This is a genomic window from Mesorhizobium sp. 43Arga, from assembly GCF_053714255.1.
In genome coordinates this window covers 56,526-111,559 of the sequence record NZ_JBSKBO010000002.1, presented here as the reverse complement: position 1 = coordinate 111,559, position 55,034 = coordinate 56,526, and the positions used below count along the sequence as shown (strand labels likewise).

Annotated in this window: 56 protein-coding genes and 2 tRNA genes (1 of these 58 only partly in view); 40 read left to right on the top strand and 18 right to left on the bottom strand. The window is 61.8% G+C overall.

Annotated features, from left to right (window positions below):
- Positions 1-156: 156 nt before the first annotated feature.
- Positions 157-1,179 (top strand): acyltransferase family protein, encoded by a 1,023-nt coding sequence (locus tag ACWGS8_RS06900; RefSeq protein WP_454580221.1) that lies wholly within the window; start codon positions 157-159, stop codon positions 1,177-1,179.
- A gap of 1 nt (position 1,180) precedes the next feature.
- Here ACWGS8_RS06900 and ACWGS8_RS06895 read toward each other — a convergent pair whose 3' ends face one another.
- The 3 genes from ACWGS8_RS06895 to ACWGS8_RS06885 form a co-directional block, all read right to left on the bottom strand.
- Positions 1,181-1,678: an SRPBCC family protein gene (locus ACWGS8_RS06895; protein ID WP_454580220.1), complete on the bottom strand. Its 498-nt coding sequence runs from the start codon at positions 1,676-1,678 to the stop codon at positions 1,181-1,183.
- 61 nt (positions 1,679-1,739) lie between these two features.
- On the bottom strand, positions 1,740-2,228 hold the full coding sequence (locus ACWGS8_RS06890; protein ID WP_454580219.1) for a GNAT family N-acetyltransferase: 489 nt from the start codon (positions 2,226-2,228) through the stop codon (positions 1,740-1,742).
- Positions 2,225-2,983 carry a copper homeostasis protein CutC gene (locus tag ACWGS8_RS06885; protein ID WP_454580218.1) on the bottom strand — a complete coding sequence of 253 codons (759 nt, stop codon included), beginning with the start codon at positions 2,981-2,983 and terminating at the stop codon, positions 2,225-2,227. Before ACWGS8_RS06885 ends, ACWGS8_RS06890 begins: the two co-directional genes overlap by 4 nt.
- A 272-nt stretch (positions 2,984-3,255) precedes the next feature.
- On the opposite strand from ACWGS8_RS06885, the gene ACWGS8_RS06880 reads away from it, so the two are divergent.
- Positions 3,256-3,711, top strand: coding sequence for a carboxymuconolactone decarboxylase family protein (locus ACWGS8_RS06880; RefSeq protein ID WP_019858596.1), 456 nt, complete (start codon positions 3,256-3,258; stop codon positions 3,709-3,711).
- 103 nt (positions 3,712-3,814) lie between these two features.
- Here the strand turns inward: ACWGS8_RS06880 and ACWGS8_RS06875 are convergent, their stop codons facing one another.
- On the bottom strand, positions 3,815-4,243 hold the full coding sequence (locus ACWGS8_RS06875; protein ID WP_454580217.1) for a cupin domain-containing protein: 429 nt from the start codon (positions 4,241-4,243) through the stop codon (positions 3,815-3,817).
- A gap of 234 nt (positions 4,244-4,477) precedes the next feature.
- On the opposite strand from ACWGS8_RS06875, the gene ACWGS8_RS06870 reads away from it, so the two are divergent.
- Positions 4,478-4,678, top strand: a complete 201-nt coding sequence (locus ACWGS8_RS06870) for a hypothetical protein (protein WP_454580216.1) — start codon at positions 4,478-4,480, stop codon at positions 4,676-4,678.
- Positions 4,679-5,169: 491 nt separating this feature from the next.
- On the opposite strand, the gene ACWGS8_RS06865 is transcribed toward ACWGS8_RS06870, so the two are convergent.
- Entirely contained in the window at positions 5,170-5,364 is a 195-nt protein-coding gene (locus ACWGS8_RS06865) for a hypothetical protein (RefSeq protein ID WP_454580215.1), read from the bottom strand.
- 878 nt (positions 5,365-6,242) lie between these two features.
- Between ACWGS8_RS06865 and ACWGS8_RS06860 the strand changes: the two genes are divergently transcribed.
- Complete coding sequence (locus ACWGS8_RS06860) at positions 6,243-6,398, top strand: hypothetical protein (protein WP_454580214.1); 156 nt, start codon at positions 6,243-6,245, stop codon at positions 6,396-6,398.
- Between the two features lie 555 nt (positions 6,399-6,953).
- On the opposite strand, the gene ACWGS8_RS06855 is transcribed toward ACWGS8_RS06860, so the two are convergent.
- Positions 6,954-7,121, bottom strand: a complete 168-nt coding sequence (locus ACWGS8_RS06855) for a hypothetical protein (protein ID WP_454580213.1) — start codon at positions 7,119-7,121, stop codon at positions 6,954-6,956.
- 159 nt (positions 7,122-7,280) lie between these two features.
- Between ACWGS8_RS06855 and ACWGS8_RS06850 the strand changes: the two genes are divergently transcribed.
- The 7 genes from ACWGS8_RS06850 to ACWGS8_RS06820 all read left to right on the top strand — a co-directional run bounded on the left by ACWGS8_RS06850 (position 7,281) and on the right by ACWGS8_RS06820 (position 12,871).
- Entirely contained in the window at positions 7,281-7,592 is a 312-nt protein-coding gene (locus ACWGS8_RS06850; RefSeq protein WP_454580212.1) for a hypothetical protein, read from the top strand.
- Between the two features lie 24 nt (positions 7,593-7,616).
- Entirely contained in the window at positions 7,617-7,967 is a 351-nt protein-coding gene (locus tag ACWGS8_RS06845; RefSeq protein ID WP_454580211.1) for a hypothetical protein, read from the top strand.
- Between the two features lie 309 nt (positions 7,968-8,276).
- On the top strand, positions 8,277-8,600 hold the full coding sequence (locus tag ACWGS8_RS06840) for a hypothetical protein (protein ID WP_454580210.1): 324 nt from the start codon (positions 8,277-8,279) through the stop codon (positions 8,598-8,600).
- Positions 8,601-8,826: 226 nt separating this feature from the next.
- Entirely contained in the window at positions 8,827-9,108 is a 282-nt protein-coding gene (locus tag ACWGS8_RS06835) for a hypothetical protein (protein WP_454580209.1), read from the top strand.
- Positions 9,109-9,178: 70 nt separating this feature from the next.
- The gene (locus ACWGS8_RS06830) at positions 9,179-9,760 is read left to right on the top strand and encodes a DUF6932 family protein (RefSeq protein WP_454580208.1); all 582 of its coding nucleotides are present in this window, start codon (positions 9,179-9,181) and stop codon (positions 9,758-9,760) included.
- 3 nt (positions 9,761-9,763) lie between these two features.
- Positions 9,764-10,738: a hypothetical protein gene (locus ACWGS8_RS06825; protein WP_454580207.1), complete on the top strand. Its 975-nt coding sequence runs from the start codon at positions 9,764-9,766 to the stop codon at positions 10,736-10,738.
- Between the two features lie 1,041 nt (positions 10,739-11,779).
- The gene (locus ACWGS8_RS06820) at positions 11,780-12,871 is read left to right on the top strand and encodes a hypothetical protein (protein WP_454580206.1); all 1,092 of its coding nucleotides are present in this window, start codon (positions 11,780-11,782) and stop codon (positions 12,869-12,871) included.
- Positions 12,872-13,291: 420 nt separating this feature from the next.
- Here ACWGS8_RS06820 and ACWGS8_RS06815 read toward each other — a convergent pair whose 3' ends face one another.
- From ACWGS8_RS06815 to ACWGS8_RS06800, 4 genes are all read right to left on the bottom strand, one after another.
- Entirely contained in the window at positions 13,292-13,612 is a 321-nt protein-coding gene (locus ACWGS8_RS06815; RefSeq protein WP_454580205.1) for a hypothetical protein, read from the bottom strand.
- A 77-nt stretch (positions 13,613-13,689) separates the two neighbouring features.
- Complete coding sequence (locus tag ACWGS8_RS06810; RefSeq protein ID WP_454580204.1) at positions 13,690-13,923, bottom strand: hypothetical protein; 234 nt, start codon at positions 13,921-13,923, stop codon at positions 13,690-13,692.
- 26 nt (positions 13,924-13,949) lie between these two features.
- Positions 13,950-14,291 carry a hypothetical protein gene (locus ACWGS8_RS06805; RefSeq protein WP_454580203.1) on the bottom strand — a complete coding sequence of 114 codons (342 nt, stop codon included), beginning with the start codon at positions 14,289-14,291 and terminating at the stop codon, positions 13,950-13,952.
- Between the two features lie 365 nt (positions 14,292-14,656).
- Positions 14,657-14,731: transfer RNA gene (locus ACWGS8_RS06800), tRNA-Asn, on the bottom strand.
- Positions 14,732-14,953: 222 nt separating this feature from the next.
- Between ACWGS8_RS06800 and ACWGS8_RS06795 the strand changes: the two genes are divergently transcribed.
- The 5 genes from ACWGS8_RS06795 (at position 14,954) to ACWGS8_RS06775 (ending at position 19,324) form a co-directional block, all read left to right on the top strand.
- A complete protein-coding gene (locus tag ACWGS8_RS06795; protein ID WP_454580202.1) occupies positions 14,954-15,241 on the top strand; it encodes a hypothetical protein in 288 nt (95 codons plus the stop codon).
- A gap of 492 nt (positions 15,242-15,733) precedes the next feature.
- Positions 15,734-15,807 (top strand) — tRNA-Cys (locus ACWGS8_RS06790).
- Positions 15,808-15,898: 91 nt separating this feature from the next.
- Positions 15,899-16,567, top strand: coding sequence for a protein-L-isoaspartate O-methyltransferase family protein (locus tag ACWGS8_RS06785; protein ID WP_454580201.1), 669 nt, complete (start codon positions 15,899-15,901; stop codon positions 16,565-16,567).
- A gap of 179 nt (positions 16,568-16,746) precedes the next feature.
- The gene (locus ACWGS8_RS06780) at positions 16,747-18,132 is read left to right on the top strand and encodes a TolC family outer membrane protein (RefSeq protein WP_454580200.1); all 1,386 of its coding nucleotides are present in this window, start codon (positions 16,747-16,749) and stop codon (positions 18,130-18,132) included.
- Positions 18,133-18,427: 295 nt separating this feature from the next.
- Positions 18,428-19,324 (top strand): PopZ family protein, encoded by an 897-nt coding sequence (locus ACWGS8_RS06775; protein ID WP_454580199.1) that lies wholly within the window; start codon positions 18,428-18,430, stop codon positions 19,322-19,324.
- 59 nt (positions 19,325-19,383) lie between these two features.
- Here the strand turns inward: ACWGS8_RS06775 and ACWGS8_RS06770 are convergent, their stop codons facing one another.
- Positions 19,384-20,016, bottom strand: a complete 633-nt coding sequence (locus ACWGS8_RS06770) for a bleomycin resistance protein (RefSeq protein WP_454580198.1) — start codon at positions 20,014-20,016, stop codon at positions 19,384-19,386.
- A 265-nt stretch (positions 20,017-20,281) separates the two neighbouring features.
- Between ACWGS8_RS06770 and ACWGS8_RS06765 the strand changes: the two genes are divergently transcribed.
- From ACWGS8_RS06765 to ACWGS8_RS06750, 4 genes are all read left to right on the top strand, one after another.
- Positions 20,282-23,065 carry a valine--tRNA ligase gene (locus ACWGS8_RS06765; RefSeq protein WP_454580197.1) on the top strand — a complete coding sequence of 928 codons (2,784 nt, stop codon included), beginning with the start codon at positions 20,282-20,284 and terminating at the stop codon, positions 23,063-23,065.
- A gap of 358 nt (positions 23,066-23,423) precedes the next feature.
- Positions 23,424-24,671, top strand: a complete 1,248-nt coding sequence (locus tag ACWGS8_RS06760; RefSeq protein ID WP_454580196.1) for an outer membrane protein transport protein — start codon at positions 23,424-23,426, stop codon at positions 24,669-24,671.
- Between the two features lie 291 nt (positions 24,672-24,962).
- Complete coding sequence (gene ilvD / locus ACWGS8_RS06755) at positions 24,963-26,687, top strand: dihydroxy-acid dehydratase (RefSeq protein WP_454580195.1); 1,725 nt, start codon at positions 24,963-24,965, stop codon at positions 26,685-26,687.
- Complete coding sequence (locus ACWGS8_RS06750) at positions 26,674-27,504, top strand: tetratricopeptide repeat protein (protein WP_454580194.1); 831 nt, start codon at positions 26,674-26,676, stop codon at positions 27,502-27,504. Before ilvD ends, ACWGS8_RS06750 begins: the two co-directional genes overlap by 14 nt.
- Positions 27,505-27,553: 49 nt before the next feature.
- Here ACWGS8_RS06750 and ACWGS8_RS06745 read toward each other — a convergent pair whose 3' ends face one another.
- From ACWGS8_RS06745 to erpA, 4 genes are all read right to left on the bottom strand, one after another.
- Positions 27,554-27,871: a hypothetical protein gene (locus ACWGS8_RS06745; RefSeq protein ID WP_454580193.1), complete on the bottom strand. Its 318-nt coding sequence runs from the start codon at positions 27,869-27,871 to the stop codon at positions 27,554-27,556.
- Between the two features lie 91 nt (positions 27,872-27,962).
- Positions 27,963-28,757, bottom strand: coding sequence for an exodeoxyribonuclease III (xth, locus tag ACWGS8_RS06740; RefSeq protein ID WP_454580192.1), 795 nt, complete (start codon positions 28,755-28,757; stop codon positions 27,963-27,965).
- Between the two features lie 6 nt (positions 28,758-28,763).
- The gene (locus tag ACWGS8_RS06735) at positions 28,764-29,156 is read right to left on the bottom strand and encodes a VOC family protein (RefSeq protein ID WP_454580191.1); all 393 of its coding nucleotides are present in this window, start codon (positions 29,154-29,156) and stop codon (positions 28,764-28,766) included.
- A gap of 4 nt (positions 29,157-29,160) precedes the next feature.
- Positions 29,161-29,508 carry an iron-sulfur cluster insertion protein ErpA gene (gene erpA, locus ACWGS8_RS06730; protein WP_027024881.1) on the bottom strand — a complete coding sequence of 116 codons (348 nt, stop codon included), beginning with the start codon at positions 29,506-29,508 and terminating at the stop codon, positions 29,161-29,163.
- 76 nt (positions 29,509-29,584) lie between these two features.
- Between erpA and ACWGS8_RS06725 the strand changes: the two genes are divergently transcribed.
- From ACWGS8_RS06725 to ACWGS8_RS06665, 13 genes are all read left to right on the top strand, one after another.
- Entirely contained in the window at positions 29,585-30,799 is a 1,215-nt protein-coding gene (locus ACWGS8_RS06725; RefSeq protein ID WP_454580190.1) for a deoxyguanosinetriphosphate triphosphohydrolase, read from the top strand.
- Positions 30,800-30,860: 61 nt separating this feature from the next.
- Positions 30,861-32,618, top strand: a complete 1,758-nt coding sequence (argS, locus tag ACWGS8_RS06720) for an arginine--tRNA ligase (protein ID WP_454580189.1) — start codon at positions 30,861-30,863, stop codon at positions 32,616-32,618.
- 103 nt (positions 32,619-32,721) lie between these two features.
- Positions 32,722-36,147: an SPOR domain-containing protein gene (locus ACWGS8_RS06715; protein ID WP_454580188.1), complete on the top strand. Its 3,426-nt coding sequence runs from the start codon at positions 32,722-32,724 to the stop codon at positions 36,145-36,147.
- A gap of 149 nt (positions 36,148-36,296) precedes the next feature.
- The gene (gene nagZ, locus ACWGS8_RS06710) at positions 36,297-37,316 is read left to right on the top strand and encodes a beta-N-acetylhexosaminidase (protein ID WP_454580187.1); all 1,020 of its coding nucleotides are present in this window, start codon (positions 36,297-36,299) and stop codon (positions 37,314-37,316) included.
- Between the two features lie 62 nt (positions 37,317-37,378).
- A complete protein-coding gene (locus tag ACWGS8_RS06705) occupies positions 37,379-38,182 on the top strand; it encodes a segregation and condensation protein A (RefSeq protein WP_454581242.1) in 804 nt (267 codons plus the stop codon).
- On the top strand, positions 38,179-38,943 hold the full coding sequence (gene scpB, locus ACWGS8_RS06700; RefSeq protein ID WP_454580186.1) for an SMC-Scp complex subunit ScpB: 765 nt from the start codon (positions 38,179-38,181) through the stop codon (positions 38,941-38,943). The genes ACWGS8_RS06705 and scpB overlap by 4 nt, the downstream gene beginning before the upstream one ends.
- 180 nt (positions 38,944-39,123) lie before the next feature.
- Positions 39,124-39,345, top strand: a complete 222-nt coding sequence (locus tag ACWGS8_RS06695) for a twin-arginine translocase TatA/TatE family subunit (protein WP_010909892.1) — start codon at positions 39,124-39,126, stop codon at positions 39,343-39,345.
- A gap of 31 nt (positions 39,346-39,376) precedes the next feature.
- The gene (gene tatB / locus ACWGS8_RS06690; RefSeq protein WP_454580185.1) at positions 39,377-40,102 is read left to right on the top strand and encodes a Sec-independent protein translocase protein TatB; all 726 of its coding nucleotides are present in this window, start codon (positions 39,377-39,379) and stop codon (positions 40,100-40,102) included.
- Positions 40,099-40,974, top strand: coding sequence for a twin-arginine translocase subunit TatC (gene tatC, locus ACWGS8_RS06685; RefSeq protein WP_454580184.1), 876 nt, complete (start codon positions 40,099-40,101; stop codon positions 40,972-40,974). The genes tatB and tatC overlap by 4 nt, the downstream gene beginning before the upstream one ends.
- A gap of 104 nt (positions 40,975-41,078) precedes the next feature.
- Complete coding sequence (gene serS, locus ACWGS8_RS06680) at positions 41,079-42,383, top strand: serine--tRNA ligase (protein ID WP_454580183.1); 1,305 nt, start codon at positions 41,079-41,081, stop codon at positions 42,381-42,383.
- Positions 42,383-43,141 (top strand): 5'/3'-nucleotidase SurE, encoded by a 759-nt coding sequence (gene surE, locus ACWGS8_RS06675; protein ID WP_454580182.1) that lies wholly within the window; start codon positions 42,383-42,385, stop codon positions 43,139-43,141. The genes serS and surE overlap by 1 nt, the downstream gene beginning before the upstream one ends.
- Positions 43,138-43,791, top strand: coding sequence for a protein-L-isoaspartate(D-aspartate) O-methyltransferase (locus tag ACWGS8_RS06670; protein ID WP_123169180.1), 654 nt, complete (start codon positions 43,138-43,140; stop codon positions 43,789-43,791). Before surE ends, ACWGS8_RS06670 begins: the two co-directional genes overlap by 4 nt.
- Before the next feature lie 178 nt (positions 43,792-43,969).
- Positions 43,970-45,517: a peptidoglycan DD-metalloendopeptidase family protein gene (locus ACWGS8_RS06665; RefSeq protein WP_454580181.1), complete on the top strand. Its 1,548-nt coding sequence runs from the start codon at positions 43,970-43,972 to the stop codon at positions 45,515-45,517.
- 110 nt (positions 45,518-45,627) lie between these two features.
- Here ACWGS8_RS06665 and ACWGS8_RS06660 read toward each other — a convergent pair whose 3' ends face one another.
- The gene (locus ACWGS8_RS06660; protein WP_454580180.1) at positions 45,628-46,518 is read right to left on the bottom strand and encodes an NAD-dependent epimerase/dehydratase family protein; all 891 of its coding nucleotides are present in this window, start codon (positions 46,516-46,518) and stop codon (positions 45,628-45,630) included.
- 111 nt (positions 46,519-46,629) lie between these two features.
- Here ACWGS8_RS06660 and ACWGS8_RS06655 point away from each other — a divergent pair, with 111 nt between their 5' ends.
- Complete coding sequence (locus ACWGS8_RS06655; protein WP_454581241.1) at positions 46,630-47,451, top strand: helix-turn-helix domain-containing protein; 822 nt, start codon at positions 46,630-46,632, stop codon at positions 47,449-47,451.
- A 6-nt stretch (positions 47,452-47,457) separates the two neighbouring features.
- Here ACWGS8_RS06655 and ACWGS8_RS06650 read toward each other — a convergent pair whose 3' ends face one another.
- The gene (locus tag ACWGS8_RS06650; RefSeq protein WP_454580179.1) at positions 47,458-48,333 is read right to left on the bottom strand and encodes an ATP-binding protein; all 876 of its coding nucleotides are present in this window, start codon (positions 48,331-48,333) and stop codon (positions 47,458-47,460) included.
- Between the two features lie 288 nt (positions 48,334-48,621).
- On the opposite strand from ACWGS8_RS06650, the gene yajC reads away from it, so the two are divergent.
- The 6 genes from yajC to ACWGS8_RS06620 all read left to right on the top strand — a co-directional run bounded on the left by yajC (position 48,622) and on the right by ACWGS8_RS06620 (position 54,296).
- A complete protein-coding gene (gene yajC / locus ACWGS8_RS06645; protein WP_010909882.1) occupies positions 48,622-48,963 on the top strand; it encodes a preprotein translocase subunit YajC in 342 nt (113 codons plus the stop codon).
- 51 nt (positions 48,964-49,014) lie between these two features.
- Complete coding sequence (secDF, locus tag ACWGS8_RS06640; protein ID WP_454580178.1) at positions 49,015-51,564, top strand: protein translocase subunit SecDF; 2,550 nt, start codon at positions 49,015-49,017, stop codon at positions 51,562-51,564.
- 25 nt (positions 51,565-51,589) lie between these two features.
- A complete protein-coding gene (locus tag ACWGS8_RS06635) occupies positions 51,590-51,985 on the top strand; it encodes an Mth938-like domain-containing protein (RefSeq protein ID WP_454580177.1) in 396 nt (131 codons plus the stop codon).
- Position 51,986: 1 nt separating this feature from the next.
- Positions 51,987-52,838: a phytoene/squalene synthase family protein gene (locus ACWGS8_RS06630; protein WP_454580176.1), complete on the top strand. Its 852-nt coding sequence runs from the start codon at positions 51,987-51,989 to the stop codon at positions 52,836-52,838.
- A 79-nt stretch (positions 52,839-52,917) separates the two neighbouring features.
- Positions 52,918-53,346, top strand: coding sequence for a hypothetical protein (locus ACWGS8_RS06625; protein WP_454580175.1), 429 nt, complete (start codon positions 52,918-52,920; stop codon positions 53,344-53,346).
- The gene (locus ACWGS8_RS06620) at positions 53,346-54,296 is read left to right on the top strand and encodes a sterol desaturase family protein (RefSeq protein ID WP_454580174.1); all 951 of its coding nucleotides are present in this window, start codon (positions 53,346-53,348) and stop codon (positions 54,294-54,296) included. Before ACWGS8_RS06625 ends, ACWGS8_RS06620 begins: the two co-directional genes overlap by 1 nt.
- A 5-nt stretch (positions 54,297-54,301) precedes the next feature.
- Here ACWGS8_RS06620 and trmFO read toward each other — a convergent pair whose 3' ends face one another.
- Positions 54,302-55,034, bottom strand: partial view of a methylenetetrahydrofolate--tRNA-(uracil(54)-C(5))-methyltransferase (FADH(2)-oxidizing) TrmFO gene (trmFO, locus tag ACWGS8_RS06615; protein WP_454580173.1) — the 3' portion only. It continues 686 nt past the right edge of the window; 733 of the gene's 1,419 nt are visible here — the last part of the coding sequence; the start codon falls outside the window, past its right edge — the gene reads right to left on this strand; the stop codon is at positions 54,302-54,304.

Here is a 55,034-nt window from a genome sequence, read left to right as displayed (position 1 = left end):
ACTTGCGGCAGCTTGCCGCCCAAGGAACCGCATCGTCGCCAATCTCGCACTTGCACAAACTTATATTGCACTGCAGTATGGGCTGGGGCGGGAATGCGAGCCGGGTTCGGATATGTTCCGCCGTGCCCTTTCGCATGCCAATGCGAAGGGACCGGCATGTCCGAAATTACCGCCACCCGGATCGTTCCATCCCGATCCGTCGTCGACCGATCGGCCCGAACAAGATTGGCCTATCTCGACGGCTGGCGCGGCCTGTCGATCGCCCTGGTGCTGATCGGGCATTTTTTCCCGGTGCCCGGAATCAATCTCGGTGTGCTCGGCGTCGAATTCTTCTTTGTGCTGAGCGGCCGGCTGATGGCCGAGATCCTGTTCATCGAACGCTACCCGCTGAAGAAGTTCTTCAAACGCCGTTTCTCGCGCATCTACCCGGCGCTTCTGGTCTTCGTCGTCATTTCCATGATTGCGCTCTCCGGCACGTTCATCGCCTTCAAATGGAAGGCGGCGCTGACGGCGCTGACATTCACTTACAATTACGCCGGAATTCTCGTCACACGGGCCGGAGCGTTGGACCACATCTGGTCGCTTTGCGTCGAGGAACACGCCTATATCATCCTGGCGCTGATCAGCGCGCTCGTCTTCAGCCGCAACCGCGTCATTCCTTTGCTGCTGACGCTGGCCTTGCTCGCAATGGCCAATGGCGCGGTGTCGTACTGGGTGTTCGGGCTGGATTACGAGGCCACTTACTGGCGCACCGATGTGCACATCGCCTCGATCCTGCTGTCAGCTTCGATCTGCCTGCTCAAGGCCGAAGGCCGGCTGCCGGCGGTGCTGAAAGGGCCTTATATCGCCCTGGCAGCGGCGGCGGGCGCGGTTCTGCTGTTCATGGACCCGGTGCCGACGCCGATCCACTATCTCCTGGCGGTGCCGCTGCTGGCGCTGGCCGTCAATGCGCTCGATTTCAGCACACCAATTTTTTCCAATTTGCTCTCGTCCTGGCCCATGGCGACGTTGGGCTTGTGGTCATACTCGCTCTATCTGTGGCAGCAGCCCTTCTACAAATTCGTCTATGAGCAAGGCATCAGCCCATGGCCGATGCTGGCCGGGGCCTTTGCCTGCGCGCTTTGCAGCTACTACCTCGTCGAGCGGCCGGCGCGTGAATGGTTGAACCGCAATTGGTGATTCAGGCCTCATCGCGCCGAGGCACTGTTGTTGCGAGCCTGAGGTAGCGCCGCAGGCCGGCTTCGCCGCGTGGCGTTGTCCAGCGATGGTTCCAGGCGAAGGCTGGTCGCAGCAGTGGCGCCAGGAATTTGAGGATCGGCCTCTCGACCGTGACCTGCCAGGTCAGTTGGACATGGGTGCCGCTGCCCGACGGCGACAGTTCGGCCCGCCACAGCCCGTCGAAGTCGCCAAAGGTTTTCACGACGACCAGCCGGCCAGGCTCGAGTTCGGCGGCCTCGATGATGAAGTTCAGTTCATAGGGCAGTGCGCCCCGCGCCCGTGCCCTTGCCCGCGAGCCGACGGACGCCTTGCCCTTGCCGTCGAGGGGCACCACTTCCTTGTAGACCTCGCCCCACCAGAGCGGCAGCAGTTCGGCGTCGGAGAGCACGTCCCACACTTGCTGCGGCGTGCCCTCGGGAATGTGCCAGCTTTCGTCGAAGCGGAAGACGTTGCTTGGCATCGCGGTTCCTCCATTTGGTGGAACGCGTATATTAGGGGAAGCTTCTTTATTCGGCCAGCAATCAGGCGACGATCTGCTTGACGTAATAACGCACCGCTTTCTTGCCGCCATGGATCACCGCGTCGCCGACCTCGGCAAAGCCCAGCGCGGCGTGGAAGGCATCCGAGGCGGGGTTGGGCGGATCGGCGTTGACCTCGCAGGTGACCAGCGTGTGGCCGGCGCGCTCCGCATGCTCGAACAGGTCCTGATAGAGCCGGCGCGCATGGCCGCGACCCCTTGCATGCGCCGCCACGACGACGCGGTCGACATAGATGAAGCGTTCGTAGCGTTCGCAAAACCAGAGGAAATTCGGGCTGTCGTAATTGGCTTCCTGGTCGAAGGTCATGATGAAGGCTTCGAGATCGCCGATGCGCCGTGCATAGAACGCCTCGCCGAGTAGGAAAGACAGCCGCTCGGCTTCGAGCCAGGACAGTTCGGCGGCATGCTCGTTGTTGAGCGCCAATATGTCCGCTTCGTCGCGTTGCGCTATGCGGTCTATCGGCGAGGTCATGCCCTGGCCGCCGCGATCGTCGCCGCCACCAGCGGTGTGTCGGTCACTGTGTTGCGGTACTCGCGATCGAGGTCGGAGCCGCCCATGCCGACCTTGGGATTGCGGTAGCTCATGGCGCTCGGTACGTCCTTCAGCGCTGCGAAGTGCATCTCGGCCAGTCCGGTCTTTTGGCGCACCTCGGCGATGTTGACGAGATCGAGCCCGCCGCAACCGAGGATGATGATGCGGTCGCCAGCCTGCCGCACCAGATCCGCCAGCAAGGACAGGCCTTCGATCGCGGTGTCGCGCTGGCCGCTGGTCAGCACGCGGCCGACCTTGCAGCGGATCAGCGCCTCCAGCGCTTCGGCCGGGTCGCGTGTCATGTCGAAGGCGCGATGGCAGGTGACGTTGAGGGAGCCGGCGGCCTCCGTCAGTTCGCTCATGCGCTTCTCGTCGATGGTGCCGTCGGCATTCAGGCAGCCGAACACCACGCCAGGCACGCCGAGATCGCGCAGCGCGGCGACATCGGCGAGCATCGAGCGGTATTCGGTTTCGCTGTAGAGAAAGTCGCCGCCGCGCGGCCGCACCATGACGTGAAACGGCACGGTCGCCTGGTCGAGAGCCGCGCGCACCGTGCCAAGGCTCGGCGTGATACCGCCCTCGACCAGGCTGGCGCACAGTTCGACCCGGTCGGCGCCGGCAACCTGCGCGGCGAGCAGGCCATCAATGCCTTCGACGCAGATTTCGATGAGGGGGAGGCGGGTTTCCGTGGTCAAGGGGCGATCCAGTCCATGATGTTGCGCAAAGCCCTAGCACCCGGGCGGCTGGCGCGAAAGCGCGAAGGGCGCACCGCCATTTGGACCAGGCGACATTTCCCGGCTTGACAGTCTTATAACCGGTCAGTTATGAGTAACCCATAGCCGGCCGGTTATTGATTGATCGGCAGCTGCGCGACGACAGCCGAAATTCCATCTGCTGAAATCCCGGATGCGCTGCTTCCGGGCTCGGCAAAACACGTCCTGACGAAAGGCTTCAAAAGGAGAAGACCATGCAAGCCAGACTCAAGAATCCCGTGATGCTCATCCCAGGCGCCCTGCAGGCGCTGCTGGCGTTGGACAAGTCGACCGAGGCAGCCGACATACCCTATGTGACGCGCAAGCTCATTCATCTGCGCGCCAGCCAGATCAATGCCTGCAGCCTCTGCGTCGACATGCACGCGCGCGAACTGAAGAAGGCCGGCGAGAAGGACGAGCGCATCTTTGCGTTGGCGGCATGGCGCGAGACGCCCTACTTCACCGACGCCGAAAGGGCGGCCCTGGCGCTGGCCGAGGCCGGCACGAGGCTCGCCGACCGGCCCGACGCCGTGCCGGACGATGTCTGGGACGAAGCCGCCCGCCACTATGATGAAAAGGCGCTTGCGGCACTGGTCGTCCAGATCGCCCTGATCAACGCCTTCAACCGGCTGAACGCGACGACACGACAGATGGTCGGCAGCTGGGGCTGAGCGCTGTCCTGCGCTTGAGGCAGGATGGCTATCCGCTACGGAGCGGGAAGGCGGGCGGCGCGTTGCCTCTCGCCTTTCGGCGCATGAGCGTGACGCTTGGCCGTTACTGCCGCAATTCCGTATTCTTGGCGCCTTCCTCGACCTGGTCGATGACCAGGAGCTTGACCGGGCCATCGCCGATATTGGTGGCCTGATGCCACTGGCCGATCATCTCGATGATGAAATCGCCGGTCTTGTAGGTGTTGCTGTTGCCGGTCTCGACATTGGTGACCTTGAGCGTTCCGGCCTCGACATAGGCGTAGCGCGGGAAGGGGTGCCGGTGCACCGGCAAGGTCGCGCCCACCGCGATGTCAAAGGTCGACACCAGCACCTGCACGTTCTTTTGCGGCAGCGTGATTGGCTGGCCGGAAGCGGTGGTGGTGCGCGATGCCAGCGGGGTGACGACGACAGGCGTGCTGCTGTCGAGTGCAAGGGCGCAATTCGCGTAAAGCGCAGCCGCGGCCATCAGCGACGAAACCAGGATTTTGCGCATGAGTCCTCCCTGAACGGACGCATCTATCGCGCGGCGGACAGCTGGGCGCAAGCGGTGCAGCGCCCGACATTGCGATGAATGGCTCAATCGACCCACCAGCCGAAGACTTCCTTCTTTTGTCTCCGCCGGCTTCATTTAATTGGTGGATGAAGCCATATATGCGTCGATGCTAATATAAATGCGCGCACTTACGCCCTGTGTTTTGCAGAGGCTCGCTGGCTTGGGTGGCCCAATATGAGCAAGACGATACTGATTGCTATCGCTGTCTTTGCCATCAGCATCGGCTACGCCGAGGCCAAGGACAAGGACCGGTCGGCTTGCACCGCGTCGAGCCCGCTCTCCAAAGTTCTCGGTAACAAATGTTTCCTCGTCAAGGGTTCGATGATCTATGGCGACATTGCCGAGCTTTCCCGAATAGTCCGCTTGGGCTGGTAGCCAGGGGAGCGGCATGTTTCGCCATTCTCTTTGCCCTTGTGGTCGAGCAATGCTCGACCACAACGCAAGCCAGCTCCCTTTCGGAAGAGCTTGACGATTTGAGGTGATGGCGCCGGCGAACTCGCCTTCGTGGAAAAGTCTGATTGCCAGTTTGATCTGATTTGACGCGGGCTCTTTGCGCGTCATTCGCAGGAGCTTGCCAAAACGAGCATGGTTTTCCACCGTTAACTCTTTGGATCGAGTTTTCTTGCTAGCGCTTCGGTGACTCGTTTATTAGAGACACCTTATGGAGCGACGGCACGCAATCCGAAGAGTCAGTGATGGACGATGGGAGGTCTACGACATAGACAACGACAAGGTTGTGCGCGTGGGTGGAGTGCCGTTGACAAACTTGTTGGATGAAGACGCGCTCGACGCGTTGGACCTGATAAAGGATGGCTTCCTGACCCCGGGCCAGTCCAGGAGGGCAAAGGCCTAGGCAAGGTGCCAGTTCAGGGCGACTGGTCGGGCGGCGGAAGTTGCAATCCCAAATGCAAACGCTGATTCACAGCGAAAGCGACGGCATCGGGCTCACGTTCGAAGGCTCTGGAATAGGTGTTGCCGTCCGTTGTTACGATCGTAACAACCCACTCGCCTAAGGATTGGCTGATTTCTACAATTGGGGTCGACGGTTTGGTGTCGGCCATGCTCCTGCTTCAAAAACTGACGGTTTCGGAATGTCTCATGAAGTCCGTCGCTCATCATATTAGCGCACATGAATATAATGCCATAGATGGCTGGGATTCTCCTAGCCATTAGCGTCGCGATCGAACATTGGGGTTCCGCCGTGCAAATGGTGCATGCGGTAACAGGTTGACCGCGTCGAAGGAAACCTTCCGCCACTGCAGCCACAGGGAGCGGGTAGCGCGCTCCTTGCTCTGTCCTAAGGATGGCTATCGCACCATAAATCAGTGTCTCGCCCCGGCGCCTTCTTGCTTTGATGGCGTATGGCTTCCGCAGCGACAATGCGAGATCAAGGTCTTCTGGATAGTTTGCCAGCAAGATTTCCAACGCCTGAAACCCGATATCGATTAAATCACAGTTTTCGAAGGTGGCGTTCGAACATCGCCACCTTATGTTCGTAGCCAATCCGAACCTTTGCCTTGCAGCCATCGCATTTGAAACTGCCGATCGTTCTCACCCACGAACCCGTTTTCTTCATCGAGTGAGAACACGCCGGACATTGAAACTCTATGGCCACGTTGCGCAGTTTATTGGACAGGGGCATTCCGCATCTCTCCCTGGTTGACCCGCCGCCAATTCACGGCAGCGACAGGAGCCCCAAGGAACCGCGGGACTTGCTGGAGCGTAGGAACCCCTGCCGCTACAGCAACCTTTAGCGAGGTCTAATGTTCCCACATATGAACGCCGTGTAGGAAGTGGAACACCACGGGCCGGTACGTCAAAGTGAATAGCGCCGGATGGTGGAAGGGCGTAGTATGCATTGTCGTCCGCTCCCGGTCCGAGGCACGCGGATGCTTGAAAGAGAACATCATGCTTTCGCCCCGACGAGGGAGGAAGCGCCATGTCCTTCCCCACCTATATAGGCTCTGAAGAACTCGACATGCTGGCCAAGGCATTGAAGAACCATTGCCTGGCCTATGCCATCCCGGCCGTCGATGAGCGAGACGATGTTGCACGGCTTATCATGGTGCATCAAGGAACGGTCGGCCTTAGGTAAATGTCCGCATGCCGGGAGGGCTACACTGATGCCAAATAAAGCCAAAGAGCCACGGCCGGCGCCCGACCCGAATAAGACGGCTGCCCGTCATGACGAGGAAGCTTCGCCGGAGCCTAAACATATCGACCCGCCACCGCGAGACGTGCGAGAGGCACCGGTACCAAATCCAAACGGCGACAAGAATTCCTAGCCGTGGGTGCCCGGCGAAGCCCGCAGCTTCGGTGGCGGTCCGTCCCTCAGTCGCTCCACCGAACCTTGCTTCCGAGAAGGTCCCGGGTGTCGGCCGCAAACTGCCATGATGGCCGCGTGTTCCACGCCTGGCGCAATCGCTGCGATCAAAGCGTCAATGGCCGGGATGCAGTGCGAGGGCCCGGAGATCGGTAGGTTAAAGCCGGTCGGATACCGCAGATCGTAATCCTGGTTTATGTGGGCGAGCTGCTCAGCAACTCGCCACCGAAATTCCTAACGGCCGGGGCATCTCCCATAGCGTTGGCGACACCTGTCCGAGCCCCTTGGCCGGCACCGCGTGCTCGCTCTACAGGGCGAGGTAAAGGCTCAGCCCGCAAGAGCCAATCCCAGTACGATTCCCAGTCCGACGGCAATTCCCGTCGCCAGATCTCCAGCCAAGCGAATCGTCCAAGAGGCGGCCAAGGCGCGCCAATTCCCTTTCGGTTTGGCTCCCTGCAGCCGCATCAGACCGTCGAAAATGCAGTCAATGGTCATTCTCGCTCGGCGTGTAGATCAATGCCTAGCGAAGTCGAGTTGCGTACCTAAATCGTACCTATCGCCAAAAACGGCGATTTTGCATGTTCGGTAAGTGCTTGGAATGTTTGGCTCCCCGGGCCGGATATGTCCTCGACACTTCAAGCGGAGATCTTTCGGTTGGCCCACGAGATCCGGCAGGTCAAAGGGGCGGAGATTGTCGACGACGATCTCATCCCCATCGGGTTTATGCATATCCAGGACTTTGAGGGCCTTCTCGCGACCGCAACGCCTTCTTCGTTGATTTCAGCGATAGAGCTTTGGCTCCATAGTCCGAAATACAAAGGTTGGAGCCTCTGGTCGGCGCATGAAGAAAATCCGGGGCGTACGCCGATCGACCAGAGATCGCTTTACGATCGGTTTCCGAAACCTTCAGGCATGAGGTGGCTAACCCGTGAGGCCGCCGGGATGCTAGAGCAGGAAGCCCCATAACTAGCTCGTCTCCCGGGAGGACGAATGTCAAACTACGAAACTTCGTTGGAGCGAAAGCGCGCGTCGCTTGACCGGTTGATTGCGAGCTCGGGCACGACTGACACCGCGAGCCTAATATTCTTGAGAGCGGACAACGAAGTCGCTTGGGAACTTGGTCATTTCGATGACCCTCCTCGAAAAGAGGTTATGCAGGACATGCTGGATGGGCTGCTGATCCGTGCGAGAAGAGATGCGTTCGCTGCCAGGGAACTAGCCGCGATGGCTTTGCACTCAACCAATACTGCGAACGAGAAATTGAATAGGATTTTGAAGTACCATCTTCCCACGCTCGTTTTTGCCAACATCGTCGCTCTGGCACTTTTCCGGCTTCTTTAGGCCTGCGGCCGGCGATCGGCCTGTTCGGCATCTATGCTCCGGTAAGGGTGTCGTGTATCGTGAAGTAATGAGAGCTCGCCATCCAATTCTCGCCTTGGTTGCTTTGTCCTTGTCGGGCTGCGGCCCTTCTCAGGAAGAAATTCGCGAAAGCTGCAAGGCGAGCGCGGATGAGCAGAAGTGTGTTGATCAGAATAACGCCGCGATCAGCAAAGACGCGGCCGGTCAGGTCGATCCCCCAAAACCATAGCCTATTGGGCGATTTGCAACCCTTCCGCCTTTGTGTTTTCTTCGCCCAAGGGGGATGAAGAGATGCTCAAATCGCTGCTGCTTGGGTGCGCGCTATCGCTAGTCGCGTCTCAATGTTTTGCTCAAACGATAGAGGAACGGCGGAAGCTCTATGCTCTCGGCGAAGCCGGGCCCGAGTGGTGCCCGAATATTGAAACTGGCTGGTTCAAGCTGGGCGCGATCGGCTACGATATGTCAGCCGACGAGGGCGAATATCGCCGCTACAAGGCGGTCAAGAACGAGTGGTTCGAGTCTTTTAGGAAGGTCGGCAACCAAGCGGTAGTCTGCCAATTCCTCATGGACAAGTTTGGGCCTGGGACAGCGCTGGAGCTGTTTCAGTATAGATGACGGACTGCGCGGGTTGGTCTCACTATGAGGGAGTGTGTCGCACATGGGCTTTTCGCCTGGCGGGGTCGGAGGCGCCCATAATCCGATTTCGTGAACAACGTGGTCTGTGGCATAGCAGGATTGGGATCGGCCGCTGTCGCAGGTTTTTTCGATATTTGACCTCGTCCGCTGGGCGCCACGTCCGGTGAAGAACCGGTTGATGGGGCGACCTCTTTTGGAGTTCGCCGTGGGCAAAGAATATCCACTCTCTGACGGCACCCTTGGCAGTAAGCTCGCGATGGGCACAGGCCTCTCCGTCGACTGCCTCACATGCAGGCGGAAAGCGGTCCTGGATGCCGCTGAACTGGTCAAACTGTTCGGGCCGGAACAGCGCTGTTTGCACTGGGATTTGCTCAAGATCATCATTTGCAGCGAATGCCGTGCCGCCGGCCGGGACGACCGGAACCTGCAGTTCGCCAACCATGCGATGACGCCGGAGCAGTGCAAAGGCTGGACGCCACGTCCCTAATCGAAGTGGGCTGTGAGAAGCCATCGACATTTGACAGGTCTGGCGGCTATGACTGTCGGCGGGGAGGGGAGTGGGCGTGCCGATACCTTCATTTACAATCGACGGGCTGTTGCCGCCTTACGTCGGTCCAAACGGACCCGGCGGGGCCCCCGAAGACCTAAGCCCCTACGAGGTTTCATCTGTTGAGGTGGCTATAACTTTTGGAACCACTGATAACCGGAGAGACATCTTGCGGAAGTGGCTGGCCCACCGAGGGCAACTTCGAGCCGCCGGAATCGTTCAGGGTTTTCAGTGGTTGGACGGTAGCTTCTTGGAAGCGAAAGAGCCTAATGATCTGGACACGGTCTCGTTCATCTACCGCCCTTTGCACGCCTTGCAGTTGGTGGACTGGAATGCATTTGTGGCCGGTCATCTGCACCTTTTTCATCGCGGACAGGTAAAGCTGAATTTCCGGCTGGATGCCTTATTCGTTGAGTTAAACGGCCATCCTGAAACCATTGTTGACGCGGCGCGATACTATCTGGGTCTGTTTTCTCATCGCAGAGGCGACGACATATGGAAGGGCATGTTAAAGGTTAGGTTGGAAAATGCGGCGGACGACACAGATGCAGTTGCGTTCCTGGGGCCTGCCCCAGCTGTCGGAGGACCGTAGTCCATGAGCGCAATTAGAAAGCTCGAAAGAGACCACGCAAAGGCTGATCGTGCAGCCGTGGTGGGCTTGCTTGATCGCATCACAGAAGCCGATGTGCTGACGCGGCTTAGCCTCGAATCGCGACTTGAGGAACTGGACGCACAGATAGCTTCGGAAGGCGAAGAGCCGGCAGCAACATATGCTTCCGCCGCATTGTTTTTTGGCGGTCGCCCCGTTGTTGGATCAAAGGGTGTTGAGGCTGAGTTCGGCGCAGGTGCTTTGGCGACTTTCCAAGACCTCGTCGCCAAAGTCTTGGCAAAAAACACCTCAGGTCTAGGGCTGAAGGGTCCAGTAGCAAATAAGTCCGCTGCAGCGATGCACATCACAAACATCGTCAGGGGATCGTTCGGCTTCCTCTTGGAGGAAGTTCGGGACCAAGCTCAGTTGATGGAGACCAATCTCAAAGAAGCCGTCGAGGACGCCTCCAAGCTCCTCGACGTTTTCGGAGAGGCGGACGAAGAGAAGTTCCAAGCCACCGTTGCGGAGGCAGATCAACGCATCATAGCGACTGCACGGGTCTTCTTCGATCTGTTGCGACAGCATGGAGCGACTTTGCGTATGGTCGCTGGAGAGAACGAGTTTCAATTCGGCGCGGATGCAGTAGGACGCGCAGTTGAGAGGGCGAGCGGCACCTCGATTGAAGAGGATGAGGTAACTTTAAGCGGCCAGCTTGCAGGTGTTTTGCCGAGCGCTCACCAATTTGAGTTCCGCGTGGTCGGCGGCGAAGCACTGAAAGGAAGGGTCGACTTGTTGTTGACCGCTTCTGATCTTGAACGGTGGAACCGAGAACTCGTCGGGGTCGACGCTACGATGAGGGCCTCAGTCAAGCGAGTATTGCGTCACGGCCAAGTCGCACGCGAAAACTACGTGCTGAAAAGTTTGTCCCGAGATGATCGAGGGACTGGTAGTGCCATCGCACTGCCAGATTTCAGCGAATGAGATCGTCGACCTGAGTACTCAATAGGCTTCGATGCTCCATCAGCCGCCGCAACCCGCTCGATAGCCGCCCGATGTTGGATGACAGCCAATCGTGCCTTCGCTCTTAGGTGAGCCTCGTATCGATCGAAAACCTCGTCTCCAACGAACGACGCGCCGCGCACGCCAAGCCATGCAGGCGGTAGCACGCTCACAATCAACGCCGTCACCGAAATCGGATGTTCCGAGAATAAGCCGCTCGGCCTCGGCGCCGAGATAGAGCGCAATGCAAAACGCTTCGACAATGGCACGCTTGGCACCGTCGCCGCGTTCCCATGAAACCGCGGATCCAGCATGACGCTGTGACCGAGATCATTAGGCGTATCAGCTTTGATCGTGACCTCGCCGCACGTACGCAATGCGTCTTGTAGCAATGCTTTCCGCCGGCAACGGATCTATCCACTATTCGCAGCTCGACGCGGGGTAGGCATGGCTTCCCCAGGTTAGGCCTCGGGAACAGATTGCAATAATGATGGGTGTCGGCGCGTCGCCTCGCAATGGCGAGGGGGCGCCGACCATGAGCGTGGCGAAGGCTTTACGTCATAGCCAGCCTGAAATGGGCACTGAAAAAAGCCCTGGCTTGCTATTCTGGGCGCGTCCCGCGGAGCCTCGCCTGGAGAGTTGGTATCTGAATAGCGGGTCTGTGGTGGTTTTTGGCGGTTCCATGCGTCTCCACCGATCGCCAAGAGGCTGATATCAGACCAATATAGATGAGATTTTTCAAAGATAAGCTAAGTGTTTGAAATCGTTGGTACGCCCAAGGGGAATCGAACCCCTGTTACCGCCGTGAAAGGGCTGGCTTTGCGAGGCTTCGGCATTCAGGTAAGTGTGCAGAAGTCCTTATATGTACAGGCAGGGACGGCTAACCCCTCGCGCAACCCTCGCCCTCGCCGATGAAGTAAAAGAAACGTGCCCGCGAGCGAAGGTGCCCTCTTGTTCTGTCGTGGCGTTAAAATATCATCGGAGGTCGCGAAGTTTCTTGGAAGGCGCTTTTGGGGGCATTCTATGAGCGTAACAGGCAGTGCGCCCGCTGGCTGGTTTCGGCGAAAGGTATGGCGCTACGTTCACTTAATCGACTGGCGCATACTGTCGATCCTGCTTGCAGTGGTTTTGACATTGGTCATAACGGCCGGACTATATTTGGCTGTCTGGTATAAAATCCTTAATGTAGATCCGGCGACCCATTTTGGAGCGGTATTCGCAGGCTGGGTGGCTGGGGTTGCCCTATTTGTCGTCGGTGGTGCTGCTGTAGGCATCGTTTCTTTGGCTCGGCCTGAAGAAGAGCCGTTTGAGACTCGCGCTCGAATCCTTTTCCGAAAACAAAAAGGCCCTCACATCGAATATGTCGTAGAGAAAATGAGAGATTGGTTAGAGCCCTATGCGGAGACAATTACGCAAGTAGTAAAAGTAACCGAGTATGACGATGCCGCAAAGATGTTCTTCCTAGAAACCGAAACGATCCTGGAGGTGAGAAGCTATGTTGATGATGTTGATGCGCCGTTTGCGTCGTCTATAAAGTATGACAAATTTTCAACTCCTCCTCCAGGGAAGAAACCTGCCAGCTTTACGTTCCTTCGTATCAATGATAAACCGGACGGTGCTGGGTTTTCTGTCGGTGATTCGATCAATCGGTCATTCGTTACGAACATTCCTGCGGAAAACCTCTGCAAGATCGAGTACGCGATAAATTACTGGATACAGGAAAAGCATGAGGAGAACACCTATACACCGGTTCGTTACACTCAGAAGCTGGCCCTGAAGGTTGAAAATCGCTTGATGAATGACAATCTCATTGTTGAGCTATGGACCAACAACACTCCGAGGCGGGTGATCGTCGGGCACAGCGAGACGCGAGACCTAGTTTTGCAAGAAGACATGAAGCCTGGGAAGAGAGTCTACAATTTCAACGTCGCTCTGGAGCGTGTGGCTGCCCAGGAGGAGGTTCTCAAGTCCCAGCCAGTCCAACTAACCGCCAAAGTCCTACAGCAGCCTGAGGAAACCGAAACCGTTTCCCCGCCTGAGGGGCCTCGGGCGCGAGTTCGGTCAAAGCCTAGAAAGGCAGCGAAGCAGAAGCGGACAGAGGGCGAGACATCTTGACTTACGGGCCGCCGGCGCCCATATTTCGGGGACGGTAGGTCACTACGGAGTTTGCGATGACGATGCCCCATGAAGTAGGCGTTTAATACGCCAGTGTTTAAAATCGAGTGGTTTCACAGCCACTCGCGGGTTTCGTTTGAGTCAGATTCGCACCTTCGGAGGTGCTTTTAAACTCGACGCATATGCGGTCATAGACTGCCTGTCCCGATTCAATGCATCAGGTTTTGTCGTCTGCTCGCACGGCGCGCGATCAGCGCCCAGTGTTCTCGACATGCATTCCTCAGTACGAAGGCCGGAAGCGGGAGCGGAATCGCGACTGGAAGCCGATTTTCGAGCGCAAGTGATGAGGGTTTCTACTCGATCAGCATCCTGGCCATCACCTGTGTGAGTATGCGGTCACCAATGGGTATGTCGTCCACCTCAACGGCCATTAGGAAGGCCCAATTCCCTTGCGGCTTGTAGCGCGTTCGTCAATTCCATCGCCCATTTGACAACCGTCAGCGCCGCATCCTCCTGAAGAGTTTTTTCCGTTTTTAGCTTGCCCAAATCAGGCGCCGGTAGGCCCGCATCGCGCAGATATCTTGCCAATTTTTTGAACAGGTGGGGATTACCTCTTTCGCTCGATCCTCTGGCATTCACGGTCGAAAAACCCTGTCCCTCGATGCTGAGATGGATCTCGTTTTCGCCGTCATACCAGACGCCGATCTTCGGATATGCTGTCTTACCACTACGCTCCGCCACTGTCGCTTCCCTTCCGCAGCCTCACACCAGCGCCGGCCGGCATTCTCGGGGATGAACTTCGAGCCGCCAGCAATGCCTTACTTTTCGGCTCTGTTTTTCTCAGCCAGTAGCAAGTTCGTTCGCCGCAATCTGATGCAGAGATCGTGCTGTCGTCCACCGCTCTCAAGCGCCATAAAAATTAGAATGGCGGCACTGATCGCCATGACCCATTTGATGTCTAGGTAGTAAGCCGCAACCAGAGGAATTGCCACCAGGACGGGCGCGAGCCAACGCTGGTAGCCTGCTCCAATAACCTTTTCATCGTCGGCCATGTCGGCCGGCCCGACTGATAGTAACGTCATCTCAATACTCCCTCCCTTCCTATTTCCTCAAACTCACCCGGCGTCGCCGCCTCCATAGCCTCTATGGCGTTTGAACCCTGAATCGCGGAGACATCCTGCCAGCTGATCAGGAATTGACCTTGCGATGACGCGATGGCGATGAAATCATCGCCGCTGTCACCGCCACGTCGAAATCCACCCTGCCAAATGCGCCAAACTCGGGATGCATCGCCGAATTGCTCCCAAGAACCCCGGGGAAGGCAGCATTCACATTTTTGCCAAGGTCTGTTTCCTGAACCTCCCGTGATTCCAGACAAGATTTGCCGAAGCGTCTCCGACATGAATTCGTCGAGATCCACGGGCCCCTCCATGTCGCGTGAACCTGTCGATAGTCGCAGGAACGCTAGCGAAAGCAACGGCAGGTGAGGGGCCTGTCTGGCGAATCTGTTCAGGCAAATTCGCGGGCGTTTATTCAGCGGATATTCGACGGGAGGGGATATATCGCCGCTAAGTGCTTGAAAAGTCTGGTACGCCCAAGGGGAATCGAACCCTGTTACCGCCGTGAAAGGGCGTTGGGCGATGGTGAAGTTCGTCCGAAGCCTTCCGTCACGCCGATCGCGGCAATCATCAAAACAGGTCCATAGCGAAACCAGATTCTGTAGATATGCTGTAGATCAGCCGTTTTCTAGGAGCTTGTTGGGATCGACTAAGCCTTTGAAAATGTTGGCTCCCCGGGCCGGATTCGAACCAGCGACCAACCGGTTAACAGCCGGTTGCTCTACCACTGAGCTACCGGGGAACGGAGGCTCTTTGAGCAAGTGGCGCAGCCTATAGCAAACACCTTTCGGCTTTGCAAAGAAGCATTTCGCTTTTTTCCGAGACTTTTTCGCGCGGCGGTTTCTCGCAATCGGTGGCGGCCGTCCTCATATTAGCCGTCTTGGCGATGGGCGCGGAACCGAAACGGCGGTCGCGGCTTTCGTAAGCAGGCTTTTTCGAGCGACCAGACGGGCAGCCATTGGCGATGACGGCAGCAGACGAAAACCGGATACCGGCACGAAAGATCTCGATTTTCGGGCGCGACTTCACCATGCCGCAGTCACGCGGCCTCAGAATCACGATCGGCATTCTTTTGACTATCGGCGGCATTCTCGGCTTTCTGCCGATTCTCGGCTTCTGGATGGTTCCGATCGGATTGCTGGTGCTCTCTTATGAATTCGCCATGGTGCGGCGCCACCGGCGCCGCTTCGTCGTCTGGTGGGAGCGGCGGCGACGTCCGGATGGAACGACGGGCACCAAGCCGGGCCTTTGATCGCGCCATCCTTCCGCGGCGTTATGCCCTTGTTCGGGTTTGGGATTTTGGCGAATCGGCTTCTCGGTCCGCACTTCTGTCCAAATCCTCGCGGATTTCCCTCGGAATGGCGGCAGCCGAGGCGAGGCGCGCACGGTCGCACGGCGATAGCCTCGCGGTGCCATCTATCGCAAGGCAGTCGATGGCATAACGCAGCAACGCCTCGCATCCGGATCGCGACAAGCCATCCCAGGCGTTCGTTTCGGTGCTCGGGCTTGCCGGCCGCATGGCGCAGTCCTCCTCTTTCCCCGACGCTGGCGCGGGCTTGGAGTTTCACGTGATCTCCTGCTATATTTAATGATCGTCTAATATGCGTGGTGGCCCACCGCGGCCACGGCGCTCGATGTGGAGGGTCGGATTCTTGCAGAGGAAACCGCGCGGAATGCGTGGTGGCCGCTTGACGCCATTTTCGCCGCAACCTATTGGAACCGGGTGGAACGCCGGGAGCAATGAGGCCTCGTGGCGGAGTGGTTACGCAGAGGACTGCAAATCCTTGCACCCCGGTTCGATTCCGGGCGAGGCCTCCAATACCCGGGCTCCCGCGCGCTCAGCGCCGGAGCCTGACGTTCTCATCGAAATGAACCGCGGTTCTGGCGCGGCAAGCGGATTGGTTGGAACATGAGCGCTGATTTCTCCGAGCTTCGCGTCAAAATGGTCGACGGTCAGGTTCGCACCACCGACGTGACCAGCGCCCCGCTGCTGGAAGCCATGCTTACAGTGCCGCGCGAGGTTTTCGTCGGCGACCGCCAGCGTGATCTCGCCTATATCGACGAGGACATCCGCATTGCCGACGGCGCCGATGGCGCCCGCTATCTCATGGAAGCATCGCCGCTGGCCAAGCTGATGCAGCTGGCCGAGATCAATGCGACCGATTCGGCGCTCGATGTCGGCAGTGGTACCGGCTACGCCTCGGCCATCCTATCGCGACTGGCGAGGTCGGTCGTGGCGCTCGAAAGCGATTCGGCGCTGGCGCAAACCGCGACATCGACCCTTTCCGGCCTTGGCTGCGGCAATGTGACCGTGGTCCAGGGCGCGCTGGCGCAGGGCTATGCGGCCAAGGCACCCTATGACGTCATCTTCATCGGCGGCAGTGTCGAGAAAGTGCCGGCGCCGTTGCTCGATCAACTCGCCGAAGGCGGCCGACTCGTCGCGGTCGAAGGGCGCGGCAATTCCGGCGTGGCGCGACTTTTTTTCAAGGCGGGGGGGGTTGTAACCGGGAGAAGGGCATTTAATGCGGCAATTAAGCCACTACCGGGATTCGATCGTGAGCATGCTTTTGAATTCTGAATGATTTTGCCTTGCAGCAGAGGCTTTGTCATGGTCGCTTACATTTGAACAATCGTTGCTGATCCTAGACTGGGGGCACTTTGGGACCGAGCGACAGGGAACGAAACACGCCACTCCGGCTGCTCTAACGAGAAGCCGGCGCGGCGCAGTTCTCATGGAAACGAATGAGGGATATACCTGTGCCGTCTGTATCCAAGACCCTTTTTGCCGCCGTCCTCGTATCCGCGACGGCGCTGTCCCCACTAACCGCCTCGGCGGAAACCATCACCGGCGCGCTCGCCAAGGCCTATCAATACAATTCCACGCTGAATGCATCCCGCGCCGGTGTGCGCGTCACCGACGAAGGCGTGGCCATTGCCAAGTCGACCGGGCGCCCGACGATCACGGGATCGGCCAACATCGATTATACAAACACCCGCCTGGACAACAGCCGTGGCAACTCGAAGCTGACGAGTGGCGGTTACGGCATTCAGATCAACCAGTCGCTGTTTGACGGCTTTCAGACGAAAAACAACGTGGCGGCGGCGGAATCCCAGGTGAAGGCGTCGGTGGAGACCCTGCGCAACACCGAAGAGAACACCCTTTTCAGCGCGGCCACTGCCTACATGGACGTGATCCGGGATCGGCAGATCGCGGTGCTGACCGAGCAGAACCTGCAGTTCCTGACCGAGCAGGCACGTGCGGCGAGGTCGCGTTTCGAAGTCGGCGAAGGTACCCGCACCGACGTCGCGCAGGCCGATGCGTCGCGCGCCTCGGCGGTGGCCTCGCTCAGTGCCGCCCGCGCGCAGGCGCTGGCCAGCGCCGCGACCTATCACCAGGTGGTCGGCGACGAGCCGGGCAAGCTCAAGCCGGCTGCTCCATTGGGCAGGCTGCTGCCGTCGAGCCTGGAGGCGGCGATCGCGATCGGGGCGAATGAGCATCCGGCCATTCTCGCCACCCAGCATCTCGTTGATGCGGCCGCGTTTTCGGTGAAGTCGGCGGAAGGCGCGCTGTTGCCGCAGCTGACGGCGTCGGCGGGTATTTCCGAAAACTACCGCAACTCCATCCCCGACCTCTCCGGCTCCAACGGCAATTCGACCTCGGCCAATATCGGCGCGACGCTGACCGTTCCGATCTATTCGGGCGGCCGGACCTCGGCGCTCGTGCGCCAGGGCAAGGAATCGCTTGGCCAGGCCCGTATCCAGGTCGATGTCAGCCGGGACCAGGTCCGCCAGGCCGTTGCCACCGCATGGTCGCAATACACCGCCGCGCAGCAGAGCGTCTCGGCCAACAGGCAGGTGATCGACGCCGCGCAACTGGCGCTGAATGGCGTCATCGAAGAGCGCAATGTCGGCCAGCGCACCACGCTTGACGTGCTCAACGCGCAGGCCGCCGTCATCACCGCCAAGATCAACCAGGCCAATTCCGAACACGATGTGGTGGTGGCAAGCTATGCCATCCTGTCGGCGATGGGTCGCCTGTCGGTCGATCGGCTTGCCTTGCAGGTCACCAAGTACAAGCCCGAAGAGCACTACAACGCCGTCAAGGACAAGTGGTTCGGCCTGCGTACGCCGGACGGCCGCTAAGCGCCGGTGGCTTGACTCGCGTCGAGCCGTCCGAGCCTTGCTTGAAAACCGGTTCCGCTTCGGTTTCGTGCCTGTGCTTTTGCATTGGCGCGATTGCGAAGGGCGCGCTACGCGCTTTTCCCGGGAAGGCGATTTCACACTTTTCCCGGAATTGCCTCTAATCTGTTGAAATCCCACATGTCCCCAGATTGGGGATTCTCGTGCGGCGCTCCGTCGGTTACGCTATCGCCATGATTCGAATCCGGCTTCTGCCGGAGCGGAAGACTAACAGGTCACAAGGGCGGCGGATGTGACGATGGCAACGGCAAGCAGCGCACAGCGCGAACCTTCCATGGAAGAGATACTGGCTTCCATCAGGAGGATCATCGAGGACAGCGACAACGGCCGCAAGCAGCCGGGTGAGGGCGAAGAGCTGCGGCAGGATCTGGACCCTTCGCCGGACGAGGCTCCGGCCGCCGATGTCAATGCGTTTCGCGCCGAACTGCATGCCGCTCCCGAAGTCAGCAAGCCGGTCGTGATCGCGGAAGTCCAGGCGCCTTCGCCCGAGCCGATGATCGCGCGGATGGGGGTGCAGACGCGTGCCGATCCCGTGCCGGTCAAGCCGTCGATGACGCTTGCCGAGGTCAGCGCCAGGATCGCCGCCGAGCCGGCGCCAGCCGCCACGGCCGGAGCGCCAATGGTCTCGAAGGCTGGGGTCTCGAAGGCTGGGGTCTCGAAGGCTGGGGTCTCGCAGACTGAGGCCCCGCAGGCCGGCGCGACAAGCGATGCCATCGTCGCCGATTGGCGGCGTGAGATCGCGGCGGTCGGAGAGCAGGCGAAAGCGATACCGGACAGGAGCATCCGCAAGCCGGTCGCCCAGCCGGAGGCGCCAACGAGCGAACCGGTGGCGGAGGCTGCTTTCGAACGGCCTTCTTCAAGCGAAGCTCCGGCAGGCGCCGCTCAGGCGCGTGCGGCAAGCGAAGCGCCCGCGGCGCGCCCGGCAATTCTTTCCGAACATACGGGCCGGCAGGTCGCCGCGGCCTTCGGCGAGCTGTCCGATGCCTTTGCCAGCCGCAGCAAGAAGACATTCGACGAGATGGCCGAAGAGATGCTGCGGCCGATGCTGCAGGACTGGCTCGACAACAATCTGCCGACGCTGGTCGAGCGCCTGGTGCGGGAGGAAATCGAGCGCGTGGCGCGCGGGGCGCAGTAATCTCCTCCAACGATCACTCTCGAAACGCCGCCCATGAGGCGGCGGTTTCGTCGATCAGGTCAGCCTGCGCTGGTGGCGAAGCAGATGAGGTTGCCGTCGGGATCCTTGACGATGAACGTGCGGGCGCCCCAGGGTTCGGTCCGCAATGTCTGGTGGAACGGGGCCATGGCCGCCTGATACTCCAGAAACAGAGCCTTGATGTTGTCGACAACGATCGTCGCCGCCAGCAGGTCATCGGTCGAATTGGCGGCGAGTGGAGGCTTGTCGACATGGCGCAGGTTGAGCCGTGCGCCATCGCGGATGATTTGGGCGTAAAAGGGCGGCTCGCCATAGATGAAGCGCGTCTCGAAGCCGAGCTTTTGCCGGTAGAAATTGCAGGCTGCTACAATGTCGCAGACAAAGAGCTGAGGCTCGGCAAAGGCGAGATGCGGTTTTGCGGCGTCTGTTGCTGCATGATCGGTCACGGTTTGAAGGCCTTCCTTCAGTGCCTGCCAGCTCTCGAAACCTGACTTCCTGGCGACGAGTTCCTGGGCATCGGCAAGGTTGAAGCCGTGATCGAGGATCTGGCTGTCGCTGAGATCGTGAAAACGCGGCAAGAGCCATCCAATCACAGCGGCGACGGGATAATACCGCTCGCGGTGCCATTTGAGATAGAGCTTGGCCTGTTTCTTGTGGTGTTCGAGGGTCGGCATGGGCGCATTGCGGGGTTGAGGTGGCGTAGGCGGGCAATGCCCCTCCGGCCGGAAGCCGATGCGCCCTACTGCAGCGTCCGCACGATATGGCTACGACGCCCGACGGTCAAGCTGCGGGTGCCTCGCGCCACGACCCTCCGTTGAAATGAGCGCGGGCACGCCTATTTGCTTCTCATGAACCGAGGCTGCCCTTGCGGTTGACTTGGCCAAGACCTTCCGATTTACACCGAACCAGCAAAAATCCCGACAGCGCGGACCATTCCCCATGCTTGAAAAGACCTACGACGCAAAGACCGTCGAGCCGAAGATCGCCAAAGTGTGGGAAGAGGCGGACGCCTTCCGCGCCGGCGCCGGGGCGGAGGAAGGGGCCGAAGCCTTCACCATCGTCATTCCGCCGCCCAACGTCACCGGCTCGCTGCATATGGGCCATGCGCTCAACAACACGCTGCAGGACATTCTGGTGCGCTTCGAGCGCATGCGCGGCAAGAACGTGCTGTGGCAGCCGGGCATGGATCATGCCGGCATCGCCACGCAGATGGTGGTCGAGCGGCAGCTGATGGAGAAGCAGATCCATCGCCGCGACCTGACGCGCGAGCAGTTCATCGAGAAAGTGTGGGAGTGGAAGGCCGAATCCGGCGGCACCATCTTCAATCAGTTGAAGCGGCTCGGCGCCTCGGCCGACTGGTCGCGCGAGCGCTTCACCATGGATGAAGGCCTGTCCAAGGCCGTGCTCGAAGTCTTCGTCACCCTCTACAAGGAAGGCCTGATCTACAAGGACAAGCGCCTTGTGAACTGGGATCCGAGACTTTTGACCGCGATCTCCGACCTCGAGGTCGAGCAGCATGAAGTCAACGGCAATCTCTGGCACTTCCGCTATCCGTTGGAGGGCGAGACCTTCGACCCGGAAAATCCGAAAACCTTCATCACGGTCGCGACCACGCGCCCGGAAACGATGCTGGGCGATACGGCGGTGGCGGTGCATCCGGACGACGAGCGGTACCGGCATCTGGTCGGCAAGAACGTCGTGCTGCCGATCGTCGGTCGCAAGATACCTGTTGTGGCGGACGAGTATTCCGATCCTGAAAAGGGTTCGGGCGCGGTCAAGATCACGCCGGCGCATGATTTCAACGACTTCGAGGTCGGCAAGCGCCACAAGCTGCCGGCGATCAACATCCTGACTGTCGAAGCCGCCATCAAGTTGAAGGACAATGAAGATTTCCTCGCCGGCCTCGATGCGACGCCGGAGCGGCAGGCCGTCTGGGACGCGCTTGACGGGCTCGACCGTTTCATCGCGCGCAAGAAGATCGTCGAACTGATGGAAGAAGGCGGCTTCCTGGAAAAAGTCGAGCCGCATCGCCATGCCGTGCCGCATGGCGACCGCGGCGGCGTGCCGATCGAGCCGTTCCTGACCGAGCAGTGGTATGCCAACGCGGCCGAGCTCGCCAAGCCGGCGATCGCCTCGGTGCGCGAGGGCCGCACCAACTTCGTGCCCAAGAACTGGGAAAAAACCTATTTCGATTGGATGGAGAACATCCAGCCCTGGTGCATCTCGCGCCAGCTGTGGTGGGGCCACCAGATCCCGGCCTGGTATGGGCCGGATGGGCGCGTCTTCGTCGAGAAGACCGAGGAAGAGGCGCTGAGCGCGGCGATCGAATATTATCTGGCGCTCGAAGGCCCGTGGAAGGCCTGGGTCGAGGACAGACTGGAAAACTTCCAGCCGGGCGAGATCCTGACCCGGGACGAGGACGTCCTCGATACCTGGTTTTCCTCGGCATTGTGGCCGTTCTCGACTTTGGGCTGGCCGGACCAGACGCCTGAGCTGAAGACCTATTACCAGACCGACGTGCTGGTGACCGGCTTCGACATCATCTTCTTCTGGGTGGCCCGCATGATGATGATGGGTCTGCATTTCATGGACGAGGAACCGTTCCACACCGTCTATGTGCACGCGCTGGTGCGCGACAAGAACGGCGCCAAGATGTCGAAGTCGAAGGGCAACGTCATCGACCCGCTCGATTTGATCGACGAGTATGGCGCCGATGCGTTGCGCTTCACCTTGACGGTGATGGCAGCGCAAGGCCGCGACGTGAAGCTCGACCCGGCGCGCATCGCCGGCTATCGCAATTTCGGCACCAAGCTGTGGAACGCGACGCGTTTCGCCGAGATGAACGAAGTCGCCCGCAATGACGATTTCTGGCTGAACGACGCCAAGCTGGCGGTCAACCGCTGGATCCTGACCGAGCTGACGCGTGCCGCGCGGCAGATCACCGACGGCATCACCTCCTACCGCTTCAACGAGGCGGCCGGTGCTGCCTACCGTTTCGTCTGGAACCTGTTCTGCGACTGGTATCTGGAACTCTTGAAGCCCGTGTTCATGGGCGCGGATGAGGCGGCCAAGGCCGAGAGCCGCGCCTGCGTCGCGTTCGTGCTCGACGAAATCTACAAGCTCCTGCATCCGATGATGCCGTTCATGACGGAGGAGCTGTGGGCGCAGACGGCGGGCGAGGGCAAGGAGCGCGAGTCGCTGCTTTGCCACGCTGCCTGGCCGGCGCCGGACTTCGAGGACGCGGATGCGGCCGCCGACATCAACTGGCTGGTCGACCTCGTCTCCGGTATCCGCTCGGTGCGCTCGGAGATGAACGTGCCGCCGGCGGCGATCGCGCCGCTGGTCGTGGTCGGCGCCAATGATGTGACGCGCGAGCGGCTGGTTCGCGAGGACTCGGCGATCAAGCGGCTGGCACGCGTCGGCGACATCTCGTTGGCTGACGCGGCGCCCAAGGGCTCGGCGCAGATCGTGCTTAACGAAGCAACGATCTGCCTGCCGCTCGGCAGCCTGATCGACCTCGCCGCCGAGGCTGCCCGGCTGCAGAAGGAACTGGCCAAGGTCACCGAGGAAATCGCGCGCCTGCACAAGAAGCTGTCGAATGAACGCTTCGTCGCCAGCGCGCCGGCCGAGATCGTCGACGCCGAGCGTGAAAAGCTCGCCGAATATCGCGACGCGCAGGACAAGCTATCAGTGGCTTTGACCAGGGTCCGCGACGCCGGTTGAGGGATAGATTCGCCAGACTTTAGCTTTATCTAAAAAGACGATCTTTTGCCTCGAAAGTAGGCATTCCGTTGCGTTAATGTTGACGTAAACGGAAGTTTTAACCCCATTGTTGCCATAATGTAACAATGGGGCCGAACGCTCGCGAAAATGGCTGTTTTTGAGCCTTCTGCGGCGAATTCTCCTCATTTTCTGGCCGGATAAGCATGCGCCGGGCCGTTTTTCGGCCTTGCGGCGCCTGTCTCCATTTTGTCGAAAATGCGTTTGGCAAGCATGTACATGTACGCCCCGATAATTCGTTGTTGCGCCGTTAACCCGAATTGGTTCTAGCTTGATGCACTCGAATTCGGGGAGGACATTTATGAACTTTTTGCGTCTGAAAGCACTGCTGGGGGCGGGGTGCTTTTCGCTGGCTTTAATCGGGACCGCAATGAACTCGGCGCATGCCGGTGGCATTGAGCGTGGCGGCTACGATATCGATCTTCTGTTCGATCCGGCGCCGTTCGCGACGGAAGCGGAGTCGACTTATGTTATGCCGCAACGCAAGCTCAAGAATGCGGTGGACACCAACCCGCTCGACGGCAATTTGACGTTCCTCGGCAGCACGGCAAAGGACAGCGAGAGCTACTGGGTGCCGCGCATCGGCGTCAAGGCGCAGATCGTTCAAGGTGTCGACTGTATGTTCGACTATTCCCAGCCATGGGGCGCGCACACCAATCCGGGTCTGTGGGCCGGCGCCGAATCCAACATGGAAACCGACATCAAGAGCAACAATTACGCCACGACTTGCTCCTACAAGATGGATGCCGGCAAAGGCCAGCTTCGCTTCATCGGCGGCGTCTATTACCAGGAAGTCTACGGTTTCAAGAAGGACCTGGTGTCGCCGCTGGTGCCGGGTTTCCAGGGCACCGGCCAGGTTGATCTCAGGGGGACCGGCTGGGGCTGGCGCGCCGGCCTTGCCTATGAAATCCCGGACATCGCGCTGCGCGCCAGCCTCGTCTACAATTCACGGGTCAAGCTCGACAATATCTCGGGCACGCTGGATCTGACGCATGTTGGCAGTGTCGTGCTGCCGATCTATGGCTCGACACAGTACATGCCGGACACGGTCGAGTTTAAGTTGCAGTCGGGCATCGCTCCCGGCTGGCTCGCCTTCGGCTCGCTCAAGTGGGTGAATTGGAGCCTGTTGCAGAGTGTTCCGATTTGCGTAGTCGGCACTCCTTCGGCGGCGTGCGTTACGGGTGATGCTCTGCATTCAGGCCAGATCACCTCGCTGGATTTGATGTATCGCGACGGCTGGACCGTCACGGGCGGTATCGGCCACAAGTTCAACGATCAGTGGAGTGCGGCCGGCCAGCTTTCCTGGGATCGCGGCACGTCACATGGCTATGGCTCGCAGACCGATACCTGGACCGTGGGCGGTGGCGTTGCCTATACGCCCCAGCCCAATATCGAGGTTCGTCTGGCCGGCGCGATCGGCGTGCTGACCAGCGGCCATTCGGGAATAGTGAATGGCGAACGCGGCTATGTGGCCGGCAATGAGGTCAGCTACGACTTCGGCAACGATCTGGTCACGGCAATTTCCGGCGGTGTCAAGATCAAGTTCTAACCCATTGAGAATTTGACAAAAAAGGCCGGGCATTGCCCGGCCTTTTTCGTTTGGGCCGACATCGTCGGTGCCTCCGGTATCCAAGCTGCGTTGCATATAAGCCGCACTGGCATCGCCTCGTGCGTTTGTGACGTTTTGGCAACACTTTCTGAACAACCCCTGCGCTAGAGGTCAGGTCGGGGAAATTGCCCATTTCCCGCCATAAACCCGGCGCACCTCGAACTTGTCTCGGGACACGCGCCAAAAGGCTCGGCGATGGGGCAGGCCGCACCGCCCGCGGCAAGGATGAGAATGGACGCCAAGGTCATTTCAAAGGCTAAGCTTCCTAGCCGCTATGTGACTGTCGGTCCGGCGCGTGCGCCGCACCGGTCCTATCTCTATGCCATGGGGCTTTCCGCCGCCGAGATCGCGCAGCCGCTGGTCGGCGTCGCCTCCTGCTGGAACGAAGCCGCACCCTGCAACATCTCGCTGATGCGCCAGGCGCAGGTGGTCAAGAAGGGGGTAGCTGCGGCCAACGGCACGCCGCGCGAATTCTGCACCATCACCGTCACCGACGGCATCGCCATGGGCCACCAGGGTATGAAGTCGTCGCTGGTGTCGCGCGAGGTCATCGCCGATTCGGTCGAGCTCACGATGCGCGGCCATTGCTACGATGCGCTGGTCGGCCTTGCCGGCTGCGACAAGTCGCTGCCCGGCATGATGATGGCCATGGTGCGGCTCAACGTGCCGTCGATCTTCATTTATGGCGGTTCGATCCTGCCCGGCAGTTATCGCGGTCGCCAGATCACCGTGCAGGATGTGTTCGAGGCGGTCGGCCAGCACTCCGTCGGCACGATCGGCGATGCCGAGCTGCTCGAGATCGAGCAGGCGGCCTGTCCGTCGGCCGGCTCCTGCGGCGCCCAGTTCACCGCCAACACCATGGCAACCGTCGCCGAGGCGATCGGTCTGGCGCTGCCCTATTCCTGCGGCGCGCCGGCGCCTTACGAAATGCGCGACCGTTTCAATTTCGCCTCCGGCGAAAAGATCATGGAGCTGATCGCCAAAAACATCCGGCCGCGCGACATCGTCACGCTGAAGGCGCTGGAGAACGCCGCGACCGTGGTTTCCGCCACCGGCGGCTCGACCAATGCAGCCCTGCATCTGCCGGCGATCGCGCATGAGGCGGGAATCAAATTCGATCTCTTCGATGTCGCGAAGATCTTCGAGAAGACGCCTTACATCGCCGACCTCAAGCCTGGCGGCAAATATGTCGCCAAGGACATGTTCGAGGCCGGGGGCATTCCGCTGTTGATGAAGACGCTGCTCGACCACGGCTATCTGCATGGCGATTGCCTGACGGTCACTGGCCGCACTTTGGCCGAAAACATGGAGCACGTTGCCTGGAATGAACACCAGGATGTGGTCCGCCCGGCCAACAGACCAATTACCCAAACCGGCGGTGTCGTGGGCTTGAAGGGAAACCTTGCCCCCGAAGGCGCGATCGTGAAGGTCGCGGGCATGGCGGAGTTGAAATTCTCCGGCCCGGCGCGCTGTTTCGATTCGGAAGAGGAATGTTTCGAGGCGGTGACGCATCGCAACTACCGGGAAGGCGAGGTTCTCGTCATTCGCTATGAAGGGCCGCGCGGTGGTCCTGGCATGCGCGAGATGCTGTCGACGACGGCAGCGCTCTACGGCCAGGGCATGGGCGGCAAGGTGGCGCTGATCACCGACGGCCGCTTCTCGGGCGCGACGCGCGGCTTCTGCATCGGCCATGTCGGGCCGGAAGCGGCGGTTGGGGGGCCGATCGGCCTCATCAGGGATGGCGACGTGATCTCGATCGACGCCGTGAACGGCACGATCGACGTGGCGCTGACCGAGGCCGAACTGGCGGCGCGGGCCAAGACATGGAAGGCGCGCACGACCGACTACCAGTCGGGCGCGATATGGAAATACGCACAGACGGTCGGGTCTGCCAGGGATGGCGCGGTCACCCATCCGGGCGGTGCGAAAGAAACACACTGCTATGCGGATATCTGAGTTGTTGAGGTCATCTGTCCTTCCGGCACTGGTCGCTGCGGCGATCTTTGGCGCCGTGGGCCAGGCTTTGGCCTTTGACGACAAGGTGTTCGACGACAAGACCGGCGTGAAGCCGCAGTCCAGCCCCTGGGCGGTGTTCCAGTTCGGCTTCTCCGCCTACAAGAAAGGCCACAAGGAACAGGCCGCCGAAGCCTATAAATACGCCGCCGAAAACGGCCAGATCGGCGCCACCTGGAAGCTTGCCCGCATGTATGCCGAGGGCGACGGCGTGGCGCGGGACGATTATGAGGCGTTCAAGTTCTTCTCCGAGATCGTCGACCAGGACGTCGAGCCCGGCTCGCCGGAGGAAAGCTACGTCTCCGACGCGCTGGTGGCGCTCGGCGATTATCTGCGCAAGGGCATTCCCGGCAGTCCGGTCACCGAGAACGAGGTGGCGGCCCAGGAATATTACATGCGCGCCGCCGCCAACTACCGCAATCCGAACGCCCAGTTCGAGATGGGGCAGATGTTCCTGAAGGGCGAGGGCGGCGTGAAGGCCAGTGTCAAGCAGGCCGGGCGCTGGTTCCAGCTCGCCGCCGAGAAGGGCCATGCGGGCGCGCAGGCGACGCTTGGCCATCTCTTGTTCCAGAGCGGCAAGATCGTTCGTGGCCTGGCGATGATGACCGCCGCGCTCGAACGTGCGGCGCCGGCCGACCAGCCCTGGATCCGCGGCATGCAGGAAGAGGCTTTTGCCGCCGCCGGCGAGGCCGACCGGCGCACGGCCATTTCGCTGGCCGATGACATCCTGACCAAGGGCACCACCAACGCAGATCAGTAAGGTCGTCTGCCGCTCTCCTCCAAGAGGGGAGATCAGCCAGTCAGAAAAATCAGTTCTCGGTCGGCTCCGTCGGCACCATGCTGGGCGCGGGCGTCGAAATCGGCGTGACCTGCGGGTTCGGCGCCATCGTGTTTCCGGGGCAGCTATCGCCGATTTTCGTCCAGGATGTATTGTTGAGCACCATCTCGCAGCGCGCCAGATGGCTCCGGTCGGCAACCGTCAGGCAGGCGACCTGACCGACCGGATAGGACTTTCCATTGGCAAGACATTCCGGCGCCGCGAAAGCCGGCACCATGGCCGCCGTGGCAAACGCCAAGCCGATCGGACAAACAACAAATCGAATGGTCATGGGAACCCCGGCCGCCATGATGATTTTCCATCATGCGCCCGATTTGTGGCGATAGGACGTCGTCGTGGCGACACAAGGTCGGGGCGATACGCCGGCAGAACGGCCCCGGTCAGGCCGGCTGCAAGGCGAGATCGATCGCAACCGGCACGTGATCGGACGGCTTTTCCCAGGCGCGCACATGCTTCTCGATCGAGGCCGACGAGAAGCGATTGGCGGCTTCCGGCGACAGCAGCAGATGGTCGATGCGGATGCCGTTGTTCTTCTGCCAGGCGCCAGCCTGATAATCCCAGAAGGTGTAGGTGTCGGGCGAATCCGTGACCGCGCGCACTGCTTCCGTGAAACCGAGATTGAGCAGCCGGCGGAAGGCCTGCCGCGTCTGCGGCTGGAACAGCGCGTCGCCCAGCCAGTTCTCCGGAAAACGCGCATCGATCGGCTCGGGAATGACGTTGTAGTCGCCGGCCAGCACCAGCGCCTCTTCCAGCCTCAGCCGCTCTTCGGCCCAGCGCTCCAGCCGCGCCATCCATGAGAGCTTGTAGGGGAATTTTTTATCGTCATCGATCGGATTGCCGTTCGGCAGATAGAGCGAGGCGACGCGCAGCGCGCCCTTGTCGGTCGAGAACACCCCTTCGATGAAGCGCGCCTGCTCGTCGGCGTCGTCACCCGGCAGGCCTCTGGTGACCTCGTCAAAGCGCAGCTTCGACAGCAGCGCCACGCCGTTGAAACCTTTCTGGCCATGGGTTTCCACGTTGTAGCCCAACGCCTCGATCTCAGCGCGCGGGAACTGGTCGTCGACCGTCTTGATCTCCTGCAGGCAGACGATGTCGGGCGCGCTTTCGGTCAGCCAATGGGTGAGATTGCCGATGCGGGCGCGAACGCCGTTGATGTTCCAGGTGACGATTTTCATGACGGTCTATTCTTTCTGCGGCGGGTGGCGTTCGACGAGGCCGATCGTATTGCCTGCCGGGTCCTTAAGGAAGGCCATCCACTCGCTTTCCCCCGCTGGGCCGAACGTGCCTTCGGTATCGCAATGCACGAGCGCCGGTTGCGCTGTGAAGGGGACGCCCGCGGCTTTCGCCTCGGCGTGGAAGGCTTCAAGGCCGGCAATGTCGAGATAGACGGTGCCGGCCGGTATGCCGTCGGTGAACAGCAGTCTCACATCGCCGGCCATGATGAAGGCGATGCCCGGCGGATCGTAGCGGGCATGAACGCCCATACCGAGCACGTCACGCCAGAAGGCCAGCGTCGAATCAAGATTGCGTCCGGCCGACAGCGCGACCTGACGGACCGCGCCGATGGCAGGCATGCCGTTAGATGGAGAAGCTCGTGCCGCAGCCGCAGGAGGCGACAGCGTTCGGATTGCGGATCTGGAAAGACTGGCCCATCAGATCGTCGACGAAGTCGATCACCGAGCCGCCCATATAGACCAGCGACAAATCGTCGATCAGCACCGTGGCGCCGTCCTTCTCGATGGCGACGTCGTCATCATTACGCGTGTCGACCAGGTCGAATTTGTAGGAAAATCCGGAGCAGCCGCCGCCTTCGACGGAAACGCGCAACGCCGTCTTGCCGGCCTCGCCAGAGACAATCTTGGCGATCCGCCTGGCGGCGGCCTCGGTCATGTCGACTTTCATGGCGGTCTTGGCATCAGCGCCCATGGGCGTCACCTTGCTTTCGGTTTCACATGATAGGTATGAAGCGCAAGGGGCCAAGTCAACTGCGGCAGCATCAGCCATGACCAATGAGTTGGGCGACATCGGGTTCGGCTATCGGCCGCGCGCCGCCTATGCCACCGATCCGGCGCGCTCGCGCGGGCGGCTGTTCGACGAGGTCGAGAGCCCGACCCGCACGCCTTTCCAGCGCGACCGCGACCGCATCATCCACTCGACGGCGTTCCGGCGGCTCAAGCACAAGACGCAAGTCTTCATCGCCCATGAAGGCGACCATTACCGCACAAGGCTGACCCATTCGATCGAAGTGGCGCAGATCGCGCGTGCGCTGGCGCGGGCGCTGCGCGGCGACGAGGATCTCGCCGAGGCGGTGGCGCTGGTGCATGATTTCGGCCACACGCCCTTCGGCCACACCGGCGAGGACGCGCTGAACGACAAGATGGCGGCCTGGGACGGTTTCGATCATAACGCGCAGTCGCTGCGCATCGTGACACGGCTGGAGGCGCGCTACGCCGAATTCGACGGACTGAACCTGACCTGGGAGACACTGGAGGGCCTGGTCAAGCACAATGGCCCGCTGACTGACAGCAGCGGCAAGGGCCTGAAAGGGCCGGTGCCGCAGGCGATCCGCGATTATTCGGAGCTGCAGAATCTTGAACTCGACCGCTTCGCCGGCATCGAGGCGCAGTGCGCGGCGATCGCCGACGATATCGCCTACAACACGCATGACATTGATGACGGGCTGCGGGCAGGGTTGCTGACGCTCGACATGCTGGAAACAGTCTCGCTGCCGGGGAAGATCCTGGCGGGTGTGCGCCAACGCTATCCCAGGCTCGATGACGTGCGCACCGGCCACGAACTGATGCGGCGGCAGATCACCGCCATGGTCGAGGATGTCATCGTTTCGGCAACCGCGAATCTGGAACGTGTCGGGCCTCAGAGCGCCGACGCCGTGAGGGCGGCGGGGGAGACGATGGTGAGCTTTTCCGCCGAGATGGCCGCGGCCGAGAAGGAACTGAAGGCCTTTCTCTACAAGCATCTCTACCGGCACGAGGAGGTGATGCGGGTGCGCGCCGGCGCCGAACAGATCGTCAGGGACCTGTTCGACGTCTATTTCGCCGACCCGCGCGCCATGCCCGACGGCTGGCGCGAGGGGCTGGACCGGGCCGAGGATCGCATCAAGGCGCGCAGCGTCGCCGATTTCCTGGCGGGGATGACCGACACCTATGCGCTCAAGGAACACAGGCGTTTGTTTGACCGCACCCCGGATTTGAGCTAGGGCGAGCGCGATTTTGCCGGCCGACGAGCCGGATTCGCCTAAAACCGCCAGAGCAATACCCATGAACATCTTCGCCGATTTCACCGCGCGAGTCACAAAGGCTGTCCAAGCGCTTGACCTGAAAGACAAGGACGGCGTTTCGCCCGACCTGTCGCGCATTGCCGTCGAACCGCCGCGCGACGCCAGCCATGGCGATCTGGCGACCAATGCGGCGATGGTGCTGGCCAAGCCTACGGGCCAGAACCCGCGCGCGCTGGCCGAGAATCTGGCGTTGGCGCTGCGCGATGACAAGGATGTCGCAGCCGCCGAGGTCGCCGGCCCGGGCTTCGTCAATCTGCGGCTCAAGGACGGCTTCTGGCAGGCGCATCTGTCGGCGCTTCTGGGCGAGGGGCGCAATTACGGCCGCTCGACGATCGGCGCCGGCCGGAAAACCAATGTCGAATATGTCTCGGCCAACCCGACGGGGCCGATGCATGTCGGCCATTGCCGGGGCGCTGTTGTCGGCGACGCGCTCGCCAATCTGCTGGCGTTCGCCGGTTACGACGTGACCAAGGAATATGTCATCAACGATGCCGGCGGACAGATCGACGTGCTCGGCCGCTCGGTCATACTGCGGTACCGAGAGGCGCTCGGCGACGAGATCGGCGAGATTCCGCCCGGCCTTTATCCCGGCGACTATCTGGTCCCTCTCGGCCAGGTGCTGGCCAAGGAGTTCGGACGCAGCCTGCTCCAGATGCCGGAGGATGAGGCGCTGGCCATCGTCAAGGACCGCGCGATCGACGCCATGATGGCGATGATCCGCGATGATCTGGCGCTGCTCAATGTGCATCACGACGTGTTCTTTTCCGAGCGCACATTGCATGCCGACAATGCCAGGAAGATCCGCTCGGCGATCAACGACCTGACGCTGAAGGGGCATATCTACAAGGGCAAGCTGCCGCCGCCCAAGGGCGAGAAGCCGGACGACTGGGAAGATCGCGAGCAGACGCTGTTCCGCTCGACGGCGGTCGGCGACGACATGGACCGGGCGCTGGTCAAGTCTGACGGATCGTTCACCTACTTCGCCGCCGACGTGGCGTATCTGAAGGACAAGGTTGATCGCGGCTTCGTCGACCTGATCTATGTGCTTGGCGCCGACCACGGCGGTTATGTCAAGCGGCTGGAGGCCCTGGCGCGGGCGATTACTGGCGACAAGGTGAAGCTCACGGTTCTGCTTTGCAATCTGGTCAAGCTGTTTCGCGACGGCGAGCCGGTACGAATGGGAAAAAGGGCTGGGAATTTCGTCACGGCGCGGGAAGTCATTGAAGAGGTGGGCCGCGATGCGGTGCGCTTCATGATGCTGTTCCGCAAGAATGACGCGCCGCTCGATTTCGATTTTGCCAAGGTCACCGAACAGTCCAAGGACAATCCGGTATTTTACGTGCAGTACGCCTCGGCGCGCTGTCATTCGGTGTTCCGGCAGGCAAGCGAGCAATTGGGCGAGGCGAATTTCGATCGCAAGGGCCTGGCTGCCGCCGCGGCTTCGCTGACCGACGAGGGCGAGATCGGCCTGATCCGCAAGCTCGCGGAATATCCGCGCCTGATCGAGTCCGCCGCTCTTGCGCTGGAGCCGCATAGGCTGGCATTTTACCTTTATGATCTGGCTTCCAGCTTTCACGGACACTGGAACCGGGGCACGGATAATCCGGACTTACGTTTTGTTAAGGTTAACGACCGACAATTGACGCATGCCAGACTAGGGCTGGTGCAGGCTGTTTCGGACGTTCTGACGTCCGGCCTGACGCTGATCGGAGCCGCTGCGCCCACCGAAATGCGTTAGGTTTGACTAAAAAACCTGTCACCTTTTGCCCACATTGCGCTGGTAAGGGCCAACCCTGCGCGACGTCCATGGCGTCCGAATGAGTGCGAGTTCGGGAACAATAATGGCAGACAGAACCCAGCTGAGAGTAGCCGATAACAACGACGTCGCTGACGATGATCCGTTCGCGGAACTGACCAGGATCATGGGATTCGACCCACGCCAGCCGGTCAAGCAGCAGGCGCGGGTCGAACCGCGGGCCGCTGCCGCCAGCCAGCCCGTGCAAGAGGACGATTTCGATATCGACCTCGAAAAGGAATTGATGGGTGAGTTCGATGCTGGCGACAGCGTCGCTGCTCCAGCTGTCGAGGCTCATGAGCCGGCATTTGAAACGGCGGCCACACACGCGGCAGACGACGATCTTGCGCTGTCGCTCGACGACGATTTCCATCTGGACTTCACGGGTGCCGACGCGCAGGGGCCCGTTGCCAGCCCTGCCAACCCCGGCGCTGCCGAAGCCGCGCCCTCCGTCGACCCTGCCTTCGACGCCGATTTCGACAATGCCGTCGCCAGTTCGCTCGAGGACGTTTCGCCCTTCGAGGACGATCTGCCGATGGAGGACGAGCTTGCCGCGTCGCTCGATCAGGATTTCCATGTCGAGGATCATGCCGCCGAGATCGAGGACGAAGCCGTCGAGCCCCAGCATGCCGTTGCCGAAGCGCCGGTGGCTGTCGAGCCGGCCGCCGAGCATCAATTCGACGAGGCGGTGGCGATTTCGCTCGAAGACGAGCTGATGTTTGACGACCATTCGGCGGATCAGCGCCAGGCGGCCGCGGCCGCGGTCGACTATCCGGAGCCGGTGCTGGCCGCCGCGAACGAGGCCGAGGCGATTTCGGACGAGGATTTCGACGGTCGCTTCGAGGCCGCAATGGCGGATGTCGATATGGAGTTCGACGCCCATGCGGATGAGCCCGTGGCCTTCGATGCGGCGGAAGCGCGCGACATGCTCGCCGATGCCGTGGACACAAGAGGCGAGTTCTCGGACCCTGAAGCCGTCTCGGACGATGATTTCGATCTGAACCTGGACGACGCGTTCGCCGAGCCCGCCGAAGAGCCGATCGCCGAGGTCGCGGCTGCCGCGGTCCAGCCGACAGCTCCGGCAACTCCCGCAGCCATCATGGCCGAGCCCGCGCCGGCCGCCGTGGCGGACGAACGGAGCCTCGAAGACGAGTTGAACGCGCTGCTGGGCGCCATGACAGCGCGCACGTCGGCCAAGGAGCCCGTTGTGGCTCAGCCGGTTGCCGCTCCCGTTCAGCCGTATGCTGTTCCATATACTGCGGCACCTGCAAAGGCTGCCGAAGAACCTGCCGATGTTGTCGGCGACCTCGACTGGGATCTCGACGAACATGCGACCGAGGATCCGCATGCCTCCAGCGCCGCCCACGCCGCCGATGCCGATCTCGACGATCTGCTGGTCGATGAGCTTCAAGGCCAGGATCTGGGCGCGGACGCTGCCGATCATGACGACATCGATTTCGACGATGACGCGCTCGACGCGGCCTTGGCCAGGAATCTCGATCCGCGCGACGAGGCAGTTGCGCCACAGGATCAGGCAGATTCTCTCGATTGGCTGGCCGAACGCTCCGCGCCGACCGAGCCGACCCGTTCGTGGAGCCGCGTGACACCGGTTCCCCAGCAGCCGGCATTCGCCGCGCAGCCGGCCGCCTCGATGGCGGCCAGGCCCGCCGCGCCCGAAGTGGCTCCAGCAGTGGCCGTTGTGCCGTCCTACCGTGCGCCCGAGCCGGTTGCGGCCGCTCCCTATGTAGCTCCCGTATCCGCGCCGCAGCCGCGACCGTCGTCGCGCTACGAACAAGAGATGCCCGATGTCGAAACGGTCGATGTGCCGGAGCGCGTGGTGGCGCTGGCCGACGATCTCGACATCCCGGAACTGCATTTCGAGGAAGATGAACCGGCCGCGTCGGGCTATGACGACCTCGACGCCGAGTTCGCCAGCCTTCTGACGGAAATGAATTCGGTGGAAGTCGCGCCTACTCCGGCTGCGCCCGCAAGCAGCGCTGCCTATGCCGATGAATCCTTTGATGGCGGATACAAATCGGCCTATCAGGCGCCGGCCTATGAAGAACCCAAACAGGCTTATGACGGAGTCAAACCGGGTTATGACGGGGTCAAACCGGCCTATCAGCCGGAAGCGCGGACCTATACTGCGCGGCCGGCGGAAACGCCCGCCCGTGCTCCCGCGAACACAGCCTATGCCGACGCCGCCGACGGCTTCGATCTCGACAGTCTGCCCGGCAGCCAGCCGGTCTCGCAGGCGGACGATTTCACCGTCGATGAGCTCGATTATGATCCTGAACTGGACGAGGCAATGGCTGTTCCGGGTCTCGGAGAGCGGGAAGCGGCCAGGTCGTCGGGCCGCCGTGGCCTGTTCATCGCGGCAATCGTCGGTGCCGTGGCGGTTGCAGGCGGTCTTGGCGCCTTTGCGCTGTCTTTCGGCGGCAAGGGCGGCAGTGACGCGCCGGTGATCGTCAAGGCCGACAATTCGCCAATCAAGATCAAGCCGGAAAATCCGGGCGGCACCGTGGTGCCGAACCAGGACAACAAGGTCTACGACGCGGTGGTCAAGGGCGCCAAGCCCGCCGAGCCGGTGCAGCAGAAGCTTGTCACCAACACCGAGGTTCCCGTGGATGTGCGGGCTAAGGATCCGACCCGTGCGGTCGATCTTTCCGCTGACCAGAGCGCTGCCGTCGGCGGAGCCGATGACGGCAATGCCGCGCCGACCGCCAATGCCGCGCCGACCGCCAGTGCGGCGCCGGCTGGCAATCTTGCTCCGGCCGACAATGCGGCGCCCGCGCCCAAGTCCGAGGATCGCATCGCGCAGGTGCTGCAGGATACCGACAAGGGCAACAACACCGATGTCGTCGCCGTCGCACCGCGCAAGGTGAGGACGATGGTGGTCAAATCGGACGGCTCACTGGTACCGCGCGAGGATCCTGCGCCGGCCGCGCCGCAGGTTGCGGCCGCCGAGCCGAGCGATCCGGCGCCGCAGCATGTCGCGCCGTCGGCACAGGCCGACCAGACCGGCACCGTGGCGCCCGCCGCGGCCCCGTCGGGCGACGAGCCGGCACTCAAGCCGGCGGCCAAACCGGCGAAGGCACAGTCGGCCAACACGCCGCCCAAGGTTGCGATCGCGCCGCAGCGTCCGTCCGACCAGCCCGTCGATGTCGTCGGCGAGGTGAAGCCCGACCAGGTCGCATCCATCGACCCGGCAACGACGGCGACCGGCAGTGGTTCGTGGTCGATGCAGGTTGCTTCGCAGCCGACGGTGGAAAGCGCCCAGTCGACCTACCAGGATCTGCAACGCCGCTATGGCAGCGTGCTTGCCGGGCGCACCGCCAACATCGTCAAGGCCGAGATTGCCGGCAAGGGTACGTTCTACCGCGTCCGCGTTGTGGCCCAGTCGCGCAACGATGCCATCAATCTGTGCACCAGCTACAAGGCCGCCGGCGGCAACTGCTTCGTGTCGCGCTAGACGCGTTCAACCCGTCAAAGCCGGCGTGGCCCAAGGTCACGCCGGCTTTTTCATATGGCTGACTTTTTCATGTGGAAGCATATCTCGTGGTTTGCCGCATGTTTCCCGAGACGATTCCCTTTGGCCGCGTGAAGCCCTAGACTCCCGATATGACCGAATCAAAATCCATGATCCTCGGCTGTGCCGGGAAATCGCTCACCCGCGAAGAAATCAACTTCTATCGCAATGAATGCCCGTGGGCTTTCATCCTGTTTGCCCGCAATATCGGCGAGACCGAGCAGATCCGCGATCTGGTCGCCGAGATGCGCGACTGCATCGGGCGTCCGGACGCGCTGGTGTTCATCGACCAGGAGGGCGGCCGGGTGCAACGCCTGCGGCCGCCGCTGGCGCCGAACTATCCGGCTGGCGGCGCGCTCGGCGCGCTATGGCGCGACGATCATGACGCCGGCGCCCGCGCGGCCTGGCTGATGGCCCGGCTGCACGCCTTCGACCTGTTGCGCTACGGCATCACGGCGGATTGCCTGCCGGTGCTCGACGTGCCGATCGAGGGCGCCAGCGACGTCATCGGCGCGCGCGCCTATGGCAAGGAGCCGCGACCGGTGATCGAACTCGGCCGTGCCGCCGCCGAAGGCCTGATGTCGGGCGGCGTGCTGCCTGTCATGAAACACATCCCCGGTCATGGTAGGGCCTTCGCCGACACGCATTTCGAGCTGCCTGTTGTCGATGCCTCGCTCAGCGATCTGCAGCGGCATGACTTTGCCCCGTTCCGGGAGCTCAACGACCTGCCGATGGCGATGACGGCGCATGTCGTCTACAGCGCCATCGATCCCAAGAACCCGGCAACGACATCCGGCAAGGTGATCGACGAGATCATCCGCCGCGACATCGGCTTTGACGGGCTCCTGATGAGCGACGACACCTCGATGAAGGCACTTTCTGGGGATTTCCCGACAAAGGCGGCGTCGATCCTTGCGGCGGGCTGCGATCTGGTCCTTCACTGCAACGGCGTTTTCGAGGAGATGGCAGGCATTGCCTCGCGCACCACGGGGCTTGAAGGCAAGTCGCTGGAGCGGGCAAAGCGGGCACTGACCTATATAAGGAAACGCGACGCGGCCGAGGAAACCGAGATACGGGCTGAATTCGCCACCTATTTCGATGCGGTGGCCTAACCAAGGAAGTGACAAAGGCAGTGGCGGAAACATTGGAAAGCAAGGCCGCGAAGGCCGCACCGATGGACCGCCTGTGGGCAGAGAATGACGATTCACGCGTCACCGGCGATCCGTCGCTGGTCGTCGACGTGGCCGGCTTCGAAGGCCCGCTCGATCTGCTCTTGCACCTTGCACGCACCCAGAAGGTCGATCTGGCGCGCATCTCTATCCTGGCACTGGTCGAGCAGTATCTGGCCTTTGTCGAGACAGCGAGGGCGCTGCGGCTCGAACTTGCGGCCGATTATCTGGTGATGGCGGCATGGCTCGCCTTCCTCAAGTCGAAGCTGTTGATCCCCAAACAGCCGGGCGAAGAGGGCGAGAGCGGCGAGGAACTGGCGGCCGTGCTGCAATTCCGGCTGAAGCGGCTGGAAGCGATGCGTGATGCGGCGGCGCGGTTGGTCAACCGCAACCGGCTCGGCCGCGACGTGTTCGCGCGCGGCATGCCCGAAATGGTCATCATCGAGAAGCGCAACGCCTTTTCGGCGTCGCTCTACGATCTCCTGACCGCCTATGCCCAGCAGCGGCAGAAGCAGGCGATCACCAATGTGACGATCGCTAGGCGGGGCGTGTGGTCGCTCAAGGATGCGCGCGACATCCTGACCCGGCTGATCGGCTCGCTGCGGGACTGGACGGCGCTGGACAGCTTCCTCATCCGATACATGACAAGCCCGGAAGAGCGGCGCACAGCGATCGCCAGTTCCTTCGCGGCGACACTGGAACTGGTCCGCGAGCGCAAGATGGATCTGCGGCAGGACGAGGTGTTCGCGCCGATCTATTTGCGCGATCACCGCGCACCGGCAATCAAGGCAGTCGAGGTGGCATCATGAGCGAACGCGCCAACGCTTCGGTTATCCCCTTTAAGGTGGACGATGAACTGGAAGGCGATCTCGACCAGACTTCGGCCGAGAATCCGGTGCAGAATCCGGCCGAGCGGCTGCATATTGCGGAGGCCATGCGCATGGCAGAGGCGATCGTGTTCGCCAGCGCCGAGCCAGTCAGCGAAAAGCAGCTTGCCGCGCGCTTGCCCGACGGCATCAATGTCGCCCTTGCCATGGCCGAGCTGCAGCTGGTCTACGCCCGGCGCGGCGTCAATCTGGTGCGGGTCGGTGACGCCTGGGCGTTCCGCACCGCGGGCGATCTCGCCTTCCTGATGAGCCGCGACACGGTGCAGCAGCGCAAGCTGTCGCGCGCGGCGCTCGAAGTGCTGGCGATCATCGCCTATCACCAGCCGGTGACCCGCGCCGAGATCGAGGATATCCGCGGTGTCGAGACGTCGAAGGGTACGCTGGACACGCTGCTCGAGACGGAATGGGTGCGCATGCGCGGCCGCCGCAAGACGCCCGGTCGTCCCGTCACCTACGGCACCACCGAGACCTTCCTCGACCATTTCGCGCTTGAGGAAATCCGCGATCTTCCCGGCATGGAAGAGCTGAAGGGGGCCGGTCTGCTTTCGGGCCGCATGCCGTCGAACTTTTCCATTCCGCAGCCGCCGGCCGACCCCGACGTGCTGACCGAGGACGAGGATCCGCTGACCGACATCGATCTCGAGGAACTCGGCCTGCTGACGCCGCGCGTCACGGAAGATTGACCGCTGGCGCTCTGTCCAAGCGCGCCGATAGGTCGTAGATGCGCCGATTGGTAGCGGGCCAGCGAACCGAAAAGACGTGACATCCGTCACCCTTTCATAAACTCTGTCGCTGTTGTGTTTGAATCCCAACGCGAAAACGCATAGATCATCGCCAGGGAAAACATTCGAGAGAGATTTGCTATGGGTTCATTTTCGATTTGGCACTGGATGATCGTGCTGGTGATCGTGCTGCTGGTTTTCGGCCGCGGCAAGATTCCCGAGCTGATGGGCGACATGGCCAAAGGCATCAAGAGCTTCAAGAAGGGCATGGCGGACGACGACGTCGCCGACGATAAGCGCACCGTCGAACACCGTGCCGACGAGACCGTTTCGGCCGTGAAGGAAAAAGCCAGCAAGAGCTGAGCCAAAAAAGTTCTAGTCGGAACAGAGTGCCATGTTTGAAGTCGGCTGGACCGAAATGCTGGTGATCGCGATCGTCATGATCGTGGTCGTCGGGCCGAAGGATTTGCCCAATATGCTGCGCACCTTCGGTCGCACGACGGCGAAGCTGCGCGCCATGGCCGCCGACTTCCAGAAACAGTTCAACGAAGCGCTGAAGGAAGCCGAGCTCGACGACGTCAAGAAGTCGGTCGACGAGCTCAGGGGCCTCAGCCCCGTGGCCGAGATCCGCAAGCAGCTCAATCCGTTCGAGCAGGCGGCGGCCGATGTGCGCGCCGGCGTCGACGCCGCGATGAAGCCGAAGCCCGCCGCCGATCCGGCAACGCCCGCCGCTTCGACACCACAGGCGGCCGAGCCGCTGAAGAATGGCGCGACGGAAATGCCTGGCGTCAGCGCCGCGGAAGCTGCCGCGCCCACGCCGATTTTCCCGGCCATGACCGATGAATCGGTGGTGGCGGCATCCACGGAACCTGCCGTGGCGCCGAAGGCGGCCAAGAAAGCCGGCAAGACCGCGCCGGCGGCAAAAGCACCGGCCAAGGCCTCGGCATCCGCGTCCAACGCGCCCGCAAAGGCCGAGCCGGGAGCAAAGCCTGCAGCCGCCGCTTCGAAAAAGCCTGCCGCCGCCAAGGCGACTGCCGCAAAGACGGTGGCGAAAGCCGAACCGAAACCTGCGCCAGCGAAGAAGCCGGCGACCAAGAAGACGGCTGGAGCCGCCAAGTGAGCGTTTCGGACAAGGAAAAGGACGAGATCGAAAAATCGTCGGCGCCGCTGATCGAGCATCTCATCGAGCTGCGCCGCCGGCTGATCTGGTCACTCGGTGGTTTCTTCGTTGCCTTCCTGGTGTGCTTCTTCTTCGCCAAGAGGCTGTTCAACCTTCTGGTCGTTCCCTTCAAATGGGCGACGAAGTGGGCGGGTCTCGACCCGCACAAGGTCGAACTGATCTACACCGCGCCGCAGGAATTCTTCTTCACGCAGGTCAAGCTCGCCATGTTCGGCGGCATGGTCATCGCCTTTCCGCTGATCGCCACCCAGATTTACAAATTCATCGCGCCCGGCCTCTACAAGAATGAGCGCAACGCTTTTCTGCCGTTCCTGATCGCTTCGCCGGTCCTGTTCCTGATGGGCGCATCGCTGGTCTATTTCTTCTTCACGCCGATGGTGATGTGGTTCTTCCTCGCCATGCAGCAGGCCGGCACGGACGAGCAGGTGCAGATTTCGCTGCTGCCGAAAGTGTCGGAATATCTCAGCCTGATCATGACGCTGATCTTCTCCTTCGGCCTGGTGTTCCAGCTGCCGGTGGTGACCAGCCTGATGACGCGTGTCGGCATGCTGTCGTCCAAGGCCCTGGCCGAGAAGCGCAAATGGGCGATCGTCATTGCCTTCGTCGTCGCGGCGGTGCTGACGCCGCCCGACCCGATGAGCCAGATCGGCTTGGCCATCCCGACCATCCTGCTCTATGAGGTCGCCATCTGGTCGGCCCGGCTGATCGAGCGCAGCCAGGAGCGCGAGCGCCTGGCGCGCGAGAAGCAGGAAGCCGGGGAGACCGTGGCCGACAAGACACCGGACGAGCCTCCGGCACCGGCTGCTTCGTAAGACATCAGCGGCGGCGGAAAACGACAACCGCCGCCCAGCCTCATCTTGCATCGGTCAAGGATGCGGTTTACGCCCTCGGAGCTTAGCTCAGGAGCGTTCAAACTATGCTTGACATCAAATGGATTCGCGACAACCCGAAGGCCCTTGTCGAGGCGCTGGTGAAGCGCTCGTGGTCGGCCGGCGAGGCGCAGTCCACGGTCGATGATTTGGTCGCCAGGGACGAGGCGCGGCGCGAACACGTCACCGAACTGCAGACCAAGCAGGAGCGCCGCAACGCCGCCTCGAAGGAGATCGGCAACGCCATGCGTTCGGGCGACGCCGCCCTTGCCGAAAAACTGAAAGCCGAAGTCGGCGATATAAAAGCCTTTATCCAGAATGGCGAGGCGCGCGAGCGCGAGCTCGATAAGGCGCTGAACGATGCGCTGGCGGTTCTGCCCAACGTGCCGCTCGACGACGTGCCGGTCGGCAAGGACGAACAAGACAATGTCGTCAAACACATCGTCGGCAAGGTGCCGACGCGGCCGAACTGGGCGAAGGAGCATTTCGAGGTCGGCGAAGCGCTCGGCATGATGGATTTCGAGCGTGCGGCCAAGCTGTCGGGCTCGCGCTTCACCGTGCTGAAGAGCGGCCTGGCGCGGATGGAACGCGCACTCGGCCAGTTCATGCTCGACCTGCACACGACCGAGCACGGCTATGAGGAAGTGATCCCACCGCTGATGGTGCGCGACGAGGTGCTTTTCGGCACCAACCAGCTGCCGAAATTCGAGGAGGATCTGTTCTTCACGCCGCACGGCGAGGGCAGGCTTGGCCTGATCCCAACCGCCGAGGTGCCGCTCACCAACCTGGTGCGCGAGGAAATCACCGCGCATGAAAGACTGCCCCTGCGTTTCACCGCGCTGACCCCGTGCTTCCGTTCGGAAGCGGGCTCGGCCGGGCGCGACACGCGCGGCATGCTGCGCCAGCATCAGTTCTACAAGGTCGAGCTGGTGTCGATCACCGACCAGGAATCCTCACTCGCCGAGCATGAACGGATGACACAATGCGCCGAGGAAGTGCTGAAGCGGCTGGAACTGCCGTTCCGCACCATGGTGCTGTGTACCGGCGACATGGGCTTTGGCGCGCGCAAGACATATGACATCGAGGTCTGGCTGCCCGGCCAGAATGCCTATCGCGAAATCTCGTCCTGTTCGGTCTGCGGCGATTTCCAGGCGCGCCGCATGGACGCCCGCTACAAGGACAGGGACGGCAAGGGCAACCGCTTCGTCCATACGCTCAACGGTTCGGGCACCGCTGTCGGCCGCGCCCTGATTGCCGTCATCGAAAACTACCAGAACGAGGATGGCAGCGTAACCATTCCTGAAGTGCTGCGGCCTTACATGGGCGGTCTGGCAAAGATCGAAGCGAAGTAATGCGCATTCTTCTGACCAATGACGACGGCATTCATGCCGAGGGCCTGGCGTCGCTCGAACGCGTCGCGCGCACACTGTCCGACGATGTCTGGGTGGTGGCGCCGGAGCAGGACCAGTCCGGCTATGCGCATTCGCTGTCGATCTCTGAGCCATTGCGGCTGCGCAAGATCGGCGAGAAGCATTTTGCCGTGCGTGGGACGCCGACCGATTGCGTCATCATGGGCGTGAAGAAGATCCTGCCCGGCGCGCCCGATCTGATCCTGTCCGGTATCAATTCCGGCGCCAACATCGCCGACGACGTGACCTATTCGGGAACCGTCGCCGGCGCCATGGAGGGCGCGCTGCTCGGCATCCGCTCTATCGCCCTCAGCCAAGGCTATTCCTACGTCGGCGAGGACCGCGTCGTTCCCTACGAGACCACCGAGGCGCTTGCGCCGGCACTGTTGAAGAAGCTCGTCGCGACGCCGCTGCCGGACGGCGTGCTGCTCAACGTCAATTTTCCCAACTGCCTTCCCGAAGAGGTCGTCGGCACGGTGGTCACCATGCAAGGCAAGCTCGTGCACAGCCTGTGGGTCGACGAGCGCCGTGACGGGCGCGGCCTGCCTTACTATTGGCTGCGCTTCGGCCGCGAGCCGGTCGAGGGCAAGCAAGGCACCGACCTCCATGCACTGCGCAACCGTCTGGTGTCGGTGACGCCGTTGCAGCTCGACCTCACCGCGCATGAGATCCGTGACCAGCTGAGCAAGGCGCTTGCATGAACCTGCCAATCGATGACCGCGAAGGATTTGCCGCTTTCCTGTTGCGCCTGCGCGGCAGGGGAACCGTACCGAAGGCGCTGATCGCGGCTTTCGAAGCGACACCACGGCGCGGCTTCCTGGCGGCCCACTTCCACCAGCTCGCCTGGTCCGACCGTATGCTGCCGATCGAATGCGGCGAGGCGATCGAAGGCGCCGACATGCAGGCGGCGGTGATCGCGGCCCTTGCCATCGAAGCGGGAAACCGCGTGCTCGAGATCGGCACCGGCTCCGGCTATACGGCGGCGGTGATGTCGCGGCTGGCGGCGCGGATCGTCACCATCGATCGCTACAAGACCCTGGTCGAGCAGGCCAGGCAGCGCTTCGAGGCCCTTGGCATCGGCAATGTCATCGTGCGCCAGGCTGACGGCTCCGGCGGCCTGCCTGCCGAAGGGCCGTTCGACCGCATTGTCGCCTGGGCCGCCTTCGACAGCCTACCGCGCTTCCTGCTCGACCAATTGTCGAGCGGCGGAATCGTCATCGCGCCGATCGGGCCGGAGGAGGGCGAACAGGTGCTGGCCAAGCTGACCAAGGTCGGCAGCCGCTTCGAGCGTGAGGATATCGGCCTGGTGCGGCTGCAGCCGATCCTGCGCAGCGTCGCCGCGGTTATCTAGTTTTTGGCAGAGCACTGGTCGGCGGTCGAACAGCTGTTCGGCCCTGATGATCCATACCGCCAGCTATCCCCAAATGTTTTAAGAAAATTTTCGTCGGATTCTAATGGGTTAACCGACCAGTAACATTAACGCGCTTTAATCCGATCCAGTTGGTGCAGAGTTTGTGCGGGTTAGTGCGATGCAACTCAGTGTTTTGAAGACAAACAGTCGCAATCTGGCGCGGGGCTGCGCTGTTCTCATGATTGCAGGCGCGGCGGCCGGGTGCAGTTCCCAGGCTTCGCGATTCAACAGCGTCGACGACGTCTTCACTTCCTCGACGAATAATCAGCGCGCCATCATCAACAAGCAGGATGCCGTGCAGCCCTATCCGGGTGATGTCTCGGCCGCGCCGCTCGACGGCAGCCACACGCAGTCGGTCAGCCGCTCCAGCCTCGAACCGGTTTCGAGCCGGCCGTTGCCGCCGCCCGTTTCCGCCCAGGCGCAGCCCGCGCCGGCGCTCGCGCCTGCCGCCAATCCGGTGCGTGTCGCATCGGCGCCGGCCACGGTTCGGTCTGCTCCCCATGTCGACAGGACGACGACTGGCACCGTTGAGCCGGCCGCCAAGCCGTTCAAGAATGCCCAGCCCGACGCGCCGAAGGTGGCCGAGGCGGGCAAGCCGCACGCGACGGAAATCGTCGTCAGGGACGGCGAGACCATTTCCGGCCTGGCCGCACATTACAAAGTGCCGGCCGATGTCATCATGAAGGTGAACGGCCTGAGCCCGACCAAGGGGCTGAAGACCGGTCAGAAGATCGTCATCCCGGCCTATGCCTATTCGAGCAAGGCCGAGCCGAAGGTCGCCGACGCCAAGCAGTTGAAGGACGGGCCGGCGAAAGACGGCAAGCACGATTTGCCGGCCACCGCGCCGGACAAGGTCGCCGTCCTGCCGCAGCAGCCCAAGCTCAAGGAAGGCAAGGCTGCCGCTCAGGTCGATGCTTCGGCCGCGGCGAACCAGCCCAAGGAGCCCAAGCCGGCGCAGGTCGCCAAGGCAACCGGCGCCGCCGGCACCTATACGGTCCAGTCGGGTGACACGATGTCCTCGATCGCCAGGAAGACCGGCGTCGGCGTCGTTGCGCTGAAGCAGGCCAACGGCATGAAGGATGGCTTGCTCAAGATCGGCCAGACCCTGAAGGTACCGGCCGGTGGAACCGCGACGGTCGCCAGCGCCAAGCCGGCAAAAGTCGATCCGGTGACCACGGCAACCACGCAGCCTCCGGCAAAGACCACTCCGTCGGAAACGCTGGCATCCTACACGCCGCCGAAGAAGGACGCGAAGGTCATCCAGCAGGCCGAGGACGACGAAGCGGTGGCGCCCGATGCCACGGGTATCGGCAAGATGCGCTGGCCGGTGCGCGGCCGGGTGATCTCCGGTTTCGGATCCGGCAAGGACGGCGTCGATATCGCCGTGCCCTCGGGAACGCCGATCAAGGCGGCCGAGAACGGCGTCGTCATCTACGCCGGCGACGGGCTCAAGGAATTCGGCAATACGGTGCTGGTGCGCCACGAGAACGGCCTGGTCACCGTGTATGGCCATGCCAGCTCGATCGAGGTTCAGCGCGGCCAGAAGGTCAAGCGCGGCCAGGAAATCGCCTTGTCGGGCATGAGCGGTACGACGGACTCGCCGAAGCTGCACTTCGAAGTGCGCAAGAACTCGGCGCCGGTCGATCCCTCTGGCTATCTCGAATAGAAGAAGAAAGCGATTTTGCGGACCGTCTGACCTCCAGTCCGGCCCGCCGGCTCAGCCCGTTCCGCAAGGAGCGGGCTTTTTCAGTTTGCGCAAATGTCTGCCCGCAAGGCTCAAAGGTGATCGCGGAGCGTGTCGGCGATCATCTCCTCGAGGCTGCTGGCCTTCACGCCCAGGAGCGCCTCGGTGTCGGAGGAATCGACCAGGAAGGGGCTTTCGAAGAGGTAGCTCATCTCGATGGCCTCATGCATGCCCAAGGCCTCGATCTCAGGGACGGAATAGGAACGTGTCTCTGAAACCGCTCGTCCGAGCATCGCCGCGGTTTTCTGGATGAGCTCCCGGGGTGAGGCGTATTGCGAGGGAACGTGAAATGCGCGTCCCCACTCACCCTTGTAGCGGGCCGCCGCGACAAGTGTCCTCGCGACGTCCCTGGTGAAGGCCCAGGCATGGGGTGCGTCGAGGTCTCCAATGAAGGCGGTAGGCTTGCCCTCGATGATGGAGGGCAGTGCGATCAGTGAGAAGTAGCTGATCGCGCCATGTCCGAGATAGTCGCTGGAGCGTATTTCGATCGCCGGTACGTCGGCACGAACCGCCCGCTGCCACATGATCGTCCTGGCGGTTCCCTTCCTCGAAGTCGGGTCCAGGGGCAGGTCGGAGCGAAGCGGGCTATCGGCGTTTTTTCCATAGCCATAGAGGTTTCCGAGCACGATGAGCTTGGCGCCGACAGCTTCGGCCGCGCGCACGGTGCCGTCGATGATGGGGAAAAAGTCGGTCGGCCACCGATGATATGCGGCCATGGCACACATGAAGATGGCATCGGCACCTCGGCAGATACGCGACAGTTCCGCTGCATCCGTGGCATCGGCCTGCATGGCCCGCACGTTCGGCAACGTGTTCGAGCCGACGCTTCGGCTTGTGAGAACGACATCATGTCCTTCCTCACCAAGAAGGTGCGCGGTCTCGCGTCCAACCGGACCCGCGCCGACAACAACATAGAAACTCATGGCAACCTCTCTTCCAAGTTTGATGGAGAGGCGTGCGTACAGGTTCGCGGCATTGAAAATCGCGCGGGAATTGCCAAATCTTGGACAGGTTTCGCCATGAATCGAGAGAGCATGCATCCACAATTCGCTCCGGCCCGATCCCCGTCCGATGTCGCAATGATCTCCAGGCACATTGAAGCAGGTGTCCATCGTCTGCAGCGGGCGACACACCATCGTGTCATGGTGCATGCAAGCGCGGCGACACGCTCCTACTGCAATCAGGTTGGGCGCTATTTCGTCAGGCGCGCCGGCGATATCGACCTGGTGCCGGCTGGCGAGGAGGGTGGTTTCGAGGCTGAAACCGCGTTCGACACGATCGAGATCGTCTTGCAGCCAGCCCTGATGGAAAGGGTAGCGGCGGAACTTGGCGGCAGGGCGCAGGTATCGCGGCTCGACACGCGCCATCTGCTTCGTGACCAGCGCATCGAGCATCTCGCTCGCGCCCTCCAGAGCGATCTCAATGCGGGTGCCCCGAGCGGCTCCCTGTTTGCCGACAGCATTGGCGCCGCGCTGGCAGTCAGGCTGCTTGGTGTCGACGATATAGACATCGAACAGGCGAACCGCCTGTCGGATATCCAGCTCAAGCGCGTCCTGGATGACATCGAGGGCGCTCTGCACGAGCCGCTCTCGATCGATCGACTAGCCCGGGTTGCCGGTGCGAGCAGTTCGCATTTGCGGACATGGTTCAAGGTGGCAATGGGCGTCACCCTGCATCGCTACGTGTTGCGACGCCGCGTCGAACGCGCGCGCCTTCTGCTGGAGCGAGGCGACCTCAACACAAGCGAGGTCGCGGAATTGACGGGCTTCGCACACCAGTCACATCTGGCGCATTGGATGCGCCGCGAGATCGGCCAAACGCCGCGCGACGTGCGACGGGCGCGGCCGATCAAGTGACACGCCTTAATCGGTGAGGGGCTTGCCAAGCCGGCCGGCCAGATCCTGCGTGAACTGCCAGGCGACGCGGCCCGAGCGGCTGCCGCGCGTCGTCGCCCATTCCAGCGCTTCCGAGCGCAGCTGCTCGGGGTCGATGTCGAGGCCATGGTGGCTGGCATAGGCGTTGATCATCTCGAGATACTCGTCCTGCGAACATTTGTGGAAGCCGAGCCACAGGCCGAACCGATCGGACAACGAGACCTTCTCCTCGACCGCTTCGGACGGGTTGATTGCGGTCGAGCGCTCATTGTCGATCATGTCGCGCGGCAACAAATGGCGGCGGTTCGAGGTGGCGTAGAAGATGACATTGGCCGGACGCCCCTCGACACCGCCTTCAAGTGCTGCCTTCAAAGACTTGTAGGACGTGTCATCATGATCGAAGGACAGGTCGTCGCAAAACAGGATGACGCGGAAGGGCGCGGCCTTCAACAGACCCATCAGCTTCGGCAACGTGTCGATGTCTTCACGGTGGATCTCGATCAGCTTGAGCGGCAGCTCCGACTTAGCCCTGGCATTGATCTCGGCATGCGCGGCCTTGACCAGCGACGATTTGCCCATGCCGCGCGCGCCCCACAACAGCACGTTGTTGGCGGCAAAGCCGGCGGCGAAGCGCTCGGTGTTGTCGACGAGGATGTCGCGGACACGGTCGACGCCGCGGATCAGGCCGATGTCGACGCGGTTGACCTTGCGCACGGGCTCCAGATAGCCAGGATCGGCCTGCCAGACGAAACAGTCGGCCTCGCCGAGGTCGGTTTCAGGCACCGGTGGCGGGGCAAGGCGGCCGACAGCCTCGATCAGGCGATCAAGTTTCTTGTTGAGGGCGTCGATGGTGCTGTCGGTCATTTCAGGTCTTTTGGCTCGTTTCCTGGGGTGGGCAGGTGGGACACGTTCGAATCCGTCGGGTTCGAAACCGGTCCCAACCTTTTGTTCGAGCGTGATCTTTTCGGTGAACCGGCTCTCGCTTTTCGCGATCATGCTCTAACACGGGCGAACAGGCCGGAAAAGCAGCCGATTTGGTCGGTCGCGCAGTTGCATTGACAACTTTACCGACTATATTCCGGCCAAATTTCAAGGGGCCGCCAAACTCCGCAGGACGGTTGGCGGCTGTTTTCAAAATTCAGGAGTCCCTCGATGTTCGTGACACCGGCATACGCCCAAGGCATTGGCGGCGCTTCTCCCGATATGTTCATCAGCATTTTGCCGTTTGTCCTGATTTTCGTGATCATGTATTTTCTCATCATCCGCCCGCAGCGCACGCAGCTGAAGAAGCGCGGCGAGATGCTGGCGGCGGTCCGCCGCGGCGACACGGTCGTCACCGGCGGCGGTTTCGTCGGCAAGGTGACGAAGGTGATCGACGACAACGAGCTCGAGATCGACCTCGGCGGTGGCACCAAGGTGACGGCGCTGCGCTCGACGATTGCCGATGTGCGCGTCAAGGGCGAACCGGTGGCCAACCAGAACGCCAAGAAATAACCCAATTCAAGGCGGAGCGATCCGCGGACACGCTCTGACGGACGACGCCATATGCTGTATTTTTCGCGCTTCAAGATGATCCTGATCTGGGTGGCCGTCGCCATCACAGTGATCCTCGCCGCGCCCAATCTGTTCCCCGCCAGCACGCTGGCCCAGCTGCCGAGCTGGGTGCCGAAGCGGCAGATGACCCTCGGCCTCGACCTGCAGGGCGGTTCGCACATCCTGCTGGAGATGAACCAGAACGATCTGATCAAGGATCGGCTGGAGACGACGCGCGACGAAATCCGCACGCTGCTGCGTGACGCCAAGATCGGCTATACCGGCCTTGCCGGCACCGGGCGGACCTTGCAGGTCCGCATCACGGATCCGGCCCAGCTCGACGCCGCGAAAAAGGCGTTGAAGGCCTTGACCGATCCGGTCGCCGCTGGCCTGTTCTCCGGCGGCTCCATCCAGGAAATGTCGCTGGACGATTCCGAGCCGGGTCTGCTCAAGTTCACCGTCACCGACGCCGGCATCAAATACCGCACATCGACCGCATTGGCGCAATCGATCGAAGTGGTTGGGCGCCGCGTTAACGAACTTGGCACCACCGAGCCTATTGTGCAGCGGCAAGGCGACGACCGCATCCTTGTCCAGGTGCCTGGCCTGCAGGATCCGCAGCGGCTGAAGGAAATCCTCGGCCAGACAGCGAAGTTGACCTTCCAGATGGTCGACCAGTCGATGCCGGTGCAGGACGCGCTCAAGGGGCGCCCGCCAGCGGGCTCGTCGGTGCTGTATTCGCAGGACGATCCGCCGGTTCCGTATCTCATCGAAAACCGCGTCATCGTTTCGGGCGAAAACCTGGTCGACGCGCAGGCGACCTACAATTCGCAGAACAACGAGCCGGTGGTTTCATTCCGCTTCGATTCGAAGGGCGCCGCCCGCTTCGGCCAGGCGACCTCGCAGAATGTCGGCAAGCTGTTCGCCATCATCCTCGACAACCAGGTGATCTCGGCGCCGCAGATCCGTGAACCGATCCTCGGCGGCACCGGCCAGATTTCAGGCAATTTCACCGCCCAGAGCGCCAACGACCTCGCCGTGCTTTTGCGAGCCGGTGCGCTGCCGGCGACATTGACTGTCATCGAGGAACGCACTGTCGGTCCGGGCCTCGGCCAGGATTCGATCCATGCCGGCAAGGTGGCCGGCATCATCGGTTCGATCCTCGTCGTCGCCTTCATGTTCGTCGCCTATGGCTTCCTCGGTTTCCTCGCCAACATCGCGCTGGCGGTGCACGTGGCGATGATCGTCGGCCTGTTGTCGCTGCTTGGGGCGACGCTGACCTTGCCCGGTATTGCCGGTATCGTGCTGACCATCGGCATGGCGGTCGATTCCAACGTGCTGATCTACGAACGCATCCGTGAAGAACGACGGGCTGGTCGCTCGGTGATCCAGGCGATCGACACCGGCTTCTCGAAGGCGCTGGCGACCATCGTTGATTCCAACGTCACGTCGCTGATCGCCACCGTGGTGCTGTTCTATCTCGGCACCGGCCCGGTGAAGGGCTTTGCCATCACCTACGCCATCGGCATCCTGACTACGGTCTTCACCGCCTTCACCTTCACGCGCCTGCTGGTGTCGATCTGGCTGCGCCGCGCCCGCCCGAAGGAGTTGCCGAAGGCGCCGGTGACCTTCATTCCGCCGGGCACCAAGATCCCCTTCATGGGTATCCGCCGCTGGACGTTCGCGCTGTCGAGCTTCCTGTCGGTGCTGTCTGTCGTGCTGTTCATGACGGTCGATATCAACTACGGCATCGACTTCAAGGGCGGCTCGATGATCGAGGTGAAGTCCAAGAGCGGCGACGCCAATCTCGGCGATATCCGCGCCAGGCTGATGGAGCTCAACATCGGCGAAGTGCAGGTGCAGCAGTTCGGCGCGCCGAACGACGTGCTGATCCGCGTCGGCACGCAGGATGGCGGCGAGAATGCCGAGCAGACGGTCATCGACAAGGTGCGCGGCGAGCTGCAGGACCAGTATGATTTCCGCCGCGTCGAAGTCGTGGGGCCGACGGTTTCCGGTGAACTCGCCAAACAAGGCACCATCGCCATGCTGGTCGCGCTGGTCGGCATCCTGGTCTATGTCTGGTTCCGTTTCGAGTGGCAGTTTGCGGTCGGCGCTATCGTTGCGACCGTCCACGACGTGGTCATGACGCTCGGCTTCTTCGTCATTACCGGGCTTGAATTCAACCAGTCGTCGCTGGCGGCGATCCTGACCATCATCGGCTATTCGCTGAACGACACGATCGTGGTCTATGACCGCGTCCGAGAGGATCTGCGAAAATACAAGCGAATGCCGCTGCCACAGCTCTTGAATAACGCCATCAACGAGACGCTCTCGCGAACGACGCTCACCTCGGTGACGACGATCCTGGCCTTGCTGGCGCTGGTGCTGTTCGGCGGCGAAGTCATCCGCTCCTTCACCATGGCGATGCTGTTTGGCGTTATCTTCGGCACCTATTCGTCGATCTTCATCGCGGCACCGCTGCTGATCCTGTTCAAGCTGCGACCGCAGGCTTCGGCCGATGAGGAGAAGCCGGTCAACGGCGGCAAGGCGGTCGCGACCTGACGCGCGGCCCCGAAGGGGTGACAGAGTGGTGACCGGCAAAGGCATCGTCATCCGCGAGGCGCATTTTCCCGGGCGCGCGCCGATCGAGGCCTACGGCAATGGCGGGTTCCGCTTTGCCGACATGTCGCATCGCGGCTCGCTGCTGTGCCTGCCATCCGGCATCCATGGCTGGGAGCCGGCGGACGCTTCAGCACTGACGGTGGCGGATTTCGAAAAAGTTCTGGCCGAGGCCGACAAGGTCGAGATCCTGCTGGTCGGCATGGGCAAGGATTTGAGGCCATTGCCGGCGGCGCTGCGGGCGGCGCTGAAAGAGGCCGGCATTGCGTCCGACCCGATGTCGACCGGGGCTGCGGTGCGAACCTACAATGTCCTCCTGGCGGAAGACCGCGCCGTGGCCGCCGCGCTCATTGCCGTCGATTGATATGTCGCAAAATGCCAAAATCGTCATGGACGCAGTGCGCGCCGCCGACCATGATCGCTATCTGACGGCACTCTACGCGCCGGCCGACAAGCGCGATGCGCTGTTTTCGCTCTACGCTTTCAATGCCGAAATCGCCGGCATCCGCGATCGCATCCATGAAGCGTTACCGGGCGAGGTGCGGCTGCAATGGTGGCGTGACCTCATCGCCGCCGACAATGATGATGCAGCCATCGGCCATCCCGTCGCTGACGCGCTGAAAGCGACAATTTCCGGCCATCGCCTGCCCAAACCGGCCTTCGACAACATGCTCGAGGCGCGCATCTTCGATCTCTATGACGACCCGATGCCGTCGCGCACCGACCTGGAAGGCTATTGCGGCGAGACGGCAGCGGCACTGATCCAGCTTGCGGCGATGGTGCTCGATCCCGTCGAGGCGCCCCGCTTCGCCGAACTGTCGGGCAGGGCGGGCTGCGCGCAGGCCATGACCGGCCTCCTGCTTCTGCTGCCGCTGCACCGCAAGCGCGGGCAATGTTTTGTCCCGGCCGACATTCTGGCGGCGGCGGGATCGTCACCGGAAGAGTTTGTTGCCGGCGACGGCGGGCCTGGCGCGCAGCGCGCCGTGGCGGCGATGATCGCGCTGGCGCGCGAACACCTTTCCGCCTTCGAGCGGGGCGCCGCAGCCCTGCCGGCATCGTTGCACCCGGCATTCCTGCCGCTGGCACTGTCGCGCGCCTATCTCGACAGGATGGAGGGCTCGCGCCATTCGCCGCTCGACGGCGTCGCGCGGCTGTCCGCCTTGCGCCGGCATTGGCTGCTGTTGCGGCGGGCGAGCAAGGGCTGGCCGGCATTTTGACGTAAACGTCAATCGTGCTAAGGATTCGGCCGTGCCGGGAACTGTCGCCAGAGATGACAGGCCGGCCCGGAGGAAATCCATGAGCTTGCCCGTTCTGGTCGCGATCGTCGTCCTTGGCATAGCGCTATCGGTTGCCGCGGTGCATTTCACCGGTGGCAGCAAGGCGGCAACGCTGGCCGATCCGGATCAGGCGTTGCGCCGTTTCGCCGAGGATTTTCCCGACGAGATAGTCGCGACGGTTCGCCTGACGGCGGATGCCAAGACGGCATTTCTGGACCTTGGGCGAGGGCGCACCGGCATCGTTCACAGCATGGGCGACTGCTTTTTGACGCGTATCGTCACGGCTGCGGACGTCTCGGTGTCCAGGTCCGACGAGACGAACACAATTCAATTGCGGTTGACGGACTTTACCTGGAAGGGCGGCCGTTTCCGTTTCACTAATGTCGGCGATGCGCAGGCCTTGCTGAAGGCTCTTGAAGCACGCCATGCCGCCAGGGAGGCCGCGTGATGGACAGCTATGATTTTCCGCAGGTCACCCAGCTGGCCATTCCGTTCTTTGTCGCCGCGATCCTGATCGAGCTCTGGCTGGTCCGCACCGGCCGCGCCAAGGGCTCGTTCGAGACGCGCGACACGCTGACCAGCCTGATGATGGGCACCGGCAATGTCGTCGCCGGCCTGCTGCTTGGCGTCGTCTCCTACTGGGCGCTGCTGTGGCTATGGCAGTTCCGCGTCTTCAATCTCGGCCTGTCGGTCTGGGTGTTCCTGGCCGCCTTCCTGCTCGATGATCTGCGCTACTATGTCTATCACCGCATCGCACACAGGGTGCGCTGGGTGTGGGCCGAGCATGTCAACCATCACTCCAGCCAGCACTACAATCTGTCGACGGCGCTTCGGCAAAGCTGGACGGGCCTGTTCACCTTCATGTTCGTGCTGCAGGCGCCTTTGGTGCTGCTCGGCTTCCATCCGGCGGTGATCGCCTTCACCTTCGGCTTTAACTTGGTCTGGCAGTTCTGGATCCACACCGAGACGATTGGCAAGATGTGGGGCTGGTTCGAGTTCATCTTCAACACGCCCTCGCACCACCGCGTCCACCACGCCACCAACCCGCGCTATCTCGATGCCAACTATGCCGGCACGCTGATCATCTGGGATCGGATGTTTGGCACTTTCGTCGAGGAACTCGAGGATGACCGGCCGCGCTACGGCATCGTCAAGAATCTGGGCACCTTCAACCCGCTGAAGGTGGCGTTCCACGAATGGATCGGCATGTTCAGGGATGCCTTCGCGCCGGGTCTTTCGCTCAGCGACCGCATCAATTACCTGATCAAGCCGCCGGGCTGGAGCCATGACGGCTCACGCGATACGTCGGAGAGCCTGAAGGCGGCCTATGTCAGGCGAAATCCGGGTGAGGCTGGCAAGCCGGGATTGCCGAGGGTAGGTGCCGAGCCGGCCGAATAGGGGAATTACTCCGCCGCTTCGGCCGTTTCTGTTGGCGCCGGCAAACCCAGCCATTGCCGACAATCGCCCAGCGCGCGCGATGTGATGGCGTGGCGCTTGGCGACTGTCTTGTCCTTGCCGCGCAGGCGCTTGCCTTCGGACTTCACCGCTTCTACCGGCGGGAACAGGCCGAAATTGATGTTCATCGGCTGGAAGGAGCGCTTGCCCGGCTCGTCGTCGGAAACGATGTGGCCGCCGGTGATGTGGTTGAGCAGCGCGCCGAAAGCCGTTGTGAGCGGCGGCAGCGACGGCGCGTGGCCGAGCCTTTCGGCAGCGGCGAAGCGGCCAGCGAGCAGGCCGATGGCGGCGCTTTCGACATAACCTTCGCAGCCGGTGATCTGGCCGGCGAAGCGCAGGCCCGGGCGCGATTTCAGCTGCAGCGAGGCGTGGAGCAGCGTCGGCGAATTGATGTAGGTGTTGCGGTGCAGACCGCCGAGGCGGGCAAAATCGGCATTTTCCAGGCCCGGAATGGTGCGGAAGACGCGGACCTGTTCGGCATGCCTGAGCTTGGTCTGGAAACCGACCATGTTGTAGAGCGTGCCCAGCGCATTGTCCTGCCGCAGTTGGACGACCGCATAGGCCTTCACCGTCGGGTTGTGCGCGTTGGTCAGGCCCATTGGCTTCATCGGCCCGTAGCGCAGCGTCTCGACGCCGCGTTCGGCCATGATCTCGATCGGCAGGCAGCCGTCGAAATAGGGC

What these genes read in the sequence shown, in the direction of transcription:
- ACWGS8_RS06900 (WP_454580221.1), top strand. Translation starts at nt 157, where the DNA reads ATGTCCGAAATTACCGCCACCCGGATCGTTCCATCCCGATCCGTCGTC.
- ACWGS8_RS06895 (WP_454580220.1), bottom strand. Translation starts at nt 1,678, where the DNA reads ATGCCAAGCAACGTCTTCCGCTTCGACGAAAGCTGGCACATTCCCGAG.
- ACWGS8_RS06890 (WP_454580219.1), bottom strand. Translation starts at nt 2,228, where the DNA reads ATGACCTCGCCGATAGACCGCATAGCGCAACGCGACGAAGCGGACATA.
- ACWGS8_RS06880 (WP_019858596.1), top strand. Translation starts at nt 3,256, where the DNA reads ATGCAAGCCAGACTCAAGAATCCCGTGATGCTCATCCCAGGCGCCCTG.
- ACWGS8_RS06875 (WP_454580217.1), bottom strand. Translation starts at nt 4,243, where the DNA reads ATGCGCAAAATCCTGGTTTCGTCGCTGATGGCCGCGGCTGCGCTTTAC.
- ACWGS8_RS06870 (WP_454580216.1), top strand. Translation starts at nt 4,478, where the DNA reads ATGAGCAAGACGATACTGATTGCTATCGCTGTCTTTGCCATCAGCATC.
- ACWGS8_RS06865 (WP_454580215.1), bottom strand. Translation starts at nt 5,364, where the DNA reads ATGGCCGACACCAAACCGTCGACCCCAATTGTAGAAATCAGCCAATCC.
- ACWGS8_RS06860 (WP_454580214.1), top strand. Translation starts at nt 6,243, where the DNA reads ATGTCCTTCCCCACCTATATAGGCTCTGAAGAACTCGACATGCTGGCC.
- ACWGS8_RS06855 (WP_454580213.1), bottom strand. Translation starts at nt 7,121, where the DNA reads ATGACCATTGACTGCATTTTCGACGGTCTGATGCGGCTGCAGGGAGCC.
- ACWGS8_RS06845 (WP_454580211.1), top strand. Translation starts at nt 7,617, where the DNA reads ATGTCAAACTACGAAACTTCGTTGGAGCGAAAGCGCGCGTCGCTTGAC.
- ACWGS8_RS06840 (WP_454580210.1), top strand. Translation starts at nt 8,277, where the DNA reads ATGCTCAAATCGCTGCTGCTTGGGTGCGCGCTATCGCTAGTCGCGTCT.
- ACWGS8_RS06825 (WP_454580207.1), top strand. Translation starts at nt 9,764, where the DNA reads ATGAGCGCAATTAGAAAGCTCGAAAGAGACCACGCAAAGGCTGATCGT.
- ACWGS8_RS06820 (WP_454580206.1), top strand. Translation starts at nt 11,780, where the DNA reads ATGAGCGTAACAGGCAGTGCGCCCGCTGGCTGGTTTCGGCGAAAGGTA.
- ACWGS8_RS06810 (WP_454580204.1), bottom strand. Translation starts at nt 13,923, where the DNA reads ATGGCCGACGATGAAAAGGTTATTGGAGCAGGCTACCAGCGTTGGCTC.
- ACWGS8_RS06795 (WP_454580202.1), top strand. Translation starts at nt 14,954, where the DNA reads ATGACGGCAGCAGACGAAAACCGGATACCGGCACGAAAGATCTCGATT.
- ACWGS8_RS06785 (WP_454580201.1), top strand. Translation starts at nt 15,899, where the DNA reads ATGAGCGCTGATTTCTCCGAGCTTCGCGTCAAAATGGTCGACGGTCAG.
- ACWGS8_RS06775 (WP_454580199.1), top strand. Translation starts at nt 18,428, where the DNA reads ATGGCAACGGCAAGCAGCGCACAGCGCGAACCTTCCATGGAAGAGATA.
- ACWGS8_RS06770 (WP_454580198.1), bottom strand. Translation starts at nt 20,016, where the DNA reads ATGCCGACCCTCGAACACCACAAGAAACAGGCCAAGCTCTATCTCAAA.
- ACWGS8_RS06765 (WP_454580197.1), top strand. Translation starts at nt 20,282, where the DNA reads ATGCTTGAAAAGACCTACGACGCAAAGACCGTCGAGCCGAAGATCGCC.
- ACWGS8_RS06760 (WP_454580196.1), top strand. Translation starts at nt 23,424, where the DNA reads ATGAACTTTTTGCGTCTGAAAGCACTGCTGGGGGCGGGGTGCTTTTCG.
- ilvD (WP_454580195.1), top strand. Translation starts at nt 24,963, where the DNA reads ATGGACGCCAAGGTCATTTCAAAGGCTAAGCTTCCTAGCCGCTATGTG.
- ACWGS8_RS06750 (WP_454580194.1), top strand. Translation starts at nt 26,674, where the DNA reads ATGCGGATATCTGAGTTGTTGAGGTCATCTGTCCTTCCGGCACTGGTC.
- ACWGS8_RS06745 (WP_454580193.1), bottom strand. Translation starts at nt 27,871, where the DNA reads ATGGCGGCCGGGGTTCCCATGACCATTCGATTTGTTGTTTGTCCGATC.
- xth (WP_454580192.1), bottom strand. Translation starts at nt 28,757, where the DNA reads ATGAAAATCGTCACCTGGAACATCAACGGCGTTCGCGCCCGCATCGGC.
- ACWGS8_RS06735 (WP_454580191.1), bottom strand. Translation starts at nt 29,156, where the DNA reads ATGCCTGCCATCGGCGCGGTCCGTCAGGTCGCGCTGTCGGCCGGACGC.
- erpA (WP_027024881.1), bottom strand. Translation starts at nt 29,508, where the DNA reads ATGGGCGCTGATGCCAAGACCGCCATGAAAGTCGACATGACCGAGGCC.
- ACWGS8_RS06725 (WP_454580190.1), top strand. Translation starts at nt 29,585, where the DNA reads ATGACCAATGAGTTGGGCGACATCGGGTTCGGCTATCGGCCGCGCGCC.
- argS (WP_454580189.1), top strand. Translation starts at nt 30,861, where the DNA reads ATGAACATCTTCGCCGATTTCACCGCGCGAGTCACAAAGGCTGTCCAA.
- ACWGS8_RS06715 (WP_454580188.1), top strand. Translation starts at nt 32,722, where the DNA reads ATGGCAGACAGAACCCAGCTGAGAGTAGCCGATAACAACGACGTCGCT.
- nagZ (WP_454580187.1), top strand. Translation starts at nt 36,297, where the DNA reads ATGACCGAATCAAAATCCATGATCCTCGGCTGTGCCGGGAAATCGCTC.
- ACWGS8_RS06705 (WP_454581242.1), top strand. Translation starts at nt 37,379, where the DNA reads ATGGACCGCCTGTGGGCAGAGAATGACGATTCACGCGTCACCGGCGAT.
- scpB (WP_454580186.1), top strand. Translation starts at nt 38,179, where the DNA reads ATGAGCGAACGCGCCAACGCTTCGGTTATCCCCTTTAAGGTGGACGAT.
- ACWGS8_RS06695 (WP_010909892.1), top strand. Translation starts at nt 39,124, where the DNA reads ATGGGTTCATTTTCGATTTGGCACTGGATGATCGTGCTGGTGATCGTG.
- tatB (WP_454580185.1), top strand. Translation starts at nt 39,377, where the DNA reads ATGTTTGAAGTCGGCTGGACCGAAATGCTGGTGATCGCGATCGTCATG.
- serS (WP_454580183.1), top strand. Translation starts at nt 41,079, where the DNA reads ATGCTTGACATCAAATGGATTCGCGACAACCCGAAGGCCCTTGTCGAG.
- surE (WP_454580182.1), top strand. Translation starts at nt 42,383, where the DNA reads ATGCGCATTCTTCTGACCAATGACGACGGCATTCATGCCGAGGGCCTG.
- ACWGS8_RS06670 (WP_123169180.1), top strand. Translation starts at nt 43,138, where the DNA reads ATGAACCTGCCAATCGATGACCGCGAAGGATTTGCCGCTTTCCTGTTG.
- ACWGS8_RS06665 (WP_454580181.1), top strand. Translation starts at nt 43,970, where the DNA reads ATGCAACTCAGTGTTTTGAAGACAAACAGTCGCAATCTGGCGCGGGGC.
- ACWGS8_RS06660 (WP_454580180.1), bottom strand. Translation starts at nt 46,518, where the DNA reads ATGAGTTTCTATGTTGTTGTCGGCGCGGGTCCGGTTGGACGCGAGACC.
- ACWGS8_RS06655 (WP_454581241.1), top strand. Translation starts at nt 46,630, where the DNA reads ATGCATCCACAATTCGCTCCGGCCCGATCCCCGTCCGATGTCGCAATG.
- ACWGS8_RS06650 (WP_454580179.1), bottom strand. Translation starts at nt 48,333, where the DNA reads ATGACCGACAGCACCATCGACGCCCTCAACAAGAAACTTGATCGCCTG.
- yajC (WP_010909882.1), top strand. Translation starts at nt 48,622, where the DNA reads ATGTTCGTGACACCGGCATACGCCCAAGGCATTGGCGGCGCTTCTCCC.
- secDF (WP_454580178.1), top strand. Translation starts at nt 49,015, where the DNA reads ATGCTGTATTTTTCGCGCTTCAAGATGATCCTGATCTGGGTGGCCGTC.
- ACWGS8_RS06630 (WP_454580176.1), top strand. Translation starts at nt 51,987, where the DNA reads ATGTCGCAAAATGCCAAAATCGTCATGGACGCAGTGCGCGCCGCCGAC.
- ACWGS8_RS06625 (WP_454580175.1), top strand. Translation starts at nt 52,918, where the DNA reads ATGAGCTTGCCCGTTCTGGTCGCGATCGTCGTCCTTGGCATAGCGCTA.
- ACWGS8_RS06620 (WP_454580174.1), top strand. Translation starts at nt 53,346, where the DNA reads ATGGACAGCTATGATTTTCCGCAGGTCACCCAGCTGGCCATTCCGTTC.